Origin of the sequence: Thioalkalicoccus limnaeus (assembly GCF_041197575.1) — a bacterium.
In the GTDB taxonomy this organism is placed as follows: domain Bacteria; phylum Pseudomonadota; class Gammaproteobacteria; order Chromatiales; family Chromatiaceae; genus Thioalkalicoccus; species Thioalkalicoccus limnaeus.
Window position 1 is genome coordinate 56,524 of the sequence record NZ_JBDKXB010000005.1, and the last position, 57,671, is coordinate 114,194.

At 64.1% G+C, this 57,671-nt stretch carries 49 protein-coding genes (2 of these 49 only partly in view); 14 read left to right on the forward strand and 35 right to left on the reverse strand.

Annotated elements, in window-relative coordinates; translation table 11 throughout:
• The 5 genes from flhA to ABC977_RS05845 form a co-directional block, all read left to right on the forward strand.
• Positions 1–76: the final stretch of a flagellar biosynthesis protein FlhA gene (flhA, locus tag ABC977_RS05825; RefSeq protein ID WP_369666304.1), read on the forward strand. Its footprint begins 2,000 nt before the window's first position; 76 of the gene's 2,076 nt are visible here — the last part of the coding sequence; its start codon lies beyond the left edge, outside the window; its stop codon occupies positions 74–76.
• A 51-nt stretch (positions 77–127) separates the two neighbouring features.
• The gene (gene flhF / locus ABC977_RS05830) at positions 128–1,669 is read left to right on the forward strand and encodes a flagellar biosynthesis GTPase FlhF (protein ID WP_369666305.1); all 1,542 of its coding nucleotides are present in this window, start codon (positions 128–130) and stop codon (positions 1,667–1,669) included.
• Positions 1,656–2,531, forward strand: a complete 876-nt coding sequence (locus ABC977_RS05835; RefSeq protein ID WP_439849164.1) for a MinD/ParA family protein — start codon at positions 1,656–1,658, stop codon at positions 2,529–2,531. Before flhF ends, ABC977_RS05835 begins: the two co-directional genes overlap by 14 nt.
• 7 nt (positions 2,532–2,538) lie before the next feature.
• Positions 2,539–3,294: an RNA polymerase sigma factor FliA gene (locus tag ABC977_RS05840; protein ID WP_369666306.1), complete on the forward strand. Its 756-nt coding sequence runs from the start codon at positions 2,539–2,541 to the stop codon at positions 3,292–3,294.
• A 966-nt stretch (positions 3,295–4,260) separates the two neighbouring features.
• Positions 4,261–5,424 (forward strand): SPOR domain-containing protein, encoded by a 1,164-nt coding sequence (locus tag ABC977_RS05845; RefSeq protein ID WP_369666307.1) that lies wholly within the window; start codon positions 4,261–4,263, stop codon positions 5,422–5,424.
• A 270-nt stretch (positions 5,425–5,694) separates the two neighbouring features.
• Here ABC977_RS05845 and ABC977_RS05850 read toward each other — a convergent pair whose 3' ends face one another.
• The 24 genes from ABC977_RS05850 to ABC977_RS05965 form a co-directional block, all read right to left on the reverse strand.
• Entirely contained in the window at positions 5,695–6,186 is a 492-nt protein-coding gene (locus ABC977_RS05850; RefSeq protein ID WP_369666308.1) for a flagella synthesis protein FlgN, read from the reverse strand.
• Positions 6,183–6,521: a flagellar biosynthesis anti-sigma factor FlgM gene (gene flgM / locus ABC977_RS05855; RefSeq protein ID WP_369666309.1), complete on the reverse strand. Its 339-nt coding sequence runs from the start codon at positions 6,519–6,521 to the stop codon at positions 6,183–6,185. The genes ABC977_RS05850 and flgM overlap by 4 nt, the downstream gene beginning before the upstream one ends.
• An 85-nt stretch (positions 6,522–6,606) precedes the next feature.
• Complete coding sequence (gene flgA / locus ABC977_RS05860; RefSeq protein ID WP_369666310.1) at positions 6,607–7,299, reverse strand: flagellar basal body P-ring formation chaperone FlgA; 693 nt, start codon at positions 7,297–7,299, stop codon at positions 6,607–6,609.
• 230 nt (positions 7,300–7,529) lie between these two features.
• Positions 7,530–8,426, reverse strand: a complete 897-nt coding sequence (locus ABC977_RS05865) for a flagellar motor protein MotB (RefSeq protein ID WP_369666311.1) — start codon at positions 8,424–8,426, stop codon at positions 7,530–7,532.
• 23 nt (positions 8,427–8,449) lie between these two features.
• On the reverse strand, positions 8,450–9,229 hold the full coding sequence (gene pomA, locus ABC977_RS05870; RefSeq protein ID WP_369666312.1) for a flagellar motor protein PomA: 780 nt from the start codon (positions 9,227–9,229) through the stop codon (positions 8,450–8,452).
• Positions 9,230–9,406: 177 nt separating this feature from the next.
• Positions 9,407–10,717, reverse strand: a complete 1,311-nt coding sequence (gene argA / locus ABC977_RS05875; protein ID WP_369666313.1) for an amino-acid N-acetyltransferase — start codon at positions 10,715–10,717, stop codon at positions 9,407–9,409.
• Between the two features lie 59 nt (positions 10,718–10,776).
• Positions 10,777–12,123 carry a sigma-54-dependent transcriptional regulator gene (locus tag ABC977_RS05880; RefSeq protein ID WP_369666314.1) on the reverse strand — a complete coding sequence of 449 codons (1,347 nt, stop codon included), beginning with the start codon at positions 12,121–12,123 and terminating at the stop codon, positions 10,777–10,779.
• A gap of 58 nt (positions 12,124–12,181) precedes the next feature.
• A complete protein-coding gene (locus tag ABC977_RS05885; RefSeq protein ID WP_369666315.1) occupies positions 12,182–13,795 on the reverse strand; it encodes a sensor histidine kinase in 1,614 nt (537 codons plus the stop codon).
• 58 nt (positions 13,796–13,853) lie between these two features.
• A complete protein-coding gene (locus ABC977_RS05890) occupies positions 13,854–14,513 on the reverse strand; it encodes a DUF7424 family protein (RefSeq protein ID WP_369666316.1) in 660 nt (219 codons plus the stop codon).
• A gap of 77 nt (positions 14,514–14,590) precedes the next feature.
• A complete protein-coding gene (locus ABC977_RS05895) occupies positions 14,591–15,325 on the reverse strand; it encodes a TVP38/TMEM64 family protein (RefSeq protein WP_369666317.1) in 735 nt (244 codons plus the stop codon).
• Complete coding sequence (locus ABC977_RS05900; protein ID WP_369666318.1) at positions 15,322–16,125, reverse strand: polysaccharide deacetylase family protein; 804 nt, start codon at positions 16,123–16,125, stop codon at positions 15,322–15,324. The genes ABC977_RS05895 and ABC977_RS05900 overlap by 4 nt, the downstream gene beginning before the upstream one ends.
• On the reverse strand, positions 16,122–17,291 hold the full coding sequence (locus tag ABC977_RS05905) for a glycosyltransferase (protein ID WP_369666319.1): 1,170 nt from the start codon (positions 17,289–17,291) through the stop codon (positions 16,122–16,124). Before ABC977_RS05905 ends, ABC977_RS05900 begins: the two co-directional genes overlap by 4 nt.
• A 4-nt stretch (positions 17,292–17,295) precedes the next feature.
• A complete protein-coding gene (locus ABC977_RS05910; RefSeq protein ID WP_369666320.1) occupies positions 17,296–18,543 on the reverse strand; it encodes a sulfotransferase family protein in 1,248 nt (415 codons plus the stop codon).
• 244 nt (positions 18,544–18,787) lie between these two features.
• Complete coding sequence (locus ABC977_RS05915; RefSeq protein WP_369666321.1) at positions 18,788–20,599, reverse strand: B12-binding domain-containing radical SAM protein; 1,812 nt, start codon at positions 20,597–20,599, stop codon at positions 18,788–18,790.
• 52 nt (positions 20,600–20,651) lie between these two features.
• Positions 20,652–22,487, reverse strand: a complete 1,836-nt coding sequence (locus tag ABC977_RS05920) for a B12-binding domain-containing radical SAM protein (protein ID WP_369666322.1) — start codon at positions 22,485–22,487, stop codon at positions 20,652–20,654.
• Between the two features lie 236 nt (positions 22,488–22,723).
• Entirely contained in the window at positions 22,724–23,068 is a 345-nt protein-coding gene (locus ABC977_RS05925; RefSeq protein ID WP_369666323.1) for a TusE/DsrC/DsvC family sulfur relay protein, read from the reverse strand.
• A 411-nt stretch (positions 23,069–23,479) separates the two neighbouring features.
• The gene (locus tag ABC977_RS05930) at positions 23,480–25,654 is read right to left on the reverse strand and encodes a malate synthase G (RefSeq protein WP_369666453.1); all 2,175 of its coding nucleotides are present in this window, start codon (positions 25,652–25,654) and stop codon (positions 23,480–23,482) included.
• Between the two features lie 170 nt (positions 25,655–25,824).
• Positions 25,825–26,718, reverse strand: a complete 894-nt coding sequence (locus ABC977_RS05935; RefSeq protein ID WP_369666324.1) for an LOG family protein — start codon at positions 26,716–26,718, stop codon at positions 25,825–25,827.
• A 106-nt stretch (positions 26,719–26,824) separates the two neighbouring features.
• Positions 26,825–29,428 carry a fused MFS/spermidine synthase gene (locus tag ABC977_RS05940; protein WP_369666325.1) on the reverse strand — a complete coding sequence of 868 codons (2,604 nt, stop codon included), beginning with the start codon at positions 29,426–29,428 and terminating at the stop codon, positions 26,825–26,827.
• Complete coding sequence (locus ABC977_RS05945; protein ID WP_369666326.1) at positions 29,406–30,272, reverse strand: metal ABC transporter permease; 867 nt, start codon at positions 30,270–30,272, stop codon at positions 29,406–29,408. Before ABC977_RS05945 ends, ABC977_RS05940 begins: the two co-directional genes overlap by 23 nt.
• Positions 30,272–30,841 carry an ATP-binding cassette domain-containing protein gene (locus tag ABC977_RS05950; protein WP_369666327.1) on the reverse strand — a complete coding sequence of 190 codons (570 nt, stop codon included), beginning with the start codon at positions 30,839–30,841 and terminating at the stop codon, positions 30,272–30,274. The genes ABC977_RS05945 and ABC977_RS05950 overlap by 1 nt, the downstream gene beginning before the upstream one ends.
• On the reverse strand, positions 30,838–31,728 hold the full coding sequence (locus ABC977_RS05955; RefSeq protein WP_369666328.1) for a metal ABC transporter substrate-binding protein: 891 nt from the start codon (positions 31,726–31,728) through the stop codon (positions 30,838–30,840). The genes ABC977_RS05950 and ABC977_RS05955 overlap by 4 nt, the downstream gene beginning before the upstream one ends.
• 125 nt (positions 31,729–31,853) lie before the next feature.
• Complete coding sequence (locus ABC977_RS05960; RefSeq protein WP_369666329.1) at positions 31,854–33,251, reverse strand: zinc-regulated TonB-dependent outer membrane receptor; 1,398 nt, start codon at positions 33,249–33,251, stop codon at positions 31,854–31,856.
• Between the two features lie 449 nt (positions 33,252–33,700).
• Positions 33,701–34,885, reverse strand: a complete 1,185-nt coding sequence (locus ABC977_RS05965) for a carbohydrate porin (RefSeq protein WP_369666330.1) — start codon at positions 34,883–34,885, stop codon at positions 33,701–33,703.
• A 376-nt stretch (positions 34,886–35,261) separates the two neighbouring features.
• Between ABC977_RS05965 and ABC977_RS05970 the strand changes: the two genes are divergently transcribed.
• The gene (locus tag ABC977_RS05970) at positions 35,262–36,266 is read left to right on the forward strand and encodes a permease (RefSeq protein ID WP_369666331.1); all 1,005 of its coding nucleotides are present in this window, start codon (positions 35,262–35,264) and stop codon (positions 36,264–36,266) included.
• Between the two features lie 301 nt (positions 36,267–36,567).
• On the forward strand, positions 36,568–36,804 hold the full coding sequence (locus tag ABC977_RS05975; protein WP_369666332.1) for a thioredoxin family protein: 237 nt from the start codon (positions 36,568–36,570) through the stop codon (positions 36,802–36,804).
• A gap of 108 nt (positions 36,805–36,912) precedes the next feature.
• Here ABC977_RS05975 and ABC977_RS05980 read toward each other — a convergent pair whose 3' ends face one another.
• On the reverse strand, positions 36,913–37,683 hold the full coding sequence (locus ABC977_RS05980; protein WP_369666333.1) for a M90 family metallopeptidase: 771 nt from the start codon (positions 37,681–37,683) through the stop codon (positions 36,913–36,915).
• A gap of 341 nt (positions 37,684–38,024) precedes the next feature.
• Between ABC977_RS05980 and ABC977_RS05985 the strand changes: the two genes are divergently transcribed.
• From ABC977_RS05985 to ABC977_RS06000, 4 genes are all read left to right on the forward strand, one after another.
• A complete protein-coding gene (locus ABC977_RS05985) occupies positions 38,025–38,636 on the forward strand; it encodes a c-type cytochrome (RefSeq protein WP_369666334.1) in 612 nt (203 codons plus the stop codon).
• Between the two features lie 342 nt (positions 38,637–38,978).
• Positions 38,979–39,773 carry an endonuclease/exonuclease/phosphatase family protein gene (locus ABC977_RS05990; protein ID WP_369666335.1) on the forward strand — a complete coding sequence of 265 codons (795 nt, stop codon included), beginning with the start codon at positions 38,979–38,981 and terminating at the stop codon, positions 39,771–39,773.
• 237 nt (positions 39,774–40,010) lie between these two features.
• Positions 40,011–40,865 carry a flagellar motor protein MotA gene (locus tag ABC977_RS05995; RefSeq protein WP_369666336.1) on the forward strand — a complete coding sequence of 285 codons (855 nt, stop codon included), beginning with the start codon at positions 40,011–40,013 and terminating at the stop codon, positions 40,863–40,865.
• 7 nt (positions 40,866–40,872) lie between these two features.
• A complete protein-coding gene (locus ABC977_RS06000; RefSeq protein ID WP_369666337.1) occupies positions 40,873–41,922 on the forward strand; it encodes a peptidoglycan -binding protein in 1,050 nt (349 codons plus the stop codon).
• Here ABC977_RS06000 and ABC977_RS06005 read toward each other — a convergent pair.
• From ABC977_RS06005 to ABC977_RS06020, 4 genes are all read right to left on the reverse strand, one after another.
• Positions 41,903–43,030 carry a YibE/F family protein gene (locus ABC977_RS06005; protein WP_369666338.1) on the reverse strand — a complete coding sequence of 376 codons (1,128 nt, stop codon included), beginning with the start codon at positions 43,028–43,030 and terminating at the stop codon, positions 41,903–41,905. The genes ABC977_RS06000 and ABC977_RS06005 overlap by 20 nt on opposite strands.
• An 80-nt stretch (positions 43,031–43,110) precedes the next feature.
• Positions 43,111–44,655 carry an alkaline phosphatase gene (locus ABC977_RS06010; RefSeq protein ID WP_369666339.1) on the reverse strand — a complete coding sequence of 515 codons (1,545 nt, stop codon included), beginning with the start codon at positions 44,653–44,655 and terminating at the stop codon, positions 43,111–43,113.
• 447 nt (positions 44,656–45,102) lie between these two features.
• Positions 45,103–45,621, reverse strand: a complete 519-nt coding sequence (locus ABC977_RS06015; RefSeq protein WP_369666340.1) for a L,D-transpeptidase family protein — start codon at positions 45,619–45,621, stop codon at positions 45,103–45,105.
• Between the two features lie 347 nt (positions 45,622–45,968).
• Entirely contained in the window at positions 45,969–47,168 is a 1,200-nt protein-coding gene (locus tag ABC977_RS06020; RefSeq protein WP_369666341.1) for a class I SAM-dependent rRNA methyltransferase, read from the reverse strand.
• A gap of 245 nt (positions 47,169–47,413) precedes the next feature.
• Between ABC977_RS06020 and ABC977_RS06025 the strand changes: the two genes are divergently transcribed.
• Positions 47,414–48,139 carry a YwaF family protein gene (locus ABC977_RS06025; RefSeq protein WP_369666342.1) on the forward strand — a complete coding sequence of 242 codons (726 nt, stop codon included), beginning with the start codon at positions 47,414–47,416 and terminating at the stop codon, positions 48,137–48,139.
• A 272-nt stretch (positions 48,140–48,411) separates the two neighbouring features.
• Here the strand turns inward: ABC977_RS06025 and ABC977_RS06030 are convergent, their stop codons facing one another.
• The 6 genes from ABC977_RS06030 to ABC977_RS06055 all read right to left on the reverse strand — a co-directional run bounded on the left by ABC977_RS06030 (position 48,412) and on the right by ABC977_RS06055 (position 55,335).
• The gene (locus ABC977_RS06030) at positions 48,412–49,704 is read right to left on the reverse strand and encodes an FCSD flavin-binding domain-containing protein (RefSeq protein ID WP_369666343.1); all 1,293 of its coding nucleotides are present in this window, start codon (positions 49,702–49,704) and stop codon (positions 48,412–48,414) included.
• 21 nt (positions 49,705–49,725) lie between these two features.
• Positions 49,726–50,334 carry a c-type cytochrome gene (locus ABC977_RS06035; RefSeq protein WP_369666344.1) on the reverse strand — a complete coding sequence of 203 codons (609 nt, stop codon included), beginning with the start codon at positions 50,332–50,334 and terminating at the stop codon, positions 49,726–49,728.
• Positions 50,335–50,638: 304 nt separating this feature from the next.
• Complete coding sequence (locus ABC977_RS06040) at positions 50,639–51,583, reverse strand: ankyrin repeat domain-containing protein (RefSeq protein WP_369666345.1); 945 nt, start codon at positions 51,581–51,583, stop codon at positions 50,639–50,641.
• Positions 51,584–51,648: 65 nt separating this feature from the next.
• Positions 51,649–52,212 (reverse strand): NapC/NirT family cytochrome c, encoded by a 564-nt coding sequence (locus ABC977_RS06045; protein ID WP_369666346.1) that lies wholly within the window; start codon positions 52,210–52,212, stop codon positions 51,649–51,651.
• Between the two features lie 173 nt (positions 52,213–52,385).
• Positions 52,386–53,456, reverse strand: coding sequence for a quinolinate synthase NadA (nadA, locus tag ABC977_RS06050; RefSeq protein ID WP_369666347.1), 1,071 nt, complete (start codon positions 53,454–53,456; stop codon positions 52,386–52,388).
• 397 nt (positions 53,457–53,853) lie between these two features.
• A complete protein-coding gene (locus ABC977_RS06055; RefSeq protein WP_369666348.1) occupies positions 53,854–55,335 on the reverse strand; it encodes a dynamin family protein in 1,482 nt (493 codons plus the stop codon).
• A gap of 545 nt (positions 55,336–55,880) precedes the next feature.
• Between ABC977_RS06055 and ABC977_RS06060 the strand changes: the two genes are divergently transcribed.
• A complete protein-coding gene (locus tag ABC977_RS06060) occupies positions 55,881–57,014 on the forward strand; it encodes an efflux RND transporter periplasmic adaptor subunit (protein WP_369666454.1) in 1,134 nt (377 codons plus the stop codon).
• Positions 57,015–57,083: 69 nt separating this feature from the next.
• Positions 57,084–57,671: the 5' end (the start) of an efflux RND transporter permease subunit gene (locus ABC977_RS06065; protein WP_369666349.1), read on the forward strand. The gene runs 3,429 nt beyond the window's last position; 588 of the gene's 4,017 nt are visible here — the first part of the coding sequence; it begins with the start codon at positions 57,084–57,086; its stop codon lies beyond the right edge, outside the window.

The following is a 57,671-nucleotide window of genomic DNA, read 5'->3' on the forward strand; positions in this document are numbered from 1 at the left end:
CCGATCGCTGCATGTGCTGGGCGTCAATGAGATCCCGGATAACAAGCGGGTTCGCATTATTGCGTCGATCGGTTAAGCGGGTGGGTAGGAGCCTGGGTGCCGTTCGGCTGAACGAGGTGTGGTCCAGATGAGAATCAAGCGTTTTGTAGCTCCGGATATGCGGCAAGCCCTGCGCATGGTGAGGGAAGATCAGGGAGCCGACGCGGTCGTCCTCTCGAGCCGCCGCACGGAAGCCGGTACTGAGCTACTGGTGGCATTGGATTACGATGCGCAGGTGGTCGCCGCAATGAGCGCCACGGATGGGCCAGCGAGCACCCCGTCGGTCTCTGCGACATCCTTGCCGGCCGAGCGACCGGAGTCGCTTGCGGCCGAGGAGGCGGAATGCCCTCCGGCGACCCCGTCGATCGCGATCGCGCATCCCCCGAACGACGAGACGCTGGGAGCGGTCGGCACCGAACTTCGCAAGCTCCGAATTGCCCTGGAACAGCAGTTGCAATGGTTGGAAATGCGTGATGGCGAACCCGCTGAGAACCCTTTGGGGACGTGGCCCGAGCCTTCGGCGCGACTGCGCGGGTCGGTTGAGGCTGCCGATGAATGGGTTGTCCCGATCGAGGGCCGCCCACGGGCCGAAATGGATCTAGATGGGCTCTCAGGCAGGCGCAGGGCATCACCAGACTCACGTATCCCGGCCCGCGATGCCTCCTTGCGGGAGTCCGCGAAAGTGCTCGATGCCGAGGGCCTGGATCAGCAAGCCGTCGGCGCGATGGGCAGCGAGCTGCGCAAGCTGCACTCGGCCCTCAAGCAGCAACTGGATGCGTTGGACGCGCGTGACGCCGATCAGGGCAACGACGGATTGTTGGCGCGAGCAGAGCGGTTGGGGCTGCCACGCGAACTCGCCCAGGAGTTGCTCGCTCGGGTCGTTGCCCGAGGCCATCCGCGCGGTCGGCTGTGGTCCGGGGTGTGCGCGGAGCTCAACGGTCGCATCGCGAGGGTCAAGGACGATCAGGTGTACAAAGGCGGTGTACTCGCGTTGGTTGGGCCCACCGGGGTCGGGAAGACCACCACGGTGGCGAAACTCGCGGCCCGCTTCGCGTTGCGCTACGGGCGACGCCATGTCGCCTTGATCACCACGGATACCTATCGCATCGGGGCCCGGGAACAGCTTCTGACCTTCGGGGAACTTCTCGGCATCCCCATCGATTTCGCGGCGAATCGAAAGGAGCTTGCCGGGTTGCTCCATGAGCATGCGTCGAAGCGTTTGGTCTTGATCGATAACGCGGGGCTCAGCCAGCGAGATTTTCGCTTGGCCGCGCAGCTCGGCGATCTGGATGGCACCCCCTCGATCAAGTCTTATCTCGTCGCGTCCTGTATCACGCACCCGGCCGGACTCGATGAGACCTTCCGTGCCTTTGGCCGTGCCAGGCTCCACGGGTGCATTCTCACGAAACTCGATGAGGCCGTCACCTTGGGGCCTGTCCTCGGTGCCCTGGTGCGTCATCAGCTGCCCTTGGTTTACGCCAGCGACGGGCAACGGGTGCCCGAGGATCTCCATCCAGCCGGGGTCGTGGACCTCGTGGAGCGGGCAGAGGCGCTGGCATGGGAAGCGGGTTCAATTCCGGGGCAACATGAAACCTTCGTGGAGCAGCGAGCCGCCAATGGTTCTCTCTGAGCAAATGGTCGAGCGGTCTTCATCGGTCAGCTACCTGGCGCGCAGCCAACCCGTTCAGGTGGTCGCGGTGGCCAGTGGTAAAGGCGGTGTCGGGAAGACCAGCGTTAGCGTCAACCTCGGTGTCGCGATGGCCCGACGTGGGCATGAAACCATGCTCTTCGATGCCGATCTGGGCCTCGCGAACGTGGGCGTGCTACTTGGCCTGCAATCTCGCCACGACCTGTCCCATGTGATGGAGGGGCGGGTCGGATTGGAGGAGATCCTCATCGATGGGCCGGCGGGGCTCAAGATCGTTCCCGGGGCCTCGGGCATCTCGCGCATGGCATCGCTGAGCCGCCCAGAACAGGCCGGCTTGGTGCGGGCCTTCAGCGACCTGCCCATGCCGATCGACTTCCTGTTGGTCGACACGGCGGCGGGGATTTCCGAGGACGTGGTCTTTTTTGCGCGGGCGGCCCAGGACGTCCTATTGGTGGTATGTGATGAGCCCGCGTCTTTGATGGACGCGTACGCCCTGATCAAGGTTCTCAACAAAGAGCATGGGGTCAGCCATTTCAACTTCGTCGCCAACATGGTGCCCAGCGCGCAACAGGGACGGCGGCTCTATTCGAAGCTCTTGTGCGTCACTGATCGTTTCTTGGATATCGTTCTGTCTTATCTCGGTACGATTCCCATCGATGAGCAGCTGCGAAAGGCCGTGCAACACCAGCGGGCCGTGACGGACCTTTATCCGCGCAGTCGCTCGGCCATCGCCTTCGATGAATTGGCCCGGACCCTGGAAGCCCGGCCGCGAACCTACTTGCCAAGCGGCCATCCGGAGTTCTTCTTGGAGCGGATGGTGCAGGCCGGAGCGGGCTGCGGGTAAGCGGGTGATGAGATCCACGAATGCGCGCAGGGCCTACGCAACCTCTGGCGCTCGGTCCTCGGATCGGATCGTCGAGGACGGCGCGGCTTTGGTCAAACGGATTGCGCATCATCTGATCGCCCGTTTGCCTCCGACGGTTCAGGTAGAGGACTTGATCCAAGCTGGCATGCTGGGCTTGCTTGACGCGGCTCGCCATTACGACGGCTCGCTTGGGGCCAGTTTCGAGACCTATGCCGGGACCCGCATTCGTGGCGCCATGCTCGACGAGGTGCGGCGCAACGACTGGGCTCCTCGTTCCGTGTATCGCAAGGCACGGGAGGCGGCCGCGGCGGTGCGCGAGATCGAGAACCGGGAGGGGCGTGAAGCGCGGGACGCCGAGGTCGCCGAAGCGCTTGGCATCGGTATCGACGACTATGCTCGCCTCCAGCTTGACGCCGCTTCGTGCCGCCTGGTGAGCACGGAAGAGCTTGTGGTGGAGTCGGGAGACAGCGATCAGTGGTCCGCCAATCTGGTCGGTGACCGCGAGAATCCTTTGGCCATGCTAGAGGCTGCCGGTTTTCGTGAGAGCTTGATCGAGGCCATCGAGCATCTGCCGGAACGAGAGAAGCTCGTGCTTTCGCTGTACTACGACGATGAGCTGAATCTACGCGAGATCGGAGCGGTACTCGGTGTCAGCGAGTCGCGGGTCTGCCAGATCCATGGTCAAGCTGTGATCCGGTTGCGGGCGCGGATCGGGGATTGGCTCGATGGCCCAAGCAGGTGAAGGCCGAATCATGGCCCCGGGTATTGATCGTCTCACAGGTGTCCGGTGTCATCCGTCTTGTCCGGTCGGCGAGAGGGATCTTTGTCTTCGAGACGGCAACCATGTCTCCGCGGCACCTTGTGACGAGTCCATACCATGGCTGATTCGGAATTGACACCCATTCGCGAGCGAATTGCTCCGATCGAACGGACGCCCAGGATCGGTCGGCGTGAACCGCAGAAGGACCGCAAAGGCGATCCGTCGCCGAAAAAGGACGGAGACCGACGGAAGCCGACCGGCGATGGCCCGCGATACGTCGATGAGATCGTGTAGCGAGGGCCGGCTTTCAGTTGCCTGGTCGAACAGGCTCCGGTTTATCCGACACGAGCCCCTCTAGCGTCTGCTACCAGCCCGCCAAGCGCCATGGATTTGGCGCCCTGGTCGTCGAGGGAAGCGCGAGGCGGCGGCGTTTTGACAGGGGTCGGGCGGTGACCCCATTCCTCATTCCTCCCTTGGTTCGTCAGTGATTGGCGCGATGTTTGCTTTTCGCATTCTAGCCTTTGTTTCGAGCGAGACCTCTCGGTCCGTCCAGCGGAGAAGACGATCATGATAGGCGGCAGTGGCGATCGGCGACCCCAGAACCGTGATGGCAACCTCAGCAGTCTCGTGGCCCGCATCCGTGATGAGGGACCCGCGTGCGTTGCGCCTGGGGGAGCGGACCAAGGCAGGAGGATTCGAGAGCGCCACGATGGTGATTCCGGTAGCATCGGCGTTCCGCATCTCTTGCGGGAGGTTGAGCTGCGGCAGTCGGGTCGCGCCGGGCGTCAAGCCTCGTCGCCTCGCCACCGAGAAAGCTCGAGCATGGGGGGCCCGGTTGCCAGTGCACCGCGCGCGCAGCATCAGCCCACGCAGGCTGGGACGACGGGCGCGGCACGTGACGGGGCGCGCCTGCGGTGGCTATTGGGGGCTTCGGTTCTAGCGCTTTTCGTGACTGTTGCTGTGGTTTCTGTCCTGTATCGCCCGGCGGTTCTCGAGTGGCCGTCGGCACTGGCCATGCCCTCGCCCGGGTTGTCTGGGCAGGAGGTGCTCGGCGTGCCGTCGCGCCGTATTGCTGACGGCGGCGACGGCATACAGATCGGCCCCGGCGTCGCCTCCGGTGGGCCTGATGGTATCGCAGGTGATTCGGCCGGTGCGATCGTCGATCTGCCCGCCCGAGAGATGGATACGCTGGGCCTCGCAACAAGACTGAACGATCTGAGCATGCGGCTTGATCTTGTCACCCGGCAGCTCGAGACACTCGTGGCGGAGGCGGGGCAGCGACCGGTCGCTGCCCCGGAGGACTCAGATGGACGATCGTCGTTGACGGCCGATGGGTCCCCGGACCCTGTCGTTCCGGTAGCCGCCGCTTCGGAGGATCAGGCGGTTGACGTCGTCGTGGATCGCCCGTTTCAAGCCGTCGACAAGGAGCATCCGGATCTGGTGGCCTGGGATCAGGATGGATCGGCCGAGGCCGCGGCAATCGCGGATGGTCGCGACGATTCGGTCTCTTGGAATGAGGCTCGCCTGGCGGTTGCGACATCGGATGGTCCCCTGGATGACGCGACCCAAGACCCGCCAGCCGATGCGATGGACGACCCTGAAGCGAGCACACCCCAAGGCTTCGACGAGGCAAGCTCGGACGCAACGCAACAGGCGTCAGCACCGCTGGGTGAGTCTGGTCTTGCCGTCGATCGGTCCGGGCGGGATTCAGCGGCGCTCGCGCGTTTGCAACGTCTGGCCGCCGTACTGGAAGAGGAGATCATGGGTCTAGCTCAGGCGACGGCTACCGAGGGCGCCGTGTCCCGAGCAGACGAACAAACCGCCGACACCGCGCGACCGGGCGAAGATCCCGGCGTCTTCGAACAGGGGGTCGTCACCCCCGAAGACGAATGGTTCATCAATCTGATCGCGGTGCGTCGCGAGTCCGCTGCGGTGGATCTGCAGAGGGCTTACCGGGACAAAGGCGTCGACACGCGAGTCGTCGCGATCGGCAACGGTGACTTATGGGGGGTTCGGGTCGGTGGGTTCGGCTCTCGCCAGCAGGCCGTGGATCGATCCACCGACATCAAATCGGCCTTGGGGATTGACGAGGTGTGGATTACTCGTCAGTGAACCGGTCGCGTCGATTGGTGGCCTCGGAGAGCCGCAGGTCTTAGCCCAGGGGGATAGGGCCACCGCCTCCCCTCGCTGGCGCGGCCGGCCGGTGCAAGCGGGCCGCCGTGGCACGGTGCCGGAGGAGTCGGCAGGCCGCCGGGCGCGGAGAGGAGCGACCCGCGCCGATGGCCATTCGGTGTTTGAGCGACCGCCGCCCCGCGCGAGACCACCGCAGGGGAGAGGTGCGTCCCTTCGGATGGGTTTTCGCCGAAACAGGGCGGATGCCGGTCAGGCTTCTCCGAAGAAGCGATTGGGACCGACGTGCTCCAGCCGCCCGTCGGGGTGGTAGCGCCGGTCCCCATTGAACGGCTCCATCAGCAGGCGCAACGCGCGTGCCACCGCCAAGCGTCGGCGCTGGACCAGGCTCCCGTTGTCTTGGTTGAGCATGGCGCAGCCGCGCAGTCCCTTCAAGCTCTTCTGGTATCGAGCCGTGAGTGGCTGGTCGGACGGCCTATCCTGGACATAGAGGGCCAGTCCCTGGCCGTCTGCGTCATAGCCCGCTGCACTGAGTCTGGCGTTCAGGGTCTGATACAGTCCCATCAGATGGATTCCTAGGCGCTGCTTGTCTTCGATTAGGCTCAGCAGTTTCTCGTGGTCACCTACAGCTAAGGCGTCCGCCTCGCGGACGAGTAAAGCGCCAAGCGCCTCTAATTGCACGACCAGGTCGCCGAGGATGCTCGTTAGGTCAAGCGAGGTCGATGTGGTGTCGAGGCCGCTCACGATTGATCGCCCCCGCCGAGAAAGAGCCGTTCTTGCGCCAGGATCGCATCGGTGATCCGGACGGCATCGGGCTGGTAAGTGCCGTTCTGCAGGGCCTCGCGGATGGCGGCTACTCGCGCCATGTCGACTTCCGATTGTTCGGCCAGGCGTCGTTGGGTCGCGATCAGATGGACGGCGCTGTCACTCAAGATGACTGCGTCGTTCCCACCCTGACCCTTCGTGCGCACCTCACCCGGAGGCGTTGCCTGTGTGCCGGGGGCGTCTCGGGTCACGAGGTCGCGCTTCTTGACCGACTGAGTCAAGCTGCTCGGTAATGGGCCTATCTCGGTGGACATGGTTGTGCCTCCTCGTTGCTCTTATGATCCATATCGGCCGATTGGCCTCGATACTGAAGGCTTCTAAGCATAAAAGTTTTGCGCGTTAGCGCCGCGGGCCGACTCGGACAGTTCCATCGTCGTCGACCACCCCCTCGACGACCTGCCGGGTCGCGGTGTTTTCCGCGCGGATCCGCTCCCCCGGGGCGCCGCCCTCGAGGGCTGTCGCCGCCACGCGTACCGAAAGCGCCGGCGATTCGACAACCAGCCAGATCCGCTGTCCGCGTTCGACGATCTTCACGGACTCCAATGCCGAAACGGTCACAGGCAGTCCCGAACGCAGTGGGCGCGTTGTCCGTTTGCCCAGTGCCTCGTAGGGTTCGCTCAGGTATCCGCTGGGGCTCTGATCGAGATCGCGCTCTTCGACGACCAGATCCGTCTCGCTGAGAACCGCGCCACGTGGCAGCGAGCGCGCCGCGATCAGTACTTCTCCCCGGTAGATGACCCGTGCCGAAACATAGATGGTCCAGGGGTTCGGCGCCGGGCAGTTCACCCCGACCGTGAGCCGACTCCCACCGCGGGAGCCGGGGGCGAAAAAGGTCCTCAAACCATCGTCGCAGGCCCTTAGGCGCAAGCGCGAGTCGAGGTTGGTGACCTCTACCGTCGGATCACCGCGCTCCTCGTGGGTCTGGGCCCTGACGAAGGACTCGACCGCGAGTCGAATCCCCTCGAGATCCTGAATCTGTTCAGCCGGGGCCGGAGAGGATAGGGGGAGAGTAAAAGCGGCACACAGAAGCATTGCCCTTCTCGTTCCCTGGCGGATGGGCCGATTCCGGATGGTCTTTCCGGCGCTGGCGCGCTGATCAGGGCATGTCGACATCGGTTCGATGGGCCTCGCAACGGGTGGAAGGTCCAGGTGCGCCAAAAAAATGACGCCCCGGCGGTCCCTCCAGTACCGTCTGCAAATACCGATCCAGCATTCGATGGGTACCGCCGAGGTGTCCTGTAGGCCCCGCGTTTCGGTGTTCCTCACGAAGCATGGTCCGATGACCAGTTGCCGGCAGGTTCGGTAGCCCGCTGATCGGGCGGCGCCGGGGAAGGGACATGCGTTGGATCGACTGGGTCGTTGGGATAAACGAGCGAGATCTCCACGCGCCGATTATTCGCGCGTCCATCGGGCGTATCGTTTACGTCCATCGGTCGGTGTTCAGCGTATGCCTCGAGGTGCATCCGAGATGCTAGGCTCTCGGATCGGTCGAGGAAGACACGGATCACGGTCAAGGCGCGCGCAGCGGACAGTTCCCAGTTCGACCGGAACAGCGAATTTCGGATCGGGATGCTGTCGGTGTGGCCGGCAACGACGATCGTTCCCGAAGTCTGCACCAGGGTATCCCCCAAACGCTGGATGATGGGCTCGAAGTCCGGTTCCAGTCGACCGCTGCCGGATGGGAAAAAGCCGCGTTCACGGATGCGCAGGATGATACGGTTATCGACCATCTGCAATTCGATCAAGCCCTCGTCAATCTCCGGTTGCAACGCTTGACGCAACCGCTCTTCATCGTCCAACTGATAACGGAACACACCCGGTGCAAGCGGTATCGCGATCTCCTTGGAATCGAAAAGCATCGGGTAGGGGCGGGAATCACTTGTAGTAAACTGGCGGACTTCGTTCAGCGGTGTTGGCGTGGGGATGCCAGGACTGAACTCCCGCGCGACCACATTGATCCCCTTCGGTGGATCGCGTACATGTATCGATTGTTGAACGCCGAAGGCGTCCCTCAAGGATCCCGCTACCTCCTTGTATTTATTTCGGTCCAATTCCGAGAAGGAGAACAATAACACGAAGAAGGCCATCAGCAGCGTCATGAGGTCGGCAAAGGTCATTAGCCAACCCATGTTGCTAGGCTCGGGCGTTCTCTTGGTCATACCTGCGCGCCCCAACGGTCCGATCAGGCAACCTGTTCCTGCGCTACCTCCGGCGGTCGTTGACCCTTGTGACCGGGCAGGTAGCTGTTGAGCAACTCTTCCATGACCCGGGGATTCAGGCCAGTCTGGATCGCACGAACGCTTTCCAGTATCAGGGATCGGTGGCTGGCGTCTTCCCGGTTGCGGTGAGACAGCTTATCGGCGATCGGCAGCGCGATCGCCTGGGCAATGATGGCGCCGTAGAGGGTCGTGAGCAGCGCAACCGCCATCGCTGGGCCGATGGCCTTCGGGTCGTCCATGTTGGCCATCATCTGCACCAGTCCGATCAGGGTACCGATCATCCCCATCGCCGGGGCGACATCGCCGATAGCCCGAAAGATCTGGATACCCTCTTCGTTGCGTTCAATGGTGAGATCGATGTCCTTGGACAGCATCCGTTCGACCAGTTCGGCGTCATGTCCATCGACGACGAGCTGCACGCCCTTGCGCAAGAAGGCATTGCTCACCTCGATCTGTTCGAGTCCGAGCAGTCCTTCCTTGCGTGCGATGGTGGCGAGTTCGACGCTCTTGGCGATCAGTTCCGAGGGTCGCTCGGGTTTGTGCACGAAGGCCTTCATGGCCACCCCGAACGCGCCGAGGGTATGTGCTAGCGGAAACCTCATCAGGGTGATGGCCATGGTTCCCGCGACCACCAGGACCAGGCTGGGAGGGTTGAAGAAGGTGACGGCACTGCCCCCGATCAAGATCGATACAGCGATGGCGAGCAGCACCCCGAGAAGCCCAAGAAGTGTCGCGAGATCCATACCTTACTTACTCCGCGCAGGATTAATACTCCCGGATCAGGATCTGGTGTTACCGGGCCTCATGAGGACCTCGGTGACCTTGTGTCCCATCCTGGTATCGGCAGGGAGCGGAGAGACTTTAGGACGGAGCTTCGGGGCAACTCGATACATGAGCGGTCCCAGACTGCTCTTGCCCGATCACAGGGGTTTGACGTAAACCTGGGAGTTGCGCTGGAAGTTGTACAGTGCGCGCTTTTCCATCGGCAGCGCGGCGAGGCTGCCCGGTTGAAACCCACGTTCGCGAAACCAATGGGCGGTCTGCGTCGTCAAGACGAACAGCTGATCGATGCCATCCTGGCGGGCCTGCCACTCGATGCGTGCAAGAAGCTTATCGCCGCGTCCGTCCTGCCGATAGTCTTCATGAACCGCGAGACACGCCAGTTCGGCCATCCGATCAGCTGGATAGGGATAGAGGGCCGCGCAGCCGACGATCATTCCGTCGCGCTCCAGCACCAGGAATCGGCCGACCTCGATCTCCAGCCGTTCGCGTGATCGGCGCACGAGGACGCCACGGTCTTCGAGGGGGCGCAGCAGGTCGAGGATGCCGCCGACGTCATCGATCCGCGCCGGACGCAGGTCCTCGAAGGGTTCGGCCGAGATCAGGGTGCCGCAGCCGTCTCGCGTGAAGAGCTCGCGGAGCAGGGCCCCGTCATGGCGACGGCTCAAGATGTGCGCGCGCCGGATCCCGCGTCGGCAGGCCTCGGCGCTCGCGTTCAGGGCCTGCGTCAGATCCTCCGGAAAGGGCTGTTCGCGTTGGAGCAGCGCTTCGACCTCGGCCGGCAGCAGGCTCGAAACCAATCGGTCCGGGCGATCGGTGACGGCCGTCTCCTCGATCAGGAAGATCAGCTTGTCGGCTCCAAGTGCGATCGCGACGGAGCGAGCGACATCGGCCGCGCTCAGGTTGAAGACCTCGCCGGTCGGCGAATAGCCGATCGGCGGCAACAGGACGATCGCCCCGGCCTCGAGTCGTTCGCGCAGCGCCTGGCGGTCGATTCGGCGCACGGTGCCGGTGTGCCGGTAATCGACGCCGTCGAGCACCCCGAGCGGCCGCGCCGTGACGAAATTTCCCGATGCCACCGGGATGCGCACGCCCTGCATCGGCGAACTGGCGAGCCCCAACGACAGCAGCGCCTCGATTTCGATGCGGGCGACGCCGGCGGCCTCCTTGACGCAGGCCAGGGCCTCGTCATCGGTGATGCGCAAGCCATTGACGTAGCGCAACGCGAGCCGCTGCCGCGCAAGGCGTTGCTCGATCTGCGGGCGTGCGCCGTGTACTAATACCAGGCGGATGCCGAGGCCGTGCAGCAGAGCGATGTCGTGGACGAGATCGGGAAAACTCGGATCGGCGACGGCCTCGCCGCCGAACGCGATCACGAAGGTGCGGCCGCGGTGCGCGTGGACATAGGGGGTCGCCTGGCGGAACCAGTCGATATAAGGGTCCTGCTTCATCTCGTCAGGGTCGCGCGGCGCGCCGGGGGCCATGGCGTCGGGTTTGGTCCGGGGGTGGCTCAATCCAGGCCCAGCTTGCTCAGCCGATAGCGCAGCGAACGCAGCGTCATGCCGAGCTTTTTCGCCGCCGCGGTGCGGTTCCAGCGGGTCTCTTCGAGCGCTTGAAGGATTGCCTTCTTCTCGATCTCATCGAGGTAATTCTCGAGTGGCACGTCGGTCTGGGCCGGGCTGCCGGCGATCGTCGTCGAGCTCGACCCCTGTGGCAGATAGAGTTCGTCGACACCGATCTCGTCGCTCTCGCACAGCGCGGCGGCGCGCTCTAAGATGTTCTCGAGTTCGCGGACGTTGCCCGGGAAGCGATAGGAGGTCAGTCTTTCGAGCCCGGCGCTGCTGAGTCGCATTGGGCCACGTCCCGTTTGCCGCGAGATGCGTTCGAGGATATGGGCAGCCAACACCGGGATATCCTCGGGCCGTTCGCGCAACGCCGGCATCCGCAACTCGATGACGTTGATGCGGTAAAAGAGATCCTGGCGGAAGCGCCCTTGTTCGACCTCGGTGTTCAGGTCTCGGTGGCTCGCGCTGATGATCCGCGCATCGACCGGGACTTCCTGTTGCGAACCGACCGCCCGAACGGATTTCTCCTGGATCGCACGCAACAGTTTGACCTGGGCCGGGAGCGGCAGGTCGGCGACCTCGTCGAGGAACAGGGTGCCGCGCTCGGCGGCTTGGAAGAGACCCGGCTTGTCGCCGACGGCCCCAGTGAAGCTGCCCTTCTTGTGCCCGAACAACTCGCTCTCGACCAGATCCTCCGGGATGGCGCCGCAGTTGACCGGCACGAAGGGTGCGGCCTGTCGCGGCCCTTCGCCATGGATCAGTCGGGCCGCGACCTCCTTGCCGGTGCCGCTTTCGCCGGTGATGAAGACCGGGGCCTGGTTCCGCGCAATCTTGGTGATCAGTCGCCGGATCTCGCGCATCGGTCGCGATTGGCCGAGCAGTTCCTGTGCCGAGCCGGTCTTTTCGGGCGGCGTCAGGTCGCTTTCGCGCAAGCGCAAGGCCGACTCGACGAGGCGCCGCAACAGTTGCAGATTGACCGGTTTGGCGACGAAATCGAACGCGCCGGCCTTCATGGCGGCCACCGCGGAGCTCATGTTTCCGTGGGCCGTGATCATGGCCACGGGTGTTTCCGGATAACGGGCATTGATGTATGCGACCAGCTCGATGCCGCTTCCATCCGGCAATTGCATGTCGGTCAGACACAGGTCGAAGGCCTGATCTGAGAGGAGACGCTTTGCCTCGGCGATATCGGCGGCTGTCCGCGCCGTCAAGTCCATGCGGGCCAGCGTGATCTTGATCAGGTCGAGTATGTCCGGTTCGTCGTCGACGACGAGGGCATGGGCTTTCGTCATGCGATCTTCATCCTTCTCTGGAAATCGGGTTCGCGGAGAGACCATCCGTCATTCTGATTCAGATCGGAATGTTTATACGGAAACAGCTTCCTCGGGGTTTTCGGGCAATATACTCCAGCAGGATGCCATTGGTCTCGGCGAGTTCGCGGGCGATATAGAGCCCCAGACCGGTGCCGCTTGCGCTGGTGGTATAGAAGGGGCTGAAAATCTCCTGTGCCTTGTCCTCGGGGATGCCGGGACCCTCGTCGAGGACCTCGATCAGGATCGCTCCTCGGCCATGGCGCAATCGAACCTCGACCTCGGCCGGCTGGTTGTGTCCCGGTGAACCATGCTTGATCGCATTCTCGCAGAGGTTGATCAGGATCTGACTGAGGTGGCGGGGATCCACGGATACGACCGATTCTGGTCTCTCCTCGTCGATCGCGAGCGATGGCTGGATCGCACCATGACTGGTCGCGAAATCATCGCACAGCTCGCGCAGCCAGGTCGTCAAGCGAATCTGTTCGGGCTCGGGTTGACGGCGCCGCGAGAGCTGCAACACGCTCTGGATGATCTCCTCGATCCGCGCCCCATTGCGGCGGATGATATCGAGAAGGTGGCGGTCGTCGTCGCCGAGATCCGGCGATTCAGCCAGCAGCTGCGCCGCATGGGAGATCGAGCTCAGGGGGTTACGGATATTATGGGCGATACTGGCCGTCAAGGTTCCCAATGACGCGAGCTTGATCTGTTGGGCCTGCTTCGTCAGTTCCTGCTGGTCTTCGAGGAAGATCAGTACGCCGCTGGCACGGTATTCGCCCAGCCATTGCAGGGATGGGCGCAATTCACGGTTGCCGATCTCGATCGTGGCGGGTCGTCGGCGCGCTTCCTCCCGGGAGGCCGCGACGGAGGCATCAAGCCAGCGGGATAGGTCCGGCGACAGGGTCGCCAATCGGCTGCCCGGGCTGATACCGCTGCGACCGAGCAAGCGCGAGGCGGCGACATTGACCAGCCGGATATGGCGTTCACCGTCGACGACCAGAATCCCTGTCGCCATGCTCTGGATGATGAACTCGTTGAGTTTCGACAGGTCGGCGATATCGACCTTGCGGCGGGCGGCGAGCCACTCGGCGGCACGCACTCGCCGATAAAGGATCTGCGCCAGCAAGGCCACCGTGAAGAAGGTGATACCGAGCAAACCGGCCTGGGTGAAGCCTGGATCGGTTTCCTGCAGATAGAGCTGCGCGAATGTCGGCTGGCCGATCACGGCCAGCGCGGCCAGCGATGCGAAAAACAGGGACTGGCGTCCCTCCATCAACAGTGCCCCGCTGGCCACCGCGATCGCCAGCAATAGCCCCAGCCCGCTGGTGACCCCTCCGGCCGCGTGCATCAGCAGCGTGAAGACGATGATGTCGACGAAGACGCTGAGCTGGACCTGTCGTTCGGGACCGGGCCACTGGATCAGCAGAGCGGCGGCCCCGGCGAGCAGCAGCACGAGATACCCGGACAGGGCGGCCCAGATCAAGGCCGCGTCGCCTTGCGCGCCGCCCAGCGAGAAGGTCAAGATCAAACCGGCGGCGATCAGTCCGCGCAAGGCCAACAGCCGGCGGAGCGCGGACCAGTTCGGAAAGGGGAGAGGTTCGGGCGTATCCCAGAGCGGATCCTGATCGATCGAGGGGCGGTTGGGTGCCGGCATTGGCCTGCCTTAGGTCACGGGCATCGAGCGGATGGATTGGTCCGGTCGGGCCTCCTGATCAACGCATCAGGATGATCGACGTGCGCTTGTCCAGTGCGTTATCGATCGTGACATCGGATAACCGGAGCCGGATCGATCCGTTTTGTCGAAGCGTGATGTCGCCGAAGATGTGCGGTTCCTCGTCGACGTAGACCGAGAAGACCTGCAGCGGGATCGCATTCCCGTGATCATTGAGGATTCGGATCCGTGCCTCGATCGGGTGGTACCGCGCCCGCAAGCCTTCGCCGAATACCCGATCGATTCGAGCGCGCAGCGTATCGGGTACCGCGAGCATCAGCAGCGCGTCCTCGCTGGAGACCAGATTGATGTGCTGGTCGGACGCGAGCTTGCCATCACGATCCTTATCCAGCGCAATGGGAATCCGGAATTGGGCCGAATGGCTTCCATCCCGCGGGACGCATGTCTGGTACTCGGCGTCCGGCCATACCTCGGAGATCATTCTCTGGCGCTCCGCCAGGGAGCCGGGCGACGCGGCCGCGTCATCGCCAGTCTGGCAATCGGTGACCTGGGTGCGCAGATCGGCTTCGAGCATCCGGGTTTGACCGAAGAGGAGATCCATGACGGTGACCTCGACCTCGACACTGGTCTTGCAACCGGCCAGAAACGGGGTCGCCAGCAATAGCCAGATGCCGAAGGTGTACTGCATGCCTTTGTTCATGATCTGTCGATGCCTCGTGGGTCAATTGAATCGGGATGCCGTGGGTTGCCGGGTCGGTCGTCGTTCAGCCATCGGGGTCAGTCACCGGCGGCCTCACCGAGCGCGCGCGTGACGAGCCACCCGATCGCAAACAGGACCGCCACGGCGGCGAGCCCCGATACGAACCACCACCAAGGGTCGTGTTCGGCCGTCAGGCCCTCGACCGACCAGGCCCCCAGCGCGGAATAGAGCCACAGGGTCGGCGCACGCCCCAGACCGATCGCCGCCAGGGCATGGCGTGCCTCGATCCCAGCCGAGCGGTACAGCCAGTTCAGGATCCCATTCGGTGACATCGGGTGCAATTGGGTCAGGAAGACCAGCCAGCCACCGCGGCGCGCGACGGCGGCCAAGATTCTTTCAGCGCCGGGGTGTAGACGCACGAATCGAGCGCGCAATGGACCGGTGAACCAGCGGCTCGCGACCCAAACGGTACCGGCCGCCAGGACATAGCCGATCCAGATGCCGAAGAACCCGGCCCACAGGCCGAAGGTCGCACCCGACGCGACGACGACCAAGAGTGTCGGCAACGCGGCGACAGACAACAGATAGAAGAGGCCGATGATCAGCACCGGCGCCCAGATGCCCAGTTGGTCGGCCTGTGTGCGCAGTGCGGCGATCCAGTCACCGAGTGGCAGGTGCGGGGCCGAGAGGAGGGCCAGGCCCAGCACTGCCGCGATGACCAGGACACCGATCCGATCGGATGAGAAACGCCGGGGCCGGTCATTGGCCTGGATGAGCCGCTCCTGGGTCGCTGGGTGGTGGCGGCCCTTCATGGTTTGGAAAGTCCCGTCGGGCCCTTCCCGGGCCAGCCCGACGGAGGCTCGGCGGCGAGCGGTTGGTCCTGGCGCCGCGCGGTCCGGATCTGGGCCGGTGGCAGTTCGGGAACCCGTCGCGCCGGCCCGTAGCGGTCGACATCGCGCCACAGGTCGTTCGCCAGCCGAAGATCCAGATCGAATGGGTGGATGGCCAGGCGAATCGGTCGATCGCCGGCCAGGAACCGGATCAGTCCGTTCGTCAAGCGCAGGGTCCGCGCGCGCGCCGCGTTGTCGGCCTCGTAGCCGAGCAGCGGCAGCCGGTCGAAGCGATCCACGGCGGCATCGTAGACGCCGGTCAGCAGCTCGTAGTAGCGGAACGGCAGGTTCGCGAGCCTGGCGCGGGGAATCCGTCCCATGGCCCAGGCTGGGGGGACGTAGAGTTGCGGTGGTTGGAGCCCGGTGTCGGCGAACCAGGCGAAACAACGTGTGATCAGGTCCGCGATCTCGTCCTCGTTCAATGCGAGGTGCTCGGCGACCCGGCGCGAGATCAGCCGGCTGTGCAGCCAATGCGCCGGGCCGGCGATCCGGTCGACCCGATGCCGCCAGCCATGCCCGGCCAGAACGTGACCGATACCTTCCCAGGCGCGCAGGGTGCGGATCTGCGTCCGCGACCAGGCCAGGCCGGGCACGACCAGCAAGGTGATCGGGCCACTGCCGCGACGATCCAGGGCCATGAGGATCTGTTCGACGCGCCCCATCGTCTCGGGCATCAGATCGTGCACCGAGATCAGCCGCTGCCCCGATTCCTGCATCGTCATGCGACCCCCTCGCTCCGCCCCTGGTTCAGGACCCGCAGCCAGTGGGTCAGGTTACGATCGTTCATGTCGCGCGCCGCCTCGCGCGCGACCTGCGCCTTGCGGTCCCGGATCGCCGGGTCCAGGCCGTCGATACGGCGCAAGGCCTCCGTCAGGTCTTCTTCATCGCGCATCGAGAAGAGCCCCCGGCTCAGCGGTTCCCACCTCGCGATGCCGCAGTGCCGGGAGATCACGACCAATCGGCCGCGGGCCATGGCCTCGAGCGCGATCGTGCCGAAGGATTCGACCTTCGATGGCAAGACCAGGCAGTCGACGTCATCGATCAGGGCCATGACCTGCGACCGTTTGACCCAGCCGATGTAGCAGAGATTCGGCAATCTCTGCGCCTCGTCCTCGATCCAGCCGCGCAAGGGTCCATCACCGGCGATCTGAAACTCCAACTGGGGCAGCGCGCGGGCGGCTTCGATCACCGTGTGCAGGTTCTTCTCGGGTGCTAGCCGGCCGGCGAACAGGATCTTCGACAGGCGTGACCGCAGCGGCAACGGGTCGGCCTCGAGAAAGCGCCGCGGGATCGATGTGCCCATCACATCCAGGTTGGCGGCCCCCATCGAACGGGCGACAGCGACCATCTCATCGGTGTTGGCCAGGACTAGATGGCAGCGGCTCAACAGGATGCGGTTGGAAACGACGAGACAGGCCTCGGCGGCCTTCGCCGAGATTCGCAGTCCGGAAAAGAGCTCGGTCAGTCGCTCGAAATGGGTGTGGAAGCCAGCGATGACCTTGATTCCCCGACGACGGGCCAGGTGCATGCCGATCAGACCAAAGGGGCCCGGGGTTGGGATGATGACGGCATGGGGTCGCAAGCGCTCCAGACGCCGGGCCACGAGCGAGACGGGGGGCCAGATGATCTTCTGCGTCGGATCGCCCGGCATCGGGAAACGCATGCCGCCGCGCCATTTGCCGGCGCGCAGGCGCGGCGCTACCGTCGTCACCTGGACGCCAACGGCACGCAGGTGCTCGGCCAGGTCGCGGTAATAGGCGCCGACGCCGTTGCGTTCGGGGACCGCGTCCGACACGATCGCGACCCGGAGCCCCTGCGCGACCTCGGTCAAGGCCGCGGGCTCGGGTCGTGGCGAGTGTTTCCATTCCGTCGTCGAAAGGTTCAGCATGGGTTCAAGCGTTCCCCCGGTTCGAATACTCCGGCCTGTGCGTCACGTCCATGCCTTCTGCCGCTTCTCGTGCGAGCCCCGGTGGTGTCCCCGGTCTCGCGAGTGCGCGATCGAAGCGCTGGTACAGGGGGTCGAAACGCTCCCGAATCTGTGCTGATGTGAGACCGACCTGCCCGGCATCGTAGCGGTGACGGCTGCGGTAACCTTTCGCGTCGCGTTGTGCCTGCGCCAAATGGTACCGAAAGACCGGACCCGAGGTCAGGCCGAGGCGCTCGTAAACCTGGTCGACGGTGTGGATCAGATCAGGCCCGAGGGCGCGCATCTCGATCCACGCGCGTCGCTCCGGCGGGAGCGAAGCAAGGGCCTGGTGCAGGTTCTCGTAATAGAACGCCAGTTGTGCGAGCAACCGGTCCTGGAAATCGGGAAGGACCCGCTCCACGTCGAACAGGTCGAGTCCGGCGCGCAGCGAGCTGAGCTGCGATGGCAGCGTCTCGGCCGGCGCCCTCAGGCAGACGATGAAACGGGCATCCGGGAAACGCTCGACCAGGCTTCCGGCCAGCGGCGCAAAGGCCGCATTCTTCGACAGCAAGCGTTTGTCCTGGCCGTGCACGTACAGGTGCCGCTTGAGATTGGACTCGTAAAAATCCAGCAGGCGTTGGCGATCCGCCGCCGGCATATCCCGGTCGAAGGTGCCCATGCGCCAGATCCACGCCAGATGGGGGAAGGCCAGGACGAGAATGAAGCACGCCAGCACCGGCGTCAGCGAGAAATAGTCTTCCTCCGGGTCCTGCAGCCGCATCGGATGCACCCCGTCGAGATGGCCGAACACCAGGTTTTCGATCCGGTTCAGCAAGCGCGCGGCCGGGGAGCCGACGAATCGGTCGACGCGGGCCAGGGCCAACCAGATCCGCCGCTCGGTGACCGATAGCGCGAACAGGCACTCCCAGGTCGAGAAGGTCGTGAACTGCGGGTCCTTGGCCAACACGCGATGCAGGTGTGTCGTGCCGCTTCGCGGGACGCCGAGGATAAACAGCGGCTCGCGGATCTCGACGCGGCGATAACCGCGGAACAACAACTCGTCAAGAAGGAAGCCGAGCCAGTGGATGCCCTGCATCACCAGGAACAGCGGCAGAAAGCCGGCAAGAACGAGCACATGGCGCCACGAGAAACGTCCGCCATGGCGAGCCGGTCGCAGCGATGCGACCAGGGACCGAAGGATGCGAAAGCTGGTTGCGACGAAGAGTGAAGGCATGAAGCGATCCAGGTCGCGGTGCACGGTGGGGTGCTCATGATCCCTGCATTCGAAGGAAATCGCTTCGCAAACGCCTAGCCGAGCGGCACGCAAGGCGTTCGGCGGCAGATGGGAACCATATCGACGATCACGGCCGGCAAGGTTACACCGCCCGTTTCGTGCCCGCAACCCGAGCCACCCACACCCAGGGGCGAAGGTTCTGCTGAATGGGCCGGTTCCTGATCCGACAGCGCAGCAATGGCGGTCAGGCGGCGGTTCGCCGGTGGCTGCGCCGGATGTCGGCCTGCGCTGCGGCCCGGGCGGCGGCCTTGGCCACGGCCTCCTTGCCGCCGCGCGTCGTCTGGTAGAGGCCGAGATCCTCGTAGTCGGTCTCGTCTGCCGGCGTGATCGCCGCGTCCCGGTATTCGAGCCGCTTGGGATCGGCGGCGATCGCCTCCTCGATCGCGCGCAGGCGGCGCACGACGCGCCAGAAGGTGAAGATGTCGCGGACCTCGCGGTACAGGTAACGCGGATAGAAGATCAGCGGGTTCTCGCGCGGGAGACCAGGCCGGCGCTGGGTGCGCGCCGGCAGCCGCAGCAACCCGCCCTCGACCGGGTGGATGCCGAGGTTCACCGGGAAGTGGTGATACCAGCCGACGTACATGCGCGTCTTGCGGATATCCCCGCCGAGTGCATGAGTCCGCTCGAGGATGGTCGTCATGTGGTCCCACGAGTAGTAGCTGCGCCACATGTGCAGGTACGCCTCGTCCCAGTCCTCGTCCGACATCACCGGATGGTGGGTGACGCGGTAGTTGGTGTTGTAGCGGTTGAAGTCCGGATCCAGCCATTCGCCGGAGGTGTACAGGCGGGCATGATCGGCCGAACCCGGCAGGGGCGTCAGCTGGGTGAAGTAGATGTGGTCGACCGGCAGCTCGCGCTTGATGATCTCGACGTCGCGTATCAGCGATTCTTTCGTGTCGAATGGGAAGCCGACGATGTAGCCGGCCGAGATCGCGACCGGATACTTCTTCCACTCCAGCAGCATCTCGCGGTAGTCGGTGATCCGGTTCTGGGCCTTTCCGGCGGCCTTGAGGTTGTCCGGATTGATGTTCTCCAAGCCGACGAAGACGATCTTGGTCCCCGCCTCGACGGCCTTGGGGATGAAATTCGGCACCTGGTGGCAGCGGGTATCGACCTGGATCGAGAGCTCGAGCCGAATGCCCATCCGCTGCTGGAGCTCGATCAGCCCGTCGAGGAGTTCCGGCCAGTTCTTGTTGCGCGCTAGGTTGTCGTCGGTGACGAAGAACTGGCGGATGCCCTGGTCGTTGTTCTCGCGGATGATCTTTTCCAGGTCCTCCTTGGTGCGAAAGCGGCTTTTTCGGCCGTGGACGTTGATGATGGTGCAGAAGGTGCACTGGTAAGGGCAGCCGCGGCCGACGTCGAAGCTCGAGATCCAGCCGATCGTGCGCCGGAGGTCTTCCTCGGCGAGGATCGGGATCGGCGCCCCGGCGATCTCCGGCAGGTTTTCCAGGTAGTTGTACATCGGCCGGAGGCACCCGGCGTAGGCGTCCTGGAGCACTTGGTCGAGTCGCCCCTCCTCGGCCTCGCCGAGGAAGAAGGCGATGCCCTGTTCGATGGCCTGCTGCATGTCGGGTGTCGGCTCCTTCAGTGTGGCCATGATCCCGGAGACATGGAAGCCGCCGATGCAAACGGGTACGCCGGCCGCGACGAACGGCTGGGCCAGGTCGAGCGAGCGCGGAAACTGGTTCGACTGCACGCCGACCATCGCGATCAGCCCCTTGCCGCCGTCGCGTTGGATCATCCGGATCAGCTTGGGCGCCTTGACGATGTAGTTGGTTTCGTCGATCGCGGTGAGACGGATCTCGACGTTCGGCCCCAGGACCTGCCGGTCGCGGCAGTCGCGGCCGAGCCCGTTCAAGGTTGCCAGCGAGTTGGCCGGCATGCACGAGCGCCACCACTGGAGCGGATAGCCTTCCTCGTCGTAACGCGCCGGCACGATCATGATGAGATGGAAGATCTCGCGGCCTGAATCGCTGGTCGTCGGTTTGCGCATCATGGTCGTTGCCGAATCTGGTATGGGATGATGGGCCGGTGCGGCCGGCCCCGCTTCAGGCGACGCGCCGGCGCGGCGCGGCAGCCTTGCGCTCGGCGGCCTTGGCGACCGCCTCGCGGCCGCCGCGGGTGTCCTGGTAGAGCGCCAAGTCGTCGAAGTCCTGCTCGCTCGGTGGCGTGATCGCCTCGTCGCGATAGGCGAAGCGCTCCGGGTCGGCGGCGATACGCGCATCGATCCTGCGCATGCGCCGCACGATCCGCCAGAAGGTCAGCATGTCGCGCGCCTCGCGGAAGAAGTACTTCGGATAGAAGACGAGCGGGTGTTCGCGCGGCAGCGTGGGCCGGCGGTCGAGGCGCGAGCGCAGCTGGACCAGCCCGCCCTCGAGCGGATGGAGCCCCAGATTGATCGGGAAATGGTGGTACCAGCCGAGGTAATTGCGGGTCTTGCGGATATCGCCGCGCAGGGCATGGGCGCGCTTGAGCATGCGGGTCATGTGGTCCCACGAGTAGTAGCGGCGCCACATCTCGCGATAGGCGTCGTCCCACTCCTCGTCGGTCATCCGCGGGTGGTGGATGACCCGGAAGTTCGTGTTGTAACGCGTGAGGTCGGGGTCCATCCATTCGCCGGACTGATAGATGCGCGCGTGATCGGCCGAGCCCGGCAGCGGGGTCAGCATCGTGAAGAAGATATGATCGATCGCGAGCTCGCGTTTGATGATCTCGACATCGCGCATCAGCGATTCCTTCGTGTCGAAGGGCAGGCCGACGATGTAACCGGCGCAGATGGTGACCGGGTGCCTCTTCCAGGCGAGCAGCATCTCGCGGTAGTCGGTGATGCGATTCTGTGCCTTGCCGGTCGTTTCCAGGTTGTCCGGGTTGATGTTCTCCAAGCCGATGAAGACGGTGTTGACGCCGGCGGCGGCGGCCTTGTCGATGAAGCCTGGGATCTGGTGGCAGCGGGTGTCGACCTGGACCGAGAGTTCCAGTTTGATACCCTGCTCCTCGCGCAGCCGGATCAGGGTGTCGAACAGGGCCGACCAGTTCTGGTTGCGGGCCAGGTTGTCATCGGTGACGAAGAACTGGCGGATCCCTTGGGCGTCGTTCTCCAGCACGATCCGCTCGAGGTCCGCAGTGGTGCGAAAGCGACTCTTGCGCCCGTGGACATTGATGATGGTGCAGAAGGAGCACTTGTACGGGCAGCCGCGGCCGACGTCGAAGCTGGAGATCCAGCCCATCGTGCGCTTGATATCCTCCTCGTCGAGGATCGGGATCGGCGCCCCGGCGATCGTCGGCAGTTGTCCGAGGTAATCGTAAACCGGCTTCAGGCGGTTCTCGTAGGCATCGCGCAGGATCTCGTCGAGCCGGCCCTCCTCGGCCTCGCCGAGGAACAGGCTGATGCCTTGATCCATCGCCGCCTGGATCTCCGGGGTGGTCTCGGGAAGCATCGCGAAGCAACCGGAGACGTGGAAGCCGCCGAGGCAGACCGGCAGGCCCGCCGCGAGGAAGGGTTGGGCCAGATCGACGGCGCGCGGAAACTGATTGGATTGCACCCCGACCAGCGCGATCAGACACCGGCCGCCATCGCGCTGGACCATCTCGATGATCTGCTTGGGCCGCACGAGGCGGTTGGCCTCGTCGATCGCCGTCAGCCGGATCTCGACATCCTGTCCCAGGACGTGGCGGTCCCGGCAGTCACGGCCCAGCCCGTTCAGCGCGGCCAGCGAGTTCGACGGCAGCACCGAACGCCACCAGACCAACGGGTAGCCGTCCTCGTCGTATTTGGTCGGCGTGATCAAGACCAGGTGAAAGACCTCGGGAGGTCTCTGCCCTGTCGGCGGTTTGTCCATGGCTGGATTGACGATCGCGGTCATCGAATGGTAGCGATTGGCCATGTCGCCGGAGGGTACACCGCCGGCCGGACACCCGCAAGCCGACCCGGTCACTCGCCTGGACCCTCGGCCTCGGCAAGCGCCGAATCACTGCGGCAAGTCGGATGGGCAGTGCACCGCTGCAGGGTCTCATGACGCTGCCGGCTGCCCGCATCGACATGCCGGCCTTGAAGTGGTTTCCGCACGCTGATACCTCGTCACCCGGGTTGTGCCCGGGTGACGAGGTGCTTCAATGCCTCTCAGCAGGAGTGAGAGAAGAAACTGGGCAGGCCGGCGAGTCGGCAAGCCTGTTTGCAGCCGCCGTTCGGGAACAGTGCTTTCAGGTCGCGTTGCAGTCCGGGACTGCCGTAGCGGTTGATCTGGCTGCCGATCTCGCGGAGCAACAAGCGCGCTGGCGGCGCGAAGCCATGGATCTGGAAGTACTCGCGCAGGAAGGTGATCACCGTCCAATGGGCCTTGGTCAGCGTCAGGCCCTCGTCGGCGGCGAGCGCGGTCGCGATGTCTTGGTCCCAGGCATCGAAATCGGTGAGAAAACCACCGGGGTTGAACAACAGGTCACGGCCGGCGATCTGTATGGCAGGCATGGTCGTTGGCTCCTCCACCTGACAGGTGGTTAAGGACAGGCTGGTATCGAAAGAGGTTCTTCCCGGAACCGGAGAGTCCCTGTTATGGGGGCCTCGAGAAATTGCCATCCGGGCAATTTTTCAAGGCGCGAAGCGAAAATACGATTTCCGCTTCGATTCATTTTCAGTCGCTTAGGCGACTGAAAATGGCGGGGCATCCTTGCCCCGCGCGGGCATCTTGAATTTTTCAAGGTGCCCTTATGTCGTCGACCGATGCGGCCGGAGTCACGAGCGGATCCTGTCGGACACCGGCCCTCGGCCTGCCAAGTATGGATCATGACGAGCGGTTTTGCTGAGGCGCCTGATCAGGGCGAAGAGCGGCTCGCTTGGTGGCGGCGGCCGCTCTGCCGTGCATCCGCTGACCGATCTGCCCTATCCGAGGGTTGCCTTGCACTGCCGGCGCCGCGCGTGCAGCGTGGGCTCGGTGTAGCCGTTGGGTGCCGCGCGTCCGTTGAAGATCAGGTCACTGGCGGCCTGGAAGGCGACACCGTCGAATGCCGGCGCGAGCGGGCGGTACAGCGGATCGGCGGCATTCTGTTCATCGACGACACGGGCCATCCGCTGGAGGCTCTCGATGACCTGTTCCCGGGTGACGATCCCGTGGTGGAGCCAGTTGGCGAGGTGTTGGCTCGAGATCCTGAGCGTGGCGCGGTCCTCCATCAGGCCGACGTCGGTGATATCGGGCACCTTCGAGCAGCCGACGCCCTGATCGATCCAACGCACCACGTACCCGAGGATGCCCTGGCAATTGTTGTCAACCTCCTGCTGGATGGTCTCCGGCGACCAGTCGGCATGCGGGTCGATCGGAATCTCCAGCAGTGTCTCGAGCGCCGCGCGCCGCCCGCCAGCGGCGAGCTCGGCCTGGCGTGCGGCGACGTCGACCTGGTGGTAGTGCATCGCGTGCAGCGTCGCCGCGGTCGGCGAGGGCACCCAGGCGCAACTGGCTCCGGACAGCGGGTGGGCCTGTTTGGTCGCGATCATCGCGGCCATCGCGTCGGGCATCGTCCACATGCCCTTGCCGATCTGGGCGTGGCCGGGCAGCCCGCATGCGAGTCCCAGATCCATGTTCCAGTCCTCGTAGGCGAGCAGCCAGGGCGCGGACTTCATGTCGGCCTTGCGCAGCACGGCGCCGGCCTCCATCACCGAATGGATCTCGTCGCCGGTGCGATCGAGGAATCCGGTGTTGATGAAGATCACGCGCTCGCGCGCCGCGCGGATGCATGCCTTGAGGTTCAGGGTCGTACGCCGCTCTTCGTCCATGATCCCGATCTTGATCGTGTTGCGGGCCAGTCCCAACGCGTCCTCGATGCGGCCGAACAGCTCGACGGTGAAGGCCACCTCGTCAGGCCCGTGCATCTTGGGCTTGACGATGTAGAGGCTGCCGGCCTTGGAATTGCGGTGACGGCCGAGCCCTTTCAGGTCATGGAGTGCGGCGAACGCGGTCATCATGCCATCGAGCATTCCTTCGGGGATCTCGTCGCCGTCATCGGTCAGGACCACGTCGGTCGTCATCAGGTGACCGACATTGCGCACGAGCATCAGCGAGCGGCCCGGCCGCGTCAGCTCGGTTCCGTCGGGAACGAGGTAGCGCCGATCGGGTGCCAGCGCCCGTTCGACCTTGCGCCCGCCTTTGTCGAAGGCGACCGTCAGGTCGCCCTTCATCAGACCAAGCCAGTGCCGATAGACACCGACCTTGTCGGCGGTGTCGACGGCTGCGACCGAGTCTTCGCAGTCCTGAATCGTCGTCACCGCCGACTCGAGCACCACATCCTTGACGCCGGACGGACTCGTCCGGCCGATGAGGTGGCCGCGGTCGATCTGGATCTCGATATGCAGCCCGTGATGGACGAGCAGCAGCGCCGTGGGTGCCTCGGCCGTACCCTGATAACCGAGGAACTGCGCTGGCGTGGCCAGCGAGGTATCGGAATTGTCCGGGAGCCCCACGACCAGTGCCCCGTCTTCGATCCGATAGGAGATAGCCTGCGAGTGCGAGCCGCGGGTCAAGGGTACGGCCTGATCGAGGAACCGGTTGGCATAAGCGACGACGGCGGCACCACGGGCCGGGTTGTATTGCGCGCCGCGTTCGCGGCCGTCGTCGTCGGGGATCGCGTCGGTGCCGTAGAGGGCATCGTAGAGGCTGCCCCAGCGCGCGTTCGCGGCGTTCAGCGCATAGCGCGCGTTGCTGACCGGCACCACCAGCTGCGGCCCGGCCACTGTCGCGATCTCGGGGTCGACGTTCGCCGTCGACACGCTGAAGTCGTCGCCTTCTGGAACCAGATAGCCGATCTCCGTCAGGAAGGCGCGGTACTCGCTCACATCGAGCGGTTGGCCCTCGCGGGCCCGGTGCCAGGTGTCGAGTTCGGCCTGGAGTCGGTCGCGGATCGCCAACAGTTCCCGGTTTCGCGGTGCGAGATCTCGAACGATTCGGCCGAGCTCGGCGAAGAAGTGCTCGGCGCTGATTCCGGTCCCGGGGGCGATCTCGTCGGTGACGAGGTCGTACAAGGGCTTGGCGACACGCAGGCCGCCGACGGTCATCCGATCGATCATGGGTCGTTTCTCCTGCGCATTTTCGGCCTGGGTATCAAGGGTTGCAAAAGTCATCGGAGATGGCTCGCTGCGACAGGCTGCAAGGATGTCCGTATCAGCTCGACGGCGGGATCCCTCCCGCCGACGGTCGCCGCGACCCGCCTCCGATGACTTTCGGGACGATCGATATCTTACGTCAAGTGGTAGAAGCGCTGGATCCGCTGCCAGGCGTCGTCCGCCGTCTCGACGAACTCGACGAGCGCGGCGTCGTCGGGATCGATCGTGCCCTCGTCGATCAATGCCTCGAAGTCGATGATGCGCCGCCAATAGGACTCACCGAATAGCAGCACGGGCACCGGCTTCACCTTGCGTGTCTGGATCAGGGTCAGGGTCTCGAACAGTTCGTCGAGCGTTCCATAACCGCCGGGAAAGGCGACGAGCGCGCGGGCGCGCATCAGAAAATGCATCTTGCGCGCCGCGAAGTAATGGAACTGGAAACTCAGTTCCGGCGTCACGTAGAGGTTCGGTCGCTCCTCCTTCGGCAGCACGATGCTGAGACCGATGCTCTTGCCGCCGACATCGTCGGCGCCGCGGTTCGCGGCCTCCATGATCCCCGGTCCGCCGCCGGTCACGACGACGAAATGGCGATGACCGTTGGCTTGTGAGACGCGCGTGATGATCTGGGCGAGACGCCGGGCTTCCTCGTAGTAGGCGGCCTTTTCGATGAGCCGGCGAGCGACCGCGACCCGTCGCGCGAGGGCCGTATCCCCCGGGCTCGACTGGGCCGCCTCTGCGGCCATGGCTAGCCGTTCGGCGGCAACCGCCGGATCCGGGATCCGCGTGCTGCCGAAGATCACGACGGTCGACTCGATGCCCTCGTCCTGCTGGATCAGTTCGGCCTTCATCAATTCCAGTTGCAGTCGGACCGGGCGCAGCTCCTGGCGCATCAAAAAATCCGTATCCGTATAGGCGAGACGATGAGCCGGTGCCCGGGTCTGCGGGGTGGTCGCGGGCAGATGAGCCGCGGTGCCGGCGTCGTCGCGGGCACTCGGAAAGACGCTGGTAAGGCGATCGTGGTCAGCCATCGTGGTCCTCGATGATCGGTTTGGCGCGCGCAACGGGCGCGGGCTCGCCACGATTATATTGGGGCGATTTGGTGATCATGCAGACGATTCGATGACCCCGTGTCCCTCAGAAGTCTTCTCGCCATGTGGACCCAGGATCCTGGTTGTTGGATTCGCGCGGGGCGGCGGCGAACGGGGTCAATGCCAGGAAGGCATCGAGATGGCGCTGGGCCAGATCGGTGCGCCCCTGGCGCCCGAGTACACGATAATGGTAATAGTGTCGCCCAGCCCGGACGAATCCCTGCCCGGTTTCGTCGACCCGGGTCAGATAGGGATCGTCGGCGGGCGGAACCTGTTCCGCCAGGGTTTCGTAAAAGAGCCCGAGCTCGGCGCCGACCATCCACCGCACCTCGCCGGTATGGACCTCGCGTTGCGAGCGCGGGGCGCCGTATTCGATGACCGGACGATTGCGCGTGTTCAGAGGAAAGTCATCGAACAGGCCGCTGGCGGACGCATTGCCGGCGTAAAAGCGCAGTGAGATGGCCTTCAGGAGTTCCTCCGGTAGCGTCGGATTCCCAGCTAGGGCTCGGCCATGCTGGACCAGCACGTCCGGATCGAGATGGACGTCCTCGTCCGAGCCGATCAGCGCGATGATCGAGCCGTTCGGGAACAGGTCGCCGCGCCAGACCACGACCTGTGGAAAGGTCTCGATCATGGTCCGTGCGATGCTACCCAGTTCCTTCGCGGTGAGTTGGTAAAGCGGCAGCCATTGCACGAAGAGCCCGCCGTCGGCGAGCCGTTGGCGGGCGATGTCGTAATGCTCGCGCGTGTACAGGTTGCCGGTTCCGGCCTTCCAGGGTGTGAACAGATCGCTGATGATCAGGTCGTAGTCGACTTGCGCATGGCGCAGGCAGTGATGAGCATCCTGGGCACGGACTCGGACTCTGGGGTCCTCGAACAGCGCCCCGTTCCAGGGTGCGAAATGGCGTTCCGCCAAGTCGACGACCTCCGGCAGGATCTCGCAGATGTCGACACGTTCGACGGGAAAACGCAACGCCGTCCCGGCCGTGATCCCCGTGCCCAGGCCGAGATAGAAGATCCGTCGCGGATCCGGATGCGTCATCATCGGGATCAGTGTCCGATTGCGCTCGGACTCCAGCGACATGGTGCCGCCGAGGGTGTAGTAGTTGTTGACCCGGATCACCCGATGCTCGCCGCGTTGCACGACGGTCACCGTCGCGTGGCTCCCTTCACGCAGGTCCAAGAGTCGCTCACCGGCCACGGTGTCGAGTCGGGCCGCGGTCAAACCGCCGGGCCGTACCAGGAGCAACGCGACGGCGGCTGTCGCCAGCGGTGCCGCGTAACCGATCCGTTGTGCCCAAGGACGGGGTTCCCGGATCAGCAGCCCGGCGGCCAGCGCCGGATAGACGGCCGCGAGCGCAAGCAAGGCGCCACTCACACCGAGCAATGGCAGCAGCACGAAGCCAGCCACCAGCGAACCCATGATGGCCCCGGCCGTGTTCATCGCGACGAGACGGCCGAGCGCCTCGCCGGGCTCGGGCCGAGTGGCCTCGATGATTCGCAACAGGTAAGGCAAAACGGCGCCGAGCAGGATGCCCGGCAGGACCATGATGACCAGCGCGAGACGACCGACTGCGGCCAGGTAATCCAGCCAGGCGGCGCCGGCGCCGACGTAGCCGAGGCCGTCGGTCGCGATATGGAAGGCCCATGGCGAGGCCGCGATCACGCCGGCGGCCAGCAGCAACAGGCCGACCAGCAGGGTCCGTGGTTCGATGACCTTGATTCGGGCGAGCGCGTTGGCGGCCAGAGAGCCGAGGGTCAGCGCCAGCAGGAACGAGGTCAGGACGATCGAGTAGGTGTACACCGAGTTCTGTAGGACCTGTGCGAATAGGCGAGTCCAGAGCACCTCGACGCCGAGGGTCGCAAAACCGGATGCCAGCGCGATGCCGTCGACCAGTCGCGGTGGCAAGAGTACCGTGGCCTTTGTGCGGGCGGGGGGCGGCGGCGAGGCCTGTTCCTCGTTTTCGGTCAACGGCCTGGGCGGGCGGACGTGACGCGCCAGCGCCAAGGCCGCGGCACCGACCGCCAGATCGAGCCCGATGGCGAGTAGGTAGGCACCGTGGAAGCCCAGCGCGATCGGCAACACGAAGCCGGCCGCGAGGGCGCCGGTTGCCGAGCCGAAGGTGTTCAGCGCGTACAGGGCCGTACCGGTCGTCGCCAGCCGTCCGCTCGCACGCACCATGAACTGCCCCATCATCGGCAGGGTCCCGCCCATCAGGAAGGCCGATGGAAAGAGGACCAGGGTCGCGACCAGGATACGCAGTGTCAGGTCGGCCCACGGAAGGTCGCCGACCACCGCGTAAAGGCCGGGATACAGCGCGTGGTACAGATCGGTCAGCAGAAAGTGTCCAAGGGCGGTCGCGGCGACGGCGATCTCGAGCAGGCCGAAGGTGGCGAGCGCCGAGCGGACCCGCGGCGCTTGTCGTCCCCAGAACCAGCCGCCGGCGGCGAGTCCGGCGAAGAAGATCGCGATCGCGAGCGCTGCGGCCTGAGCCGTGTTGCCGAACAGCAATCCGAGTTCGCGCACCCAGAGGACCTGGTAAACCAGGGCGGCGAAGCCGGATACGACGAAGAGGCCGGCGGCGATCCAGCGGCCAGCTCCGGCCGTCCCGGCGACTGGTGCCGAGTCAGGGCGTTTCGGGATAACCATCGGCGGGGGCGGTCAGCGGCGAGCGCGTGAGGCGCTGATCCAAGGTTCGCGCGGCCGGCGCGCGACGCGAGGACACGAGCCGCAATAGGCTGAGCAGGGTCAGCGTCAATACCATCACCGGGCCGAAGGGTTGATCCAGTGCGATGGCCGCGACGAAGGCGATCAGATACGCCACGATGGCGATCGTGGCGGTCAGCAGCAAGACCAAGAACCAACCACGCGCCAGGCCCCAGGCGATCCAGGCTGGCACGAAGACCAGCGCGAACGCGGCCATGACGCCGTAGGTGGTCGTGGCGACCGCCACGGCGGCGACGACCAGTAGGTCGAAGAACAGATGGTGGCGCCAGCCCGGTATATCGTTCGCGGAATAGTGATCGGGGAAGAACCGCGACATCAATAGGCGTCGAGACAGCCAAGGCATGGCCAGGACAGCGACACCCAGGATCAGCCCAGCCGCCCACAGATGACCAATGCCGGTGAAATAGAGTTGGCCGTCCATCAGGGATTTTCCAATCATCTCGCCATGTGCGCTGAAGGCCGATGCCACGAGCGCAAGGCTCCAGCCGACGAGGATGAAGATCACGAAATGGTCGTTTCCGGCACGCTCGAGCAATCCTTTGAGGGTTGCTGCCAAGCCTGCGGCCACGAGGGCCCCGAGCATGACCGGCGCATGGATCAGGACCGCCAGTACGCCGCCGGCCGCTGCGACCTGCGCATAGGCCAGTGCCGCCAGCCATTCGTCGCGCAGTCGCAGGTAGACGCCGATCACGGCGGCGACCGGTGCCAGCAAAAGCCCGGTCACGAAGGGGAGATGAAACAAGGGGTCGAAGAGCAATTCAAACATCAGGACGAGACCGATAAGACGCGGGAACAGACGGCCTCGATGAACGAAGCCTCGTGGCTGACGACGAGCAGCGTGCGACCGTTCAGCTCTTCACGAATGAGCCGGACCAGGGTGTCCATGGTCGCGGGATCCAGGTTGTTCGTGGGTTCGTCGAGCAGGATGAGGTCCGACGGACTGCCCATGCAGGCCCACACTTGGACGATCTGAAACTGTCCACCGCTGAGCCGATCCATGCGGCCCTTGAGTAGGCGCGCCACATCCTCCGGCGCCTTTCGCTTCGAGGCGCCGGTCAGGCGCACCAGGTCCCGGCCGGTCAACGGGAATTCTCGTGGTCGCACCGGCTGCTGGCGATGGTGGGCCAGGCGGATGTCCGGGAGCTTGTCGATCTGTCCCGAGAAGACCCGCGCCACGCCGGTGATGGCCTTCAGAAGCGTGGACTTCCCGGAGCCATTGCTGCCGAGTAAGCCGAGCACCTCGCCGCGATGCAGATCGAACGACACTGGGCCGACGACGGGCCGTCCATAGCCCGCGACGACCTGGTCGCATTGGAGTAGCCGTTCCGCCTTCATTGGCTCAGGGTGCCGGCCATCGCGCTGACCCACTGGTCGATCAGGTTCAGATAATCGTCGGCGTTGGCCCCCAGCGGCGGATCCAATGGTAGCGCGTACAAGGGCCACCCGAGTTGATCGGCGACGAAGCGGGCGCCGCGTTCCTCGTGGTGGATAGCACGGATCACGACACCCTGCCGGCCCTCGAGGTCGCGCACCAGATCGCGCAGATGGCGGGCCGTCGGCGGGATGCCCGGCAATGGCTCGACGAAGCCGAGGATCGGGACGTTCAGGCGAAAGGCCAGGTAATCGGCATCTTCATGATAGAAGACGACGCCCGGTGCCCCTTGCACGCGTGCCTCCCAGGCCGGCATCCGTGATTCGACCTGGCGCACGAAGGACTCGGCGTTGGCGCGGAAGCGATCGGCGTTCGCCGGGTCGAGGCGCGCCAGCCGTTCGGCGAGCGCGCGGCCGGCCTGAGCCATGCGGATCGGATCCATGTTCACGTGAGGATTGCCGGAGGGGTGGACATCGCCGAGCGCTCGGTCTGCCGGTCCGCCGACGCCGATCAGTTCCACGTGGGCCGCGGCCTCGAAATAGCCCGGCTGACCGGGGTTGAGGCTCGGGTTGGCGGCCCCTTGCAAGGCCGCCGGCAGCCAGCCGATCTCGAGCTCGGCGCCGACGGCGACGACGAGATCGGCGCCGCGCAACGCGGCCATGTGGCTGGGGCGGGCCGACAGATAGTGCGCGTCACGGTCTGGTGGGGCCAGGACCCGGACGGATACGGCATCGCCGCCGACCGTGTTCGACAGCATGCCCATCGCGGAGGTGGTGGCCACGATACTGACCGTGGCCTGGGCTGCGCCCACGATCAAAAACAATAGTAGACCTGATAACCATTTGATCATCTTCACGTGCTCCCTCGGATTGAACAGCGGTCCGCGGGCTCCGTCGAAGATGCGTACCGCGCGGACCAGATAGGCATGAAAGGGGTGGGGCGGACGCCGATCGACGGGCGCCCGCCGCGGTTTGGTTAGAACTTGTGGGCTCCATGGACCCCGAGCGCGACCTGCAGCTGGAGCATGAAGGCCCAGCCGTCATCGCGACGGTCATCGTCGGTTGCGTAGTCCATGTAATTGAGCTGAGCTCGCAGCATCGAGAACTCCGTCGGCCGGAAGGTCAGGTTGCCCGAATAGCGGTAGGAGGTATCGAAGGATCGGAAGAAATCGTCTTCGACAAGCGCATTGGTGTTGGTCAGCCCCAGGGCCTCGAGCCTGAGTCCGGCCTGCCAGCGTGGCGCGATGCCGTAAAGGCCCTGCAGATAGAGGCCGTCTTGCTTCGCGGTGCGTCGCAAGGCCTCAGTGGTCACGAAATCCCCGCCCCGAAAACGTTTCTCGACGAAATCGGCATCGATCTCGCGGTAGAAGTATTCGCCTTGCAGCGTGAAGTCGCCGTGGCCGTACGGCCGACCGGCCTCGTACTTGTAGACGGCGTCGACACCGGCGAACCAGGCCGTGCCATCCCAGGCTTCGTAGCGCAGACTCGAGTGCAGATCGTCGCGCTGAAAGGCTCGCGAATAACCGTAGGACAGACCGAATTGCGCGGCGTGATCGTAACCGAGGTCAGGGCCGAACTTGGCGAAACCGGTGATCAGTCTGGGGCCCGACACGTCGTCGAACGGGTTGTCGGCGCGCCAGCGGTTTCGCACGGGGTCGCCGGTGTCCGGATGTGGGGTCACGGTGACGTGCTGGACGCGGTCGGCGCCCACGTAAGGGGCGATTCCTTCGGTCTCCCCTTGCAGGAGCTCGACCCCGAAGACGCTGTAAAAGGGCGTATTCGGTGTCCAGGTCAACTGGACGCCCACCTCTTGAATGCCATGGTCACCGAACAGGAACTCGTTGACGAGCGGCCGGTCGACGAAGGCCCAGTCATGGGCGTGCTGGGCATTGATATAGCCGATGTCGGAGAAAAACTTACCGGCTTTGACGCGAAATCCGGCGGGTAGGTTGCGGGTCGCGGCATACCCTTCTTCGACCTCGACGCCGTGCTCGTCGAGATGCAGCATCAGCATCGCATCGAAATACTTGTCGACCGAGGCGGTGAAGGCCAGCTCCGCGGAACGAAAGTTGAAACCTTCTTCAAGTCCGTGACCGTGATCGTGGCCGCCGTGACCATGGCTGTGGCCGCCCTCGAAACCGGCCGGCTCATCGAACTCGGTGCCGAGTTCGTTGTAGTACACGGCGTCGAGGATCACCGAGATATCGGGATTGAAGGCCGAGCCCGCGGTCACCCGGTCGCCGCCGAGGACCGGCAGCGGCACCAGCGTGGCCCCGGCCAGGTTGCTGCCGCTCGGTGGAACCTGATTGGCCCACCCGGGCGCGACGGCGAACAGCAGTCCAGCGGCCAATAGGACGCGTTTCGGATCAAGCATAGAGGTAACTCCTTATCGATTGTCGATACTGCATGGGAATGAAGTAGATTTGGTATGTTATAACATACCAACCATGTGACTCCATGCCAGCGTGCCTTGTCCCGCGGCCGACGATGATGTGCCCTTAAAGCCTTATCGAGCGGCGCCGGGCAAAATGGCGGGCCTTGCTCGCCTTAATTCCACACAATTGCAGGTATTATAAAATAATAATAGGAAGCAGTGTCAAATGAGATGCGTATCAATAACGCGAATGCGTATCGTCCTGTATGCGGATCGCTGTAGCGGACAGTCTTCTGCGAACAGGCATCGGGCGGCGAGCCGGCGGCCGAGATGCGGCCGGCCGTCTGCTCATGGCACCTCGGCAGCGAGCCTGAGCGGCTCGTGCCGAGGCGCTGGTGCTGGATGGGTTTAGCGAGCGCGGACGTCGGACACCGAGAGGGGATGCCGGATCAGAACTCCGCGGTCAGTCGCAAGCCGAAGATCCAGCCCTCGGGATCGCGCTGCTGCGGGTCGTCCTGGACCAGCTTGTCGCTCATGTACTGGATATCAGCGGTCAAGGCTACATAGTCGTTCAGCGTGGCGCGGTAGTAACCCTCGAACACATTGGTGTTGCGTACCTCGGTATTGCCTCCGTCGAGATACGCATAGCCGAGACCGATGTTGTCGTTGGGGCGTCCCCAGGCGGCGCCAGCGACGTTCACCCCGCCTGAGTACAGCGCCTCGTAATCGACCGCGGCATCGGTGTCCTGCCAGGCGAGGCGCAGGAAGAGCCCCAGAAAATCGCCGACCGCCTGATCGAACGACAGCCCCCAGCTCAGCAGCGACTCGCGTTTGCCGGGCGCATCCTCTTCGGGCGACAGGAAGGCGCTGCTCGAGCCCGTGATGATCGCGCGATAGTTGCCAGTGCCGAACTCGAACTGGGGATGCCAGCCGGCCTGCATGCCCCAGAAGTTGTAGTTGTGACCGTCGTCATTCTCGTTGATGTTCATGCCGACGGCATTCAGCGAGAAGGCACCGAAGCCGGCCTCCACCGCGACGCCGGCATCATAGGACGGCAGGTTGAAGATCGGGGCGTTGACGAACGCCTCGTTCATGAACTGGGTGTACTCGTCATTGGCGTACTCGTTGTGGTCGAGATAGCCGGTCGAGTCGATGATGCCGAAGGTCCCGGAGAGATGGTCGTCGTCGGCCAGTTTGTGCGTGTACCGGTACCAGGCTTGCAGCAGATAGTCGCGCGAGCTGCCGTTGATGTCCTCGACATCGGCTTCCAGGTCGGCGGCCCAGGGCGCGAGGCGAAACGGCGAGACCTCGTTCAGCCCATTGTCGACGGCCCAGCCGAGTGCGAGGAAAATTTGATGGTGATCGTTCGGTTGAAAGTCGATCTCCACCTGGACCGGCATACCGCCGCGGCACTCGTTGCCGTAGCGGTCGAGTGTCGCATCGGCATCGAAGTCGGCGCCCGGCAGGCGGGCCGAGACGTCCTGGCATTGACCAGCGGCGGCGAGGATCCCGCCTATCGACAGCTGGTCGTTGATGTCGAAGGCGTTGGCGCTGCCAGCACCGAGCAGCAGGGTCGCGGTGATCGCCGCGCTCACCGTCGTTGGTCGGGGCAGGCGAGGGGGTTTTTTGGACATGGATTTTTACTCCGTAGGTTGGCCAGAGGAACTGCGGCAAAATTCGCGATCTGGGGTGACTCAAAAAACAACAGCGTTGTGAATCAGACACTGAAACATTATCGCAAATGCTAGTAGTTATCAATATTGCTTTTCTGGTTTGGCCTAGACGATGATATACGTGACTGATTTTGTCGGACTTGGCGAGGAGGCGGGTCGCAAGGGCCATGGGGTGGGGTTGGTAGAATGACGCAGTGGTGCCGGGGTGCCAATTGCGGACCGGGCTTGATGCGCAAAGGAACCGGGTCTCGGGGGCGGGTCAAGACTTGGGCGTCTTGATATTCGGCAAGCCATATATTAAGCTTGACGAATATATGGCCGCGGACGGATGGCTTTGATGCTCGATATTTTCGCCGACATCGCCACCTTGTTGGTGCGGGACCTGCTGGGGTTGGATCTGGCGAGTCCGTTCGGCGCCGCGGCCCACTTCTTCGTGCGGAGCACCACGACCATCTTCACCTTGCTGGTCGTGCTGATCTATGTCATCGCGGTACTGCGCGCCTCGCTGAACCTCGAGCGGGTGCGCCGCTATCTGTCCGGGCGCCATCGCGCCGTCGGTTACCTGTTCGGCGCGACCTTCGGCGCCATCACGCCCTTCTGCTCCTGTTCCAGCGTTCCGGTCTTCATCGGGTTTACGTCGGCGCGGATCCCGATCGGCACGACGATGGCTTTTCTGATCACGTCACCGATGATCAACGAGGTGGCGATCGTCGTGATCTGGGGTCTCTTGGGTTGGCAGTTCACGCTGCTTTACATCGCTGTCGGTTTCGCCGTCGGCATGCTCGGCGGCGCCTTTCTCGATGCGATCGGCGCGCAGCGCTACCTTCAGCCCTTCCTGGCCAAGGCATACGCGGAGGGCCATGCGGTCGGGGGGCCGGGTGGTGATACCGGGCAACGCATGACGCTCGGCGAGCGCCATGCGTTCGCGCGTGGCGAGACGCAGGAGATCCTGGGTCGGGTCTGGGTCTGGGTGTTCATCGGCGTCGGCTTTGGCGCGGCCCTGTACGGCTATGTGCCGGACGGTTGGGTCGAAATGCATCTCGGCAGCGGCGATTGGTGGCAAGTGCCGCTGGCCGTCTTGCTGGGCATCCCGCTCTATACCAACGTCACCGGCGTCGTACCGGTCATGGAGAGCCTGATCCGGCAGGGGTTGCCGTTGGGCACGACGATGGCCTTTTCCATGAGCACGGTCGCCGCGAGTTTCCCGGAGTTCGTGCTGCTCAAGCAGGTGATGCAGTGGCGCCTCTTGGCGATCGTGTTCGTGCTGCTTCTGGTGGCCTTCACGCTCGTGGGCTGGATCCTGAACTGGCTTGGGCCGGGAATCGCGATCCCCTTGAGTTGAGGCATTGCCAGATTCCGAGCGAACTGGCGCACCGAGTTCCATGCTCGGTAAGCTCCAGTAGGCTCGGGATCGGGTCGCCGCGGTCGCATCGATTGGCCGGGTGGGGTGCAGGTTCCGACCAGTGCCCGGCATTAACGAAATTGCTCTTATCGAGGGTTGCAAAAGTCATCGCAGACGGCTCGCTGCGACACGCTGCAAGGACGTCCGTGTCAGCTCGGCGGCGGGATCCCTCCCGCCGACGGTCGCCGCGAGCCGCCTCCGATGACTTTCGGGACGATTGATATGAAGAGGAGATGAATCGATGAAAGACATCAAGGTGCTGGGTATGGGGTGCGCAAAATGTACCAATACTGCGGAGCTGATAGAGCGGACCGCGACTGAACTGGGGGTTGCGGCGTGCGTCTCGAAGGAGACACGCCCCGAGGCGTTGGTCGAATACGGCGTAATGTCAACGCCGGCGGTCGTCATCGATGGACGTCTCGTTCACAGCGGGTCCATGCCCAAGCCGGAGCAGATCCGCGAATGGCTTGCGTCGTGAAGGTCCGAGGGATCCTGATGCCAGTCTCGCGGCGACGCTGAAACGAGTTGCTGTCGATTGCCGCGAGGTTGCCAAAGGCCGGGCCTCGGCGGTATCAGACCCCTGGGGTTATCGGAAGCGCGCAGCCGGATCCTGGCGATAAAAGCGGGCGAGTTGCTCGTAGACGCGCGGATAATCGTCTCGGAGCTGCGTAGGTATCTCGAAAAAGGCTTCGCTGCACACTGCGAAGAACTCAGCGGGCGATTCCGCCCCATAGGGGTCGATGCTGGTCTCGTCGCCGGCATCGACGCGTTGGCACAGGTCGTCGTAGGCCGCGCTCCAGGCGGCGGCCCACTCCCGGTCGTTCATGTCGGAATGGAGTGGGGGGTGGCCGTTGGCGACGCCGTTGCGCATGTCGAGCTTGTGCGCGAACTCGTGGATGACGAGGTTGTAGCCGTCGCGCTCGCCCCCGGCGATCACGTCTTCCCAGGACAGAATCACTGGGCCGCGCTCCCAGGCCTCGCCGCTCATCGGCTGATCGTCGACCCAGACCAGGCCGTCCTCGTCGATATGCTCGTGTTTGGGGCGGAACTCGGCCGGGTACAGGATCACCGCATACCAGTCCGAGTACCAATGCAGTCCGAGGTGCAGGATCGGCAAGCAGGCTTGAAGCGCGATCGTCAGGCGCATGCTGTCGGTCAGCGCGATGCCTTGGGCCGTCTCGATGGCCTTGTCCCGCAGGAAGAGTACGGCCAGGTCGCACAAGGAGGCCGCTTCGTCGCTCGTCAAGTCATCGAGCAGCGGCAAACGGTCCCAGGCCGCTCGCCAGTCGGCGTCGTCGTATCTTTTGCGGGCACGCTCCAAGGTGCGTTGCCGCCACCATCTGTGCAGCCGGATCACCTGCGGCAACCTGCGTTGACCGGAACTGGTTCTCGCGTTGCGGGTCGATATCGACGATCGCCGATGCGATCGTCGTGGTCGATACGATCGGTTACCATGGTCGTTAACAGCTGGACGTCGATGAGCAGCGTGTCGCCGAGGCGGACGAGGAATCTTACACCGATACTCCAGCTGATGGCTCGTCGCCGCTCTCGGTCAGCGGGCGGGCGTTGTGCGGGGTTTGACCCCTTTCGCCGTGTTCTGCTATACATTATCGGTTCCCCGGACCCATACGAGGAGGGCGGCTATCGTCGCCGTTCGGCGGTTCTCTTACAGACTTTCGATTCGGGCAAATTGATCTTATGAAAAAACGGTTAATGATGGCCGCACTGGCGGTGGCCTTGTCCGGCGCACCGCTACAGGCGGCGGACCTCGAGGCGGGAGAGGCTTTGGCAAACGGCGTTTGCATGGCCTGCCATGGTCAGGAGGGCAACAGCATCGTTCCCCTCTGGCCGAAACTGGCTGGACAACATCCCGAGTATATCTACAAGCAGTTGATGGATTTTAAGACTGGCGCGCGCGAGAATGTTCAAATGAGTCCGCAGGCAGCGCCCCTGTCCGAGGAGGACATGCGAAACGTCGCGGCCTATTTCTCGCTCCAGACGATCTCCGAGGGTCCGCCGGTGGACCGGGAAAATCTCGAGCAGGGACGGCGCCTATTCCAGGCGGGCAATCCCGAGACCGGCGTTCCGGCCTGTGCGGCCTGCCACGGGCCGAAGGGCCTTGGCTTGAACCTGGCGAAGTTTCCGCGTTTGGCCGGCCAGCATCAAACCTTCGTCGAGAATTCGCTGAAGCAGTACCGCTCCGGCGAACGGGCCAATGACCCGAACGCGATGATGCGCGGTGCGGCGGCATCGATGACTGACGAGGAGATCGCGGCGGTCGCCGATTACATTCAGAGCATGAGTTACTGAGGTGACGGGTGAACGAGACCGGCTGTCGTCTCGTGTCACCCTTCGCCGCGTGTTACAAGGGTGTCGATCGGCACCGTTCATCGTCCGCGTCGTCCTGGGCGAGTGCGACCTCGGGCACCGATGCGCGGTGCCTCTCTCATTCCATGGATAGCGGCGGAAGAGACGCCGTGCGGAACGAGACGGCGGGCTCGGCCAGGCCGTGGCTCGGTCGGGTGACGCGGCGGGTGGTCCGGTTCTTTTCCCGTCGTACGAGGTCCTGCGGCGATGCCATCTCGTCGGTCGGGCCGTGCGGGACAGGTGTCCCGAGGGTTAACGCAACGCGAGAGTCGTCTGGTTTATCCTATGCAGTCGCTTAGCCTGCTCAGCTACAACATTCAGGCGGGCATCCATTCCCGTCAATACTCCGATTACCTGACGAACAGCTGGAAGCATTTTCTCCCCTACCGGGAGCGGCTGGATAATCTGACGCGCATCGCGAGCCTGCTGCGCGGTTACGACCTGGTTGGTCTTCAGGAGGTCGACTCGGGTAGCTTGCGCAGTGCTTATGTCGATCAGGTCCAGTTCCTGGCTGCCAGCGGCGGCTTTCCTTACTGGCACCGCCAGGTCAACCGTAATCTCGGCATGCTTGCGCAGCACAGCAACGGCATCCTGAGCCGAGTGCGCCCGGACAAGGTCACGGAGCACAAGCTGCCGGGGCTGCCTGGTCGCGGCGCGGTTGTCGCCGAGTTTGCGTTGTCCGATGGCGAGGATCTCGCCGTCTGTATCCTGCATCTGGCCTTGGGCCGGCGCGCGCGCGCGATGCAGTTGGATTATCTCTCTCCGCTCATTCATCGCTATCCCTACCTGGTAATGATGGGCGATTTCAACTGTAGCTGCTCATCCAAGTCGCTGCGCACGTTGGCACTGCGCTACCGGATGCAGGGACTCGATTGCAACCTCAAGACCTATCCCAGTTGGCGTCCTCGGCGCAATTTGGACCATGTGCTGACCTCTCCGGCGATGCGGATACAGGAGGCGCGGGTACTCGAGTATCCGTTCTCCGACCATCTGCCGTTGGCCGTCAAGGTCGCATTGCCGGCTGGGGTCAGACTGATCGCCGGGCAGCCGAACTGCGATTTGGGGCGCTTGGCCGCCTAGAGGGAGGAGGTGCTAAGCCGGCTGGTTCGGGTTCGAGCCTTCAGTCGTGACATAATTCGCCCGACGGCTATCTATACCCATCTCGATGGTCGCGCCCACGTCGCGACACGCCATGGATACCGCGGAGTCGGCGTGACGACGATATCCGTCGCGCCGACAACCGTGCCAATGCCGGGCGCGAAGGCCATCGAGCGGTCAATTGCCTTCGTGGTCAGGTTCTCCAGGCGGTAGACGCTCATGAGCAATCCCAAGCACTCGCTGTTCTGGATGGGGGTCTTTCTGACGACGGTCGTGGCCCTGTGCGCGCTACTGTTCGTTCCGTTGCGCGATGCCTTCCTCGCGAACTGGGGTTTCAACAGCCTGATCCTCGGGGTGCTTTTCATCGGCATCCTGATCAACATCCGCCAGGTCGTCGTGCTGGGGCCGGAGATCGAGTGGATCGCGCTCTTTCGCACCGGCGAGACCGGGATCTCGATCGCGCATGAACCACGACTCCTGAAGCCCTTGGCTCGCCATCTGCACGGGCGGCGCAAGGATCGGTTTCGGTTGTCGGCGCTGTCGCTGCGCACGGTCCTCGATGGCATCCGCGCTCGGCTCGACGAATCGCGCGAGATCTCGCGCTACATGGTTGGGCTGTTGATCTTCCTCGGGCTCCTCGGCACCTTCTGGGGTCTTCTACAGACGATCTCGGCGGTCGGCTCGGTCATCGCTGGGCTCGATGTCTCGGGCGGGCGCGTCGATGCCGTCTTCGAGCGCCTGAAGACCGGTCTCGAGGCGCCGCTGGACGGCATGGGCACGGCCTTCAGTTCGTCGCTGTTCGGGCTCGGCGGGTCGCTGGTGCTCGGATTTCTCGACCTGCAGGCCGCGCACGCGCAGAACCGCTTCTTCAATGGTCTCGAGGAGTGGTTGTCCGGGGTGACTCAATTGATCGACGAGCCGGGCCGGCGGCCGATGCCGCCTCCGGTCGTCGACGGGGACGAAGGTGCCCCGTTCGAGGATCCGCTATTGATCGAGCTACGCGCGCAACGCGAACTGCTCGAGGCCCTGTTGCGCGAACGCGCAGCGGGCTCTTCCGACAAGGCATCACCCTGAGTCGGCCATGTTCACGCTGACCCGGCGCGGGGCCCGCAGCATCAACGTCTGGCCTGGCTATGTCGATGCGCTGGCCGCGCTCTTGATGGTCGTGATCTTCGTGCTGCTGATCTTCACGCTGGCCCAGTTCCTGTTGCGCCAGGTGGTGTCGGATCAGAACCTCGAACTGGAGATCCTGCACCAGCATCTCGCGGCGCTGACCGATGAACTCGGGCTGGCCCGCGAACGGGTCACCGAATACGAGGCGCAGATCGGTCAGTTGTCGGACGCGATCGCGGTCCTCGTGGGCGAGCGCGCGGCGCTGCTGGTGGCGCGCGACGAAGATCAGGCGCGACTGGCGGCCGGCGAGCGCCGGATCGCGGCCTTGACCGACCTGGTCGCGTCCCAGGCCTCAGCGGTCGACGAGGAGCGCGCGCTGACTTCCGAGGCAAAGGCCGAGGTCGCGCGGCTCGACCGGCGGTTGGCCGTGCTCCAGCAGCAGTTGCACGAGATCGCCGAGGCTTTGGCCGTGTCCGAGGCCGACCGCGGGGCGCAAGCCGCCGAGATCGCCGATCTCGGGACGCGGCTCAACATCGAGCTGGCGCGCCGCGTCAACGAACTCGAACACTATCGGTCGGAGTTCTTCGGCCGGGTCCGCGAGGCGATCGGTGATCAGCCGGACCTGCGTATCGAGGGCGACCGTTTCATCTTCCAATCCGAGCTCTTGTTCGCGTCCGGGGTGGCCGAGTTGAACGACGCTGGGCGCGCGCAGCTGGCGCGCCTCGCCGAGACCCTGGCCGGGCTCGAGGACCGGATCCCGCCGGAGATCGATTGGGTCCTGCGCATCGATGGCCACACCGATCGGGTGCCGCTGACCCGCGCGAGCCCGTATCGATCGAACTGGGAATTGTCGACGGCCCGCGCGCTGTCGGTCGTCGATTTCCTGATCAACCAGGGTCTTTCGCCACGACGGATCGCGGCCACCGGCTTCGGCGAACACCGCCCGCTCGATCCAGCGCAGGACCCCGACGCGAACCGCCGTAATCGGCGCATCGAGATCAAGCTGACGTCGCCCTGATGCGGGAGCGGTAGAGCAGGCCGGCAATCACGGCCGTGAAGGGCGCGACCGTGACCAACCCGAAGCTGCCGACCAGGATGTTCAGGATCTCGGCCGACACGAAGGGCGCATTCAGGATGTTCAGCGACGGCAGGCCCTTGCTCATTACCAGCATGAACATGAAGATGTGGCTGCTCGAATAGGCGAGCAGCAGCGTCGTGGTCATGGTCCCGACGACGGCGCGGCCGACCCGTAGCCCGGATCCGATGTGCGCGACCAGCCCGATATCCGGGTTGCTGAGCTTGATCTCCTCCATCGCGGCGGCGATGTCCATAGCAAGATCCATGACAGCGCCGGAGCAGGCGATGAAGACGCTCGCGATGAAGATGTGCGTGAGGTTCAGATCGTAGTGCCCGGCAAAGAGCAGGGCCTCGCCGAAAGGCCGGACCGCCCCATGCAGTTGAAACGAGCCTGTGAACCAGATCGCGAGCACGCAGGTCAGCAAGACCCCCAGCATGGAGCCGAGAAAGGTCGCCGTGCCCCGTCGGTTGAGACCGCCGACGGAAAAGGTCACGGCCGCCGTCAGCAGGGCGACGACCAGGAATCCTGTCAGCAACGGGGGATAGCCCATCAGCAGCAGCGGGAAGAAGAGTTTCCACAGCACGATCGCGGCGAACACGAAGGACAGGGCGGCCTTCAACCCGGTGACGCCGGCGACGACGACGAGAAGGGCGACGTAGAGGCCGATCAGCAGCGCCTGAAGGTGCAGCCGATAATGGCCGCGGGCCGCGCCGTTGGCCGGTTCGCCATCGACCAGGCCGTACTCGACGAGGATCTGGCGGCCTTCCTCGTAGAACTCGTCGAATTCGAGTTTGCCACTCAGCAGGTTCGTGATCGTCAGCTCGCTGCCCTTGTGTGGTCCACCGAGCAAGCGCACGGTCAGGACCTGAAACTCGGTGCGGATAAATTGATGGGTGCGGACGTGGCTGTTGTCGACCTCGATGACGAGTCCACGGGCATGGAAGCTGCTAAAGTCGCGCTGTGGCGGGGCCAGGTCGACGAAAAGAAGGCCGATACAGAGGGTCGCGAGGACCAGCGAGAAAAGCCATTCACGGCGGACTGAGGTCATGGGCCTTGGTCGATGTCGAAAGGGGAAACGAAAACGGCGCCGCCGGATCGGCGGCGCCGTGCCAAGTCGGCCTATCCGCGCTAATCGCGGTAGACGGGTAGGCTCGGCAGGCGCATGACCTGCGCCAAGCGCTTGGCGATATCGGTGTTGTCGTAGAAGCCGGAGAAGACGCCGGCGGTTCGGCCTTGCGCGAAGACCGGAACCGGAACGCCCGTATGGGCGTACGAGGTCCAGCCGATGCTGGCCCGCTCGTTCATGATCTGGGTCAGGGTCACGACGATCGGTTCGTACCCGCCGTAGAGGGCGCGATTGTCGCGGACACTGTAGCGGTTCTGGCCGGCCATGGACACGTCATAGGCGTCTTCCAACCGCTCTTGCTGAAACACGGAGAGGTCATCCCATGCCAAGCCGAATTCTTCCTCGATCAGGTCGATCATCGCCGGCGTGGTCGCGAGATTGTCCGGCCGTGTCCAGTCGTATCCTTCGCTGTGGGCCGCCTTATGGGTCTTCCAGGGGCCATTCTGGAAGGCTTCGTAACTCTTGGTCTGGCCCAGCAAGACGTCGTAGTAGGCCGTATAACCGGTGGTCGCATGGCCGATGGTCATGCCGCCGGTCTCGTGGTCGCCGGTAACGATGATCAGAGTTTCCTGTGGGTGCCTCTGGTAGAACTCCAGCGCGACGCCGACCGCGGCGTCGAAGTCGAGCATGTCGCCGATGTTGGCCATCGCGTCGTTCGCGTGGCCCGACCAGTCGATCTTGCCGCCCTCGACCATGATGAAGAACCCGCGATTGGCACCTCGCCCGCGGGGCTGATAGAGGTTCGCGATGGCGACCCGGGTCATCTCGGCGAGCGACAGATTCTCGGCCGGCTTGTCGATCGCATAGGGCATTGCGCCACCCAGAAGAACCGGGTTGATCGCGACGACCTTATCGCGCGGCTGTTGCTTGAGGGCCTCGATCGAGGCCCGGTCGTTGCGGACCTCGTAGCCATGGGCGGTCAGATAGTCCCAGATATCGACCGGGCCCGTGGAGGCGAGGATGCCGCCGCCGCCGAAGAACTCGAAGCCGCTGTCGACCATCTGAACGGCGATGTCGTTGTACGCGTTGCGGCTGTCGACACTGGCATAGTAGGCGGCCGGGGTCGCGTGATTGAGGGGGACGCTCGACAGGATGCCGACCTTCATGCCGCGCTCGTGGGCGAGCTCGGCGACGCTCTTGACGCTGCGGGTCAGATCGGGTGTCTTGCCGATCGTCCCGCTCTGAGTCTTGATGCCGGCCGCGAAGGCCGTCGCCGACGAGGCCGAGTCGGTCATCAGCGCGTAGGAATCATAGGTGGTTTGCATGCCCGCAACCGGCATCTTGGACATGTTGAGCCGGTTCTCGGGCCTCAGCAGGTCTTCCGCCACGCGTGCCGAGCCGCCGTTGATCGTCGTCAGGTAGGCCTCGGTGGCCTGGATCTGCGAGCTGGACATGCCATCGCCGAGGAAGAAAAAGACATACTTGGGGCTTGGCCCACCGATCGCGGCCGAGATTCCTCCCGTGGCAAAGGGGTTGGCGCTTGCGAGTGTCGTCACGAGGGCCAGGGCGAAACCCAGCAGACTCGCGAAAAAGACTCTACGGTTCATCGAACTGCTACCTCTTGTGAGTGACTCAAAGGCTGACGGGCATCCCCGTTGCGAGAGCGGGCCGCCCGCTGGCGGCGCGCCGGGCCGGTCGGCAGCCTGCCGTCCCGTTTCCCCCGCGCGCGTCGTATGACCCGCCGAGCAAGCCTTGTCAGGCTCGATGAACGAGGTCGATCGACCCGCCAAAGCCTAGCGAGTAACCATGACGGTTTTATGGCTTAAGGCGGAAGAATCGATGACGGTTGTTCGACGCGGTCGGCGCCGAGGGACGGCCCGGCAATGTTGGCTTACGCGTGACGAGCACCGCTCCGGGGCGAGGATCGGGACCCCGTCAGGCACGACATCGCCGACGAGCGCCTAGCTCGAGCCCGTGCGTTTGGTGGTGGTGTCTGCTCGGTATCGATGGACGGGGCCGTCCGTGGCCCGATCAGGGGACTCGGTCTGCCGGTGTCAGGGCAGGATTCGGATCGGGGTGCCGTCGCGCACCAGGTTCCAGATCTCGTCCATTTCCTCGTTGGTAACGGCAATGCAGCCGTCGGTCCAGTCGCGGCCGATGTACTCGCGTCGGACCTGTTCGGAGACGATGTGGTTGGGCAGGCCGTGGATCATGATCAATCCGCCGGGGTTGTGACCCAGGTAGCGGGCGAACTGGATGTCCTGCTGATTGGGATAGGAGATGTGGATGGACTTGTGGAAGCGGCTGTTCGGGTTGCGCCAATTGAGGAGGTAATCACCCTCGGGCGTGCGTTGATCGCCCTCGCGGACCTTGTGGCCGATCGGGTTGCCGCCGAGGGACACGCGGTACTCGCGAAATGCATCGCCGTTATTCATCAGCCGAAGCCGCCGCGCCGATTTTTCGACGATGACCTTGTCGGCATAGGTTGGTTCGGGTGTCGGCAGGGGCCGGGTCGCGCAGCCGACCGCGACGAATGCCCCGAGGATCGCGACCAGGGTCAACCGTAGCGGCATCGCTCGCGATCCAGCCATGGTGGCCATGCGACCTCTGCGAGGCGGAAACGGATTCGCCTTCTCCGTTGTCGTGCATCGGTTCATCTGGGCGTGCCAAACCGTCTGTTGTCAGGTGATGGTGGAGGAATTCTATCCAACTCATTGAGCCAAATAAATAGGAGTCGATGTCGCAACCGACGTGGCTGCTGGGAACGCTGTCCCGAGGGCCATTTCCACAAAGGCCTCGCAGTGGGGCTGATCCGGCCGAGGGAGACCGAATGGTCGCATGTGTCATTTCCATCGCAAGCGGGCCTGCCGAGGGCACTGACATGGGTCGCGATCGGGTGATCGGCGCCATTCACGTCCGGCTAGAAAGGGAACGGCAAGGCGCGCAGCACGAAGTGTTTGAGGTAGGCCGTTTCCGGAATGGCTGGATGGATCGGGTGGTCGGGACCCTGTTGACCACTCGCCAAGAGCTGGAGTCCGCGGCCGGTCCGCCGCGCGGCGGCTTGCACGCAACCAAGCAGTGCCTCGGCGCTCAGGTGGAACGAGCAGGACGAGGTGGCCAGCAGGCCGCCCGGTGCGAGCACCTCGAGCCCCAGCCGGTTCAGACGCTGATAGGCCAGGGTCCCTTCGCGCAGGTCCTTGCGGCGCTTGATGAAGGCTGGCGGATCGAGGATGACCAGGTCGAAGCTTTCGCCGGCTTCGCGAAGGCTACGCAGCGTCGTGAAGGCCTCGCCGCGCAGCGGATGGATCCGGTTCGCGACCTGGTTGCGCTCGGCGTTTTCCAGAAGGCGATCGAGCGCTGTCTGGGAATTGTCGACACAAGTGACCTGCTCGGCCCCGAGCGCAGCGGCCTGCAAGCCCCATGCACCGGTATAACAGCATACATCGAGAACCCGCTTGGCTGGGCCGAAACGGCGTAATCGGTCACGGTTCTCGGCCTGATCGAAGAACCATCCGGTCTTTTGACCGGTCTGCGGGGAGACCAGATAGCGAACCCCTCGCTCGCTCAGATCCAGGGTCTCGGGTACGTTGCCAAGCAGTGGCTCGACCGACTGTTCCAGTCCCTCGAGGTCGCGGACGGCGATATCGTTGCGCATCAGGATCGCGCGCGGACGAACGACCTGTTCGAGCGCGGTCACGATTCCCGCCCGTTCCCGCTCCATTCCTGCGGTCGAGATCTGCATCACCAGCAGATCGGCATAACGATCCACGACCAGGCCGGGTAGACCGTCGCCTTCGCCGTGCACGAGACGGTAAAAGGGGTCGGGATAGAGGCGTTCCCGTAAGGCCAGTGCCGCCTTGATGCGCTCGATCCAGAGGGCCGAGCCGGGGGGGCGGGATGGCTCTCGGCTGATGAGCCTGGCGCAGATCAGCGAGCGCGGGTTGACATGGCCGAAACCGAGCCAGCGGCCGCTGTGACTGACGATGGTCGCGGTGGCACCGGGCTCGAAGTCTTTCAGTGGCGTCGACTGCACGTCGACCTCATTGCTGTAAACCCAGCAATGTCCGGCCAACAGGCGCCGTTCCTGGTCCTTGAGCAGGTGGAGGACCGGAGTTTTCATATCGTTGTTCCCTCTATCGCGGTGTCGAGTGTCGTTGTTGGCAGGCAGTTGCCGCGGTCTTGGATATCCGGCAGGATGGTCTGGCGCGGCGGAATCCGTTGGCCAGGTGGCCAAGGATCAGTGATCGTACCCTGTCCGCCAGTGTCGGGCAGTTGGATCCCCGATCCAACCCGTCAACCGAGAGCAGTGTCCTGGTGTGGCAAGGATTCGGTCTGTCGGCATGGTGCGAGCGACTTGGAATAGCGATGAACGACACGAATCCCTTCATTCTGTTTGGGACAGCCCACCTGGTTACCTTGGCGTCGATCCTGGCGATCGCAGTCGTGCTGCCGGTTCTGGCCAGGCGTCGCTTGACGGCGGCCGGACAGCGCCGGGTCGGTCTGTTCCTGGGTGTGTCGCTGGTCGTTCAGGAGGCGTTCCTGATCTGGTTACGCACGAGCCACTACGGCCTGCATTGGACCGAGGTGTTACCTTTGCACCTGTGTGGTCTGGCGGTGTTCGTCACAGCCTGGGCACTGATCGCGCAATCCTATCGCGCCTACGAGGTGGTCTACTTCTGGGCTTGGGGCGGCACGCTGCAAGCCTTGATCACGCCGGATCTGGAGCTCGGCTTTCCTGAGCCCGCTTATTTGGCCTTCTTCGTCGCACACGGATTGGTCGTTATCGGGGTCGTCTATCTAACCTTCACCTATCGGTATCGACCCTATCTGAGATCGATCTTCCGTTCGATCGCGGCCTTGTTGGTCGCGGTTGCCGTCATCGCGCCGATCAATGTGTGGCTTGGCACCAATTACCTGTTCCTCCGCGCGAAGCCCGAGCAGGCATCGCTGATGGACTATCTCGGGCCTTGGCCCTGGTACATCCTCGCCCTGGTCGGGATCGGGCTGGTCTCCTGTTTCGTCTATTACCTGCCGTTCCTGATCAAGGATTGGCTGGCCGGTCGCCGGTTGGCGGGCTCCGAGAACCCATAAGGTTGGGCGACGGATCGCCTGGGACCGCCGACATCCACCGTCCTTCGAGACCCTGGACCCTAATCCCCGTTGACGGGGCCGGATACGACGAACGGCCATTCCGATGGCCATTCGTCGTCCAGGCTATCGCAAACCGGCACCCCCGTGCCGTTTTTCCGGTCACTGGGCTCTGAGAGCAATCCGCAGGCTACTACGGCCCACCTGCTTAAGGGCCATGCGGGTTTGATGGCCACGACAGAGGGGGGCGAGGCTTGCCCTCACGAAACCCGTCGTCAACCGAAGGTGTCGTGTACGATGTTGTCGTACCAACTGTAGGCGTATTGAACCTCACGGGCAAGCGCCCAGTCCGGTGCGTCCATCGGCGTCAGGCCGCCGGAATCCGGGACGCTGGCGATCGTCGAACCGTCGGCGGCCAACTTGTAAACGCCGGCGACGGAGATTCCGTAATCCTGTCCGACGATCGAGTAGCAGGTGTTGACGTAGGACGGAACACCAGGCGCCTGTCCGGCCAGCAACGCCACGACGGCGGCCGCCGCGACCTTGCCCTGACTGTTGGCCGAATAGGCCGATTTCGGCATCTCGCCGGCGATGCAGGCATCGCCGATGACGTGAATGCCGGGCTGCAGGCGGGACTCGAAGGTCCGAAAGTCGATCGGACACCAACCGCTGTCATCGGCGAGACCTGAGACCTGAGCAATCCGGCCGGCACGCTGGGGTGGGATGATGTTGATGACCTGCGCCTTGACTTGGTCGCCGAAGTCGGTTTCGACGAGCATCTCGTCGGTATCGACTCGGGTCACGGCGTCGTCCGGCCCCGGCCGCCATTCCAGCAGCGCATTGGCGGTTCCGAAGCCGTAGAGTCGCTCCCAGCCTTGCGTGAAGAGGGCCTGTTTCGAGAAGGCCGGCTTGGCATCGAGAATGATGATCTTCGATTTTGGTTTGTGATGCTTGAAGTAATGGGCGATCTGGCTCGCCCGTTCGTAGGGCCCGGGTGGGCACCGGTAGGGGTTCGGCGGGGCCGAGATGATCGCGACACCGCCATCATCCATGGCCTCTAGCTGGGCGCGTAACAGACGTGTCTGTTCGCCGGCCTTCCACGCATGGGGCATGATCTCGCTCGCGGCCTCGCTGTAGCCCTCGATCTTGTCGTGGAGCAGTTCGATGCCGGGGGCGACGATACAGCGGTCATAGGGGAATTCCTGTCCGCCGGCGGTCTTGACGACCCTTTTGTCGGGATCGATCCCGGTCGCCATGTCATGTACGAATTGGACGCCGCGGGCGCGGAGCCCGTCGTAGCTCACGCGGATCGTATCGAGCGCGCGGTCCCCGCCGATCACCTCGTTGCTCATGTAGCAGGTGTAGTATTCCCGGTTCGGCTCGATCACCGTGACATCGATGCTGGGCGCCAGCCGCTTGATATAGCCGGCGGCCGTGGCCCCACCGGTGCCGCCACCGACCACGACCACCTTGCCGTTGGCCCCGAAGGTCAGTCCGGGCAGCCCGATCAGGCCGGCGGCACTCGCCGCCCCGGCGGCCTTGACGAAATCGCGACGATTCATCTTCATGATTCCAACTCCTCCTGTTTCTTATTGCAGGCTGCCGTAGAAGGCGAAGATGGCCTGAAGGCCGTCCGGCCCCTCGCGGCGCATCAGTCGGTCGAGCTCCTGCTTCATCCGCCGTTCGATCGGTCGGCGGTCGGCAAGGAAATCCTCCATCGCGTATTCGAGGTAGGGTGTCCATTGACCGGCCAGGATGAAGTACTCCTCGTCTTCGAGCGGGATCCCGCCATCGGCATGGCAGCGTTCGCAGTATCGGTCGTGCAGTCGTGCGCCGACGGGAACCAGGTTTCGGTCGTAGGATTGTTGGGCCGGTACGAAGGGCTTGCTCATGAAGTAGTCGGCCATCAGTTCGATCTCGTCGTCGGTGTAGCCGCGGGCAATGCGGCCCATGACGGTGCTGTAGATCTCCCCGCTGCGAAACCCCTCCATGATCTCGATGAAATACCCCCGATACATGCCCCCGATCGTCGGGGATGCCGGGCCGACACTGGCGCCATCGGTGCCGTGACAGCCGGCGCAGGTCATCGCGAGCGTGCGGGCGTCGGCCCCTGATAGCAGGGTCTCGGCCTGGGCCGTGTTGAGAGTGCTAAACAGCAGAATACTGGCATACAGCGCCAGTTTGGTGCGGCGTTTCATCTAGCGACCTCCTTTGGTCTTTCTCTTCGTGGGACACTTGGGATCGTGGGCGCAACCGACCCGCATGATGTGGCGAATGGTCGGGACCCGTCGGCGCCGCCATGATCAGGCGCGACGACTGGCGTTCCTATTATTTTCAGAGGCATCCCGCCGAGGATCGATTCAAATCCGTCACGGGTCGTCGCCCGCTTAACCGGCCATATCGCCGTCTCGGGGAGCCCGAAACGGATCCGAGAGCTGGCGATTCTGGCGTTTTTTCGATGTCAGGTTCGATCGAAGGGTGGCGCAGTGCCGCCCCTTCGGTTCAACGCGGCCGGGCGAGCAACTCGATCGCTTCGAGGTTGCCGCGTTGGTCGGCCAACTCGGTCGCTGTGCGTCCATGGGCGTTGGTCAGGCTGATATCGGCTCCGTGTTCGAGCAGCAGTTCGATCAGTTCGTTGTGAGCGGTGTTGACGGCCTCCATCAGCACCGATATCCCGTCATCGTCCTGCGCGTTCGGGTCCATGCCTCGATCGAGCAAGTACCGAACGACATCGCTATGGCCGCGGCCGACGGCCAGGTGCAGTGCCGTGGCCCCGAGGCCATCGCGTGCGTCGAGCCGAGCGCCCTTCGCCAACAGCGATTGCACGACACGCAAATGGCCTTCCTCGGCGGCGATCAACAGGGCCGTCGAACCATCGTTGTCTCGGGCTTCGAGGTCGGCGCCGGCGTCGATCAGCAAGGGCATCACCTCGTCGTGCCCCTTCTCGACCGCCTGCATCAGGGCGGTGCGCCCGCGTCGGTCGGCGGCTCGGGGATCGGCCCCGCTGAACAGAAGCTGGTCGACCATGTCGGCAATGCCGTAGCGGGACGCGATCATCAATGAATCCCAGCCGGCTCGGGTACGGTCGTGGACATTGGCGCCGCGTTCGAGCAGCAAAGCCGTGATGCCGATGTGCCCGTTTTCCGCGGCGAAGGTCAGGGGCGTGCAACTGGCCGTGGTGCGGGCATTCACATTGGCGCCGGCAGAGATCAACTGGGCGACCGCTTGCAAGTGACCGCTCTCGACGGCGAACATCAGCGGCGTCTTGCCGAAGCGGTTCCCGGCGTCGACGGCGACGCCTAGATCCAGCAACTCCGCGATCCGATCCGTGTCCCCGATGACAGAGGCCGAACGCAGCTCGAGCCCCAGATCGACATCGGAGGCCTGGACCCAGGGCGCGGCGAGTATCAGGATCAAGAGCAGGGATGAGAGGAGTCGCGTGGTCATGCGTTGAAGTCTCGTAACGAACAGTGGCGCAGGCTAGGTCTACACGAGATCCGGCTGAGGCCGACTCAGTATTCCTCGGGCCAGTGATCGTCTGGCTCGATCGGCATATAGTGGACGACGCCCTTGTGACAGTCGATGCAGGTCAGCCCCTGATCCTCAGCGCGGGCATGACGGGCGCGGGCCGAACGGCTCTGTTCGGTGAGGTCCATCGCGTCGTAGCTATGACACTCGCGACACTCCCGCGAATCGGTCCGTTCCAGCTTGGCCCAGACGCGGTTTGCCATGTCCCAGCGATGTTCTTCGAATTTTTCGGGCGTGTCGATCGTTCCCAAGATCTCGTGGTAGATGTCCTTGGTAGCGATCAGCTTGGCATACATCTTCGGGAAGAAATCGCGCGGCACGTGGCAATCCTTGCATTCGGCGCGGGCACCGGACGGGTTGCGAAAATGCAGCGACCCCTGGTATTCGCCGTAAGGTACCTGCATCGAATGGCAGGATACGCAGAACTCCATGCTGTCCGTGTAGGCGACCCCGTAATTGAACAGTGTCGCGGCGCCGATCGCGGTCAGCGGGATTACGGCGGCGAGCAGCAGGACCTTCTTCCACTGGGACTTCTTGGACGCGGCCATACAACCCTCATACGTTGGCAATGTCGCAACGCCCGGGACGGTGTCGATGCCCTTCCGCGACGTTGCGCTGAGTCCCTTGTCGGTGCGCTATCGTTATTATTGCCCCAGATGTTACGGTATCCCAGCTTCCTTTGCCAACTGCGGGCGGACGGGGCCCCGGGCGTCTTGGGGGCTCAATCCGCTGCGCCGCGGCGACCGATGCCCCGCTCACGCGCGAACTCGAGCATCCGTTGGATGGGCAGCAGAGCCCGTTCGCGAATGGCCGGGTCGATCTCGATCTCCGGCCGGCCGGCCAGTAGGACCGCCTCGAGGTTCTGCAACGCATTCATGGCCATCCAAGGGCAGTGCGCGCAGCTCTCGCAGGTGGCGCCGACGCCCGCCGTGGGAGCCGCGATCAGACGTTTGTCGGGTGCCTGTTGCCGCATCTTCCAGAAGATTCCCTCGTCGGTGGCCACGATGAAGGTCTCGTTGGGCATCTCGGCGACGGCTTGGATCAGGCGGGTCGTCGACCCGACGACGTCGGCTTGTTCGACGACGTCGGCGGGCGACTCCGGGTGGACCAGCACGGCCGCATCCGGGTGCAGGCGACGCAAGCGCTCGAGCGCGAAGCCCTTGAACCGCTCGTGTACCACGCACGAGCCAGGCCACAATAGCATGTCGGCGCCGGTCATCTGTTGCACGTAGCGGCCCAGGTGCTTGTCCGGTGCCCACAAGATCCGTTGGCCCTGGTCGTGCAGATGGCGGGCCACCGGCAAGGCGATGCTCGAGGTGACGACCCAGTCGGCTCGGGCCTTGACCTCTGCGCTGGTGTTGGCATACACGACGACCGTGCGATCCGGGTGGGCATCGCAGAAGGGACCGAAGGTGTCGATCGGGCAGCCCTCGTCGAGCGAACAGGTGGCCTCTTGTGCGGGCATCAGTATCCGTTTCTCCGGATTGATGATCTTGGCCGTTTCGCCCATGAAGCGTACACCGCAGACGACGAGGGTCGAGGCCGGGCTCGTGCTACCGAAGCGGGCCATCTCCAGCGAGTCGGCGACGTATCCGCCGGTCTCCTCGGCCAACTCCTGGAGGTCGCCGTCGGTGTAGTAGTGAGCGACCAGCACCGCGTCGCGCTCCGCGAGCAGGCGACGGATACGTTCCTTGAGGGCCGCCTTGTCCTCGGGCCCCAGCGACGGCCACGTCGGGGGGTCGGGGACCGCGATCGGGTAGTGGGGGATGAGTCCTGCGTTGGGGTTTGGCATGATGTTTGCTCCGCTTCGGACGAGTGGCGCTGGGCCCCTTGGTCCGGTCGTCAGCCAATCGGGTCGCATGCGATGACAGCGGTGTCGACGGCCGTCCATGACCGACCGTTCCAGTCTCGAGCGGTGGGATGGTCGATTCTCAATCTCTGGCTGGTGAGGGCCGCGCGGGTCTTCGCGTGGCGCTGGCGTGACCGCCGGCGAGCCGACAGGGATGCCGTCACGGCGTGTCACGGCGAGGCGACAGGAGAGCGTGGGCCGCCATCAGGTCCTGTGACCGCGGCGACGCGGCGGGGTTTTTCCGAGCGTCGGATCCAACGGGCCGGCGCGGTCCTCGCGGCGGCCCGGGGGTGTCGTCGGCATTGGCCACATTCGATGGCCGGTGTCTTGGACTTGCTCGTCAGGCAACCGACTCCGTCGGTTGGTCGATGCGGGGTCTCGTCGCGGCACCGGATGGGTTCGTGAACTGATCGTTCAATGTCTGCACGTAGCCGTCGCAGTCGAGTTTGACCTGTTTGATCCGCATTTGATTGACGCTATGCCAGCCTCGAGGCTTGGCGATCAGAGCCGAACGCAGGGGGCGTGTATTCGCGAGGAAGGCCTCGACGACTCGCCCGCGGATTCCGTCGGCCTGCACGCGTTGCCGCAGCCAGGGAAGCACGGCTTTGGCCGACAGGCTGCGGACCTTGAAATGGATCGCCGCGATGATCGCGACCAACGCGATGATCAGCGCCTGAAGGCCGTTTTCGACACTGGCGACGGTCGCCAGCCAGGCTGGTTCATACGAGAGTCCGTTCCAATGACCAGCCGCAAGGCTCCAGCCCATGAAGGCCGCGAGCAGGATTCCGAAGATGACCGCGTCGATCGCCAGCACGCGGGTGCGCCACCGTCGCAGCCCTTCGCTGAGCAGCGGCGCCGCTTCATCCGCGATCCCGATCGCGGTCTTTTCGATCGAACCAATGATGCGGTAAGCCCGCTCGATTTCGACCTTTTGCATGCGTTCGTGAATGTCGAGCAGGTCGCGATCCCGCTTGGTCTCGAACCTTCGGCGCACGTTGATGTCTTCGATTGGTACAGCGACGTCGGGGCTGTAGATGGTGTAGAAGCGACCGGCCGTCAACCCGTGTTCGCCAAGGGCGCGTTGCCACGCGGCGATGACGTCTTCGGGGTTGTCCTCGCGTGCTGTCGCATCGATCTGGTTTAAAATATACAAGAACTTGCCGGAATCCGGCCGTCGGATGGTCTCGGCCACCAGGTGCTTCAGGGTGTCGCGCATCGCCCCCGGTTCCGGGTGGCGGGCATCGAAGAAGACCAGAACCAGATCGGAAAGGTCGATGATATGGTCGACGATCCGCAGGGTCGCGGTACGTTGGGCGTCGGCGTCGAAACCGGGCGAGTCGACGATGATCCGACCGCGCAGCCGCTCGCTGGCGCAGGTGCGCAGTTGAATATAGGCGTCGGTTCGCTTGCCCTCGCCGGCGGCCACCTCGTCGATACTCTCCGAGATGTGATAGAGCGGGAAGCGGGGGTCCGAGTCGAGGGCGACGCCCGGCAGCGCTTGGCCGGTCCCGGCCTCGCTGAAGCAGATGACCGTGAAGCGCTCGTCGACGGCGTGATTGCCGGTGCGCTGAAGCGTCTGGCCGAGGTAATGATTGATGAAGGTCGATTTGCCCGCGGAAAAGGTGCCCAGAATGGCAATCAGCGGCCACCAGGGGATCTGGTCCGCGTAGGTCTGATCCGCGTCGAGCAGGTGCATGTCGTACGCGACCTGATCGAGCTCGCGGAAGCTCTTGATGGCCCGGATCAGGATCGGATTTTCCCGCTCGAGATGTTGTTCGAGATTCTTGAGTCGTTCCTGAACGACGCTGGAGGCAGTGGGCATGGCGCTATTCCTCACTTGTCCCGTTAGAGGCCCGCGCAGGGCGGGGTGTCTGGCTGCTCTTTATAATCTGGTTCGAGGGTTTCGGCGCGAGTCGGCACAAGCGACCACGCATCGCGTCGGCCCAGCCCGCAATGGTATAACTTCCACCAGGGGCACGGTAGCCCCTGGTCCGGCGCCGCGCGTCTTTTCAATCGCTTGCCAAGGTCGCGTATAATCGGCACGCAGCAAGCGGAGATCTTGGGCCGGTAGTGTGGCGTTGAATGGCTCCGGACGCCATCGGATTCGGCATGTCCCGCCGATATCGTGGCCTCGGAGGTCCGTTGCTGGCGTTTCTCGTGCGTGGTGCGCCGATCGCGAAGTTCTCTCGAACAGAACCGAAATGACGTTGCACGAGTCTGACGGCAGCCAACCGCCAAGAATCGTTCGCACCCAGTGCGACGGTTTTTTCTCGATTCGTGTATCGGTATCAGGTAATTTTCTAAACTTAGGTGTCCTGAGGTCTCATGATCAAGAGTGTCAAACGCGGTCTGCTCGTCCTCGTCCTGATGGCGCCGGGGGTTGGTGGGGCCGCGCCGCTGACGGAATTCGGCGAAACCTTCATCGTACAGCAGGCGCAGGGCGTTCCGACGGTCTCGGTTGGCGGCGTCGTGATCCCGTACCGCGAGGTCACGCTGGCGGCTCAGTTGCCCGGGCGAGTCAACTACCTGGCTGGCATCGAAGGCAATCGGTTCAAAGAGGGCGATCTCCTGGTCTCGCTCGATGATCGCGAGCTGTTGGCGAACCGCCGTGCGCTGATGGCTCAGTTGGCCAGTGCCGATGCTCAGTGGCGCAATGCCAGCGTCCAGTATAGCCGCGAGCTCTTTTCTCCGCGCTCACGCTCTCCGACTGGCGGGATGGGGCTGCCGAATCTGTTCGATCAGATGTTCACGCGCCCGGTGGAGGAGTTCGTCGGCGACCGCAGTCCCGGTGCCGAACGTTCGGCGGACCTGTTCGCATCCGGGATCCATATCCAGGAGGCGCGTAACGTGATTCTGCGCCTGCAGGCCGAGATGCAGGCGCTGGATTCGAAGATCCGGGACGCCCGTGGGATCGCGCCGTTCGATGGCGTCATCATCCGCAAGTTCATCGAGGTCGGAGATACGGTCCAGCCGGGACAGCCGATGTTGACCTACGCCGATCTGGAATTCCTGCAGGTCGAGATCGACGTCCCGGCTCGTCTGCGTCCCGGTTTGCGCGAAGGCCAGATGGTGACGGCGGAGCTCGATGTCGGCCTCGACGGCGGACGCGATATCCGCTACCGCCGGGTGCCGGTGCGTGTCGCGCAGATCTTCCCGATGGCCGATCCGCAACGCCACACGATCAAAGTCAAGTTCGATCTGCCGCAAGGCGTTTCCGAGCCCGGCATGTACGCGAAGGTCTTGATCCCGGATAGCGATGCGGTCGCGCGCGCCACGCCAGTGATTCCCCGCTCGGCGATCCGCTTCAACGGCAGTCTGCCGGGGGTTTACGTGATCAACGAGCGGGGCCAGCCGGAGCTGCGGCTGATACGGCTCGGCGAAGAGGCCTCGCCGCAGTTCGTGACAGTCTTGAGCGGACTGCGGCCGGGCGAACGAGTGCTCGCTGATCCCGGTCCGCGCGTGACCGCGGGTTGGTCCCGGGGGACGGACATCAATCGTTGAGAGGTCGGCAATGGCCAGCCATGGTCGGTCGTCCGGTAGCCTTGGATCCGGTAGGGAATTAGGTAAAGCATGAGTCAAGACGATACGCTCGACCAAGCCCCGGGGGGGCGTCCAGTCCGCCCCGACGAGGACCTCGGGTTGGCTGGGCGCACAGCCAAATTTTTCATCCGTTCGCCGTTGTCGCTGCTGTTCTACGTAGCGATGCTGCTGATGGGGATCCTCGGCCTGATGCTGACCCCGCGGCAGGAGGATCCGCAGATCTCGGTACCCATGATCAATATCATGGTCCAGTACCCGGGGGCGACCGCGCAACAGGTCTCGAATATCGCGATCCAACCCCTCGAGCGGATCATGGGCGAGATCCCCGGGGTCAAGCATGTTTACTCCGCCTCGGAGCGCGGACAGGGGATCGTCACGGTCCAGTTCGAGGTCGGCGAAAAAATGGGTCCTTCGTTGGTCAAGGTCAACGACAAGATCGCTTCGAACCTCGACAAGATCCCGCCGGGCGTGCTGCCGCCGCTGATTCGCAGCAAGGGCATCGACGATGTTCCGATCGTGACCCTGACGCTCTGGTCGAAGGACCTCGACGGCGACGGCCAGCCGGACATCGACGATGGCCAGTTGCGGTTGCTCGCGCAGGATGTTCTCCAGGCGCTC

Bases quoted from the DNA above. Each gene is read 5' to 3' on its own strand.
- ABC977_RS05955 (WP_369666328.1), bottom strand. From the start codon at position 31,728: ATGATCAAATGGTTATCAGGTCTACTATTGTTTTTGATCGTGGGCGCA.
- ABC977_RS06025 (WP_369666342.1), top strand. From the start codon at position 47,414: ATGAACGACACGAATCCCTTCATTCTGTTTGGGACAGCCCACCTGGTT.
- argA (WP_369666313.1), bottom strand. From the start codon at position 10,717: ATGAAGCAGGACCCTTATATCGACTGGTTCCGCCAGGCGACCCCCTAT.
- ABC977_RS05985 (WP_369666334.1), top strand. From the start codon at position 38,025: ATGAAAAAACGGTTAATGATGGCCGCACTGGCGGTGGCCTTGTCCGGC.
- ABC977_RS05880 (WP_369666314.1), bottom strand. From the start codon at position 12,123: ATGACGAAAGCCCATGCCCTCGTCGTCGACGACGAACCGGACATACTC.
- ABC977_RS05995 (WP_369666336.1), top strand. From the start codon at position 40,011: ATGAGCAATCCCAAGCACTCGCTGTTCTGGATGGGGGTCTTTCTGACG.
- nadA (WP_369666347.1), bottom strand. From the start codon at position 53,456: ATGCCAAACCCCAACGCAGGACTCATCCCCCACTACCCGATCGCGGTC.
- ABC977_RS05930 (WP_369666453.1), bottom strand. From the start codon at position 25,654: ATGATCGATCGGATGACCGTCGGCGGCCTGCGTGTCGCCAAGCCCTTG.
- pomA (WP_369666312.1), bottom strand. From the start codon at position 9,229: ATGGATCTCGCGACACTTCTTGGGCTTCTCGGGGTGCTGCTCGCCATC.
- flgA (WP_369666310.1), bottom strand. From the start codon at position 7,299: ATGCTTCTGTGTGCCGCTTTTACTCTCCCCCTATCCTCTCCGGCCCCG.
- ABC977_RS06035 (WP_369666344.1), bottom strand. From the start codon at position 50,334: ATGAAACGCCGCACCAAACTGGCGCTGTATGCCAGTATTCTGCTGTTT.
- ABC977_RS05970 (WP_369666331.1), top strand. From the start codon at position 35,262: ATGCTCGATATTTTCGCCGACATCGCCACCTTGTTGGTGCGGGACCTG.
- ABC977_RS05865 (WP_369666311.1), bottom strand. From the start codon at position 8,426: ATGACCAAGAGAACGCCCGAGCCTAGCAACATGGGTTGGCTAATGACC.
- ABC977_RS06030 (WP_369666343.1), bottom strand. From the start codon at position 49,704: ATGAAGATGAATCGTCGCGATTTCGTCAAGGCCGCCGGGGCGGCGAGT.
- ABC977_RS06055 (WP_369666348.1), bottom strand. From the start codon at position 55,335: ATGCCCACTGCCTCCAGCGTCGTTCAGGAACGACTCAAGAATCTCGAA.
- ABC977_RS05940 (WP_369666325.1), bottom strand. From the start codon at position 29,428: ATGGTTATCCCGAAACGCCCTGACTCGGCACCAGTCGCCGGGACGGCC.
- ABC977_RS05945 (WP_369666326.1), bottom strand. From the start codon at position 30,272: ATGTTTGAATTGCTCTTCGACCCCTTGTTTCATCTCCCCTTCGTGACC.
- ABC977_RS06010 (WP_369666339.1), bottom strand. From the start codon at position 44,655: ATGAACCGTAGAGTCTTTTTCGCGAGTCTGCTGGGTTTCGCCCTGGCC.
- flhF (WP_369666305.1), top strand. From the start codon at position 128: ATGAGAATCAAGCGTTTTGTAGCTCCGGATATGCGGCAAGCCCTGCGC.
- ABC977_RS05885 (WP_369666315.1), bottom strand. From the start codon at position 13,795: ATGCCGGCACCCAACCGCCCCTCGATCGATCAGGATCCGCTCTGGGAT.
- ABC977_RS06020 (WP_369666341.1), bottom strand. From the start codon at position 47,168: ATGAAAACTCCGGTCCTCCACCTGCTCAAGGACCAGGAACGGCGCCTG.
- ABC977_RS06045 (WP_369666346.1), bottom strand. From the start codon at position 52,212: ATGGCCGCGTCCAAGAAGTCCCAGTGGAAGAAGGTCCTGCTGCTCGCC.
- ABC977_RS06000 (WP_369666337.1), top strand. From the start codon at position 40,873: ATGTTCACGCTGACCCGGCGCGGGGCCCGCAGCATCAACGTCTGGCCT.
- ABC977_RS05895 (WP_369666317.1), bottom strand. From the start codon at position 15,325: ATGAAGGGCCGCCACCACCCAGCGACCCAGGAGCGGCTCATCCAGGCC.
- ABC977_RS05950 (WP_369666327.1), bottom strand. From the start codon at position 30,841: ATGAAGGCGGAACGGCTACTCCAATGCGACCAGGTCGTCGCGGGCTAT.
- ABC977_RS05915 (WP_369666321.1), bottom strand. From the start codon at position 20,599: ATGATGCGCAAACCGACGACCAGCGATTCAGGCCGCGAGATCTTCCAT.
- ABC977_RS05890 (WP_369666316.1), bottom strand. From the start codon at position 14,513: ATGAACAAAGGCATGCAGTACACCTTCGGCATCTGGCTATTGCTGGCG.
- ABC977_RS06005 (WP_369666338.1), bottom strand. From the start codon at position 43,030: ATGACCTCAGTCCGCCGTGAATGGCTTTTCTCGCTGGTCCTCGCGACC.
- ABC977_RS05835 (WP_439849164.1), top strand. From the start codon at position 1,656: ATGGTTCTCTCTGAGCAAATGGTCGAGCGGTCTTCATCGGTCAGCTAC.
- ABC977_RS05960 (WP_369666329.1), bottom strand. From the start codon at position 33,251: ATGCTTGATCCGAAACGCGTCCTATTGGCCGCTGGACTGCTGTTCGCC.
- ABC977_RS06015 (WP_369666340.1), bottom strand. From the start codon at position 45,621: ATGCCGCTACGGTTGACCCTGGTCGCGATCCTCGGGGCATTCGTCGCG.
- ABC977_RS05925 (WP_369666323.1), bottom strand. From the start codon at position 23,068: ATGCCTGCCATACAGATCGCCGGCCGTGACCTGTTGTTCAACCCCGGT.
- ABC977_RS05935 (WP_369666324.1), bottom strand. From the start codon at position 26,718: ATGGCTGACCACGATCGCCTTACCAGCGTCTTTCCGAGTGCCCGCGAC.
- flgM (WP_369666309.1), bottom strand. From the start codon at position 6,521: ATGTCCACCGAGATAGGCCCATTACCGAGCAGCTTGACTCAGTCGGTC.
- ABC977_RS05965 (WP_369666330.1), bottom strand. From the start codon at position 34,885: ATGTCCAAAAAACCCCCTCGCCTGCCCCGACCAACGACGGTGAGCGCG.
- ABC977_RS05840 (WP_369666306.1), top strand. From the start codon at position 2,539: ATGAGATCCACGAATGCGCGCAGGGCCTACGCAACCTCTGGCGCTCGG.
- ABC977_RS06060 (WP_369666454.1), top strand. From the start codon at position 55,881: ATGGCGCCGGGGGTTGGTGGGGCCGCGCCGCTGACGGAATTCGGCGAA.
- ABC977_RS05920 (WP_369666322.1), bottom strand. From the start codon at position 22,487: ATGGCCAATCGCTACCATTCGATGACCGCGATCGTCAATCCAGCCATG.
- ABC977_RS05905 (WP_369666319.1), bottom strand. From the start codon at position 17,291: ATGCTGAACCTTTCGACGACGGAATGGAAACACTCGCCACGACCCGAG.
- ABC977_RS05975 (WP_369666332.1), top strand. From the start codon at position 36,568: ATGAAAGACATCAAGGTGCTGGGTATGGGGTGCGCAAAATGTACCAAT.
- ABC977_RS05910 (WP_369666320.1), bottom strand. From the start codon at position 18,543: ATGCCTTCACTCTTCGTCGCAACCAGCTTTCGCATCCTTCGGTCCCTG.
- ABC977_RS05900 (WP_369666318.1), bottom strand. From the start codon at position 16,125: ATGACGATGCAGGAATCGGGGCAGCGGCTGATCTCGGTGCACGATCTG.
- ABC977_RS06040 (WP_369666345.1), bottom strand. From the start codon at position 51,583: ATGACCACGCGACTCCTCTCATCCCTGCTCTTGATCCTGATACTCGCC.
- ABC977_RS05990 (WP_369666335.1), top strand. From the start codon at position 38,979: ATGCAGTCGCTTAGCCTGCTCAGCTACAACATTCAGGCGGGCATCCAT.